51 protein-coding genes (2 of these 51 cut by a window edge) are annotated in these 56,230 nt (G+C 63.3%); 29 read left to right on the plus strand and 22 right to left on the minus strand.

Translation table 11 applies throughout. From position 1 onward, the window contains the following. Nucleotides 1-1,313, minus strand: the 5' portion of a protein-coding gene (locus tag QOS90_RS08755) for a UvrD-helicase domain-containing protein (RefSeq protein ID WP_085273214.1). The gene continues 1,159 nt to the left of window position 1, outside the view; 1,313 of the gene's 2,472 nt are visible here — the first part of the coding sequence; its start codon is at nt 1,311-1,313; its stop codon lies off the left edge, out of view. A gap of 221 nt (nt 1,314-1,534) precedes the next feature. Between QOS90_RS08755 and QOS90_RS08760 the strand changes: the two genes are divergently transcribed. Further along, nucleotides 1,535-2,233 carry a pirin family protein gene (locus tag QOS90_RS08760; RefSeq protein WP_027596211.1) on the plus strand — a complete coding sequence of 233 codons (699 nt, stop codon included), beginning with the start codon at nt 1,535-1,537 and terminating at the stop codon, nt 2,231-2,233. Between the two features lie 44 nt (nt 2,234-2,277). Here the strand turns inward: QOS90_RS08760 and QOS90_RS08765 are convergent, their stop codons facing one another. The 7 genes from QOS90_RS08765 to QOS90_RS08795 all read right to left on the minus strand — a co-directional run bounded on the left by QOS90_RS08765 (nt 2,278) and on the right by QOS90_RS08795 (nt 7,848). Continuing rightward, nucleotides 2,278-3,177: a SphA family protein gene (locus QOS90_RS08765; protein WP_085273133.1), complete on the minus strand. Its 900-nt coding sequence runs from the start codon at nt 3,175-3,177 to the stop codon at nt 2,278-2,280. A 43-nt stretch (nt 3,178-3,220) separates the two neighbouring features. After that, nucleotides 3,221-4,282: an NADH:ubiquinone reductase (Na(+)-transporting) subunit F gene (locus QOS90_RS08770; RefSeq protein WP_027596209.1), complete on the minus strand. Its 1,062-nt coding sequence runs from the start codon at nt 4,280-4,282 to the stop codon at nt 3,221-3,223. Between the two features lie 11 nt (nt 4,283-4,293). Next, on the minus strand, nt 4,294-4,653 hold the full coding sequence (locus tag QOS90_RS08775; protein ID WP_085273132.1) for a phenol hydroxylase subunit P4: 360 nt from the start codon (nt 4,651-4,653) through the stop codon (nt 4,294-4,296). A 73-nt stretch (nt 4,654-4,726) separates the two neighbouring features. Next, on the minus strand, nt 4,727-6,241 hold the full coding sequence (locus QOS90_RS08780) for an aromatic/alkene/methane monooxygenase hydroxylase/oxygenase subunit alpha (protein WP_027596207.1): 1,515 nt from the start codon (nt 6,239-6,241) through the stop codon (nt 4,727-4,729). A gap of 32 nt (nt 6,242-6,273) precedes the next feature. Further along, nucleotides 6,274-6,543, minus strand: coding sequence for an MmoB/DmpM family protein (locus QOS90_RS08785; protein WP_085273131.1), 270 nt, complete (start codon nt 6,541-6,543; stop codon nt 6,274-6,276). Then, the gene (locus QOS90_RS08790; protein ID WP_085273130.1) at nt 6,540-7,535 is read right to left on the minus strand and encodes an aromatic/alkene monooxygenase hydroxylase subunit beta; all 996 of its coding nucleotides are present in this window, start codon (nt 7,533-7,535) and stop codon (nt 6,540-6,542) included. Before QOS90_RS08790 ends, QOS90_RS08785 begins: the two co-directional genes overlap by 4 nt. Before the next feature lie 55 nt (nt 7,536-7,590). Continuing rightward, nucleotides 7,591-7,848 carry a phenol hydroxylase subunit gene (locus QOS90_RS08795; RefSeq protein ID WP_027596204.1) on the minus strand — a complete coding sequence of 86 codons (258 nt, stop codon included), beginning with the start codon at nt 7,846-7,848 and terminating at the stop codon, nt 7,591-7,593. A gap of 372 nt (nt 7,849-8,220) precedes the next feature. On the opposite strand from QOS90_RS08795, the gene QOS90_RS08800 reads away from it, so the two are divergent. The 5 genes from QOS90_RS08800 (at nt 8,221) to QOS90_RS08820 (ending at nt 17,064) form a co-directional block, all read left to right on the plus strand. Beyond that, nucleotides 8,221-9,924 (plus strand): sigma-54-dependent Fis family transcriptional regulator, encoded by a 1,704-nt coding sequence (locus tag QOS90_RS08800; protein ID WP_027596203.1) that lies wholly within the window; start codon nt 8,221-8,223, stop codon nt 9,922-9,924. Nucleotides 9,925-10,146: 222 nt separating this feature from the next. After that, complete coding sequence (locus QOS90_RS08805) at nt 10,147-12,939, plus strand: amino acid adenylation domain-containing protein (RefSeq protein WP_085273129.1); 2,793 nt, start codon at nt 10,147-10,149, stop codon at nt 12,937-12,939. A gap of 97 nt (nt 12,940-13,036) precedes the next feature. Then, a complete protein-coding gene (locus QOS90_RS08810) occupies nt 13,037-13,567 on the plus strand; it encodes a sigma-70 family RNA polymerase sigma factor (RefSeq protein ID WP_027596201.1) in 531 nt (176 codons plus the stop codon). A 2-nt stretch (nt 13,568-13,569) separates the two neighbouring features. After that, nucleotides 13,570-14,517 carry a FecR domain-containing protein gene (locus tag QOS90_RS08815; protein ID WP_085273128.1) on the plus strand — a complete coding sequence of 316 codons (948 nt, stop codon included), beginning with the start codon at nt 13,570-13,572 and terminating at the stop codon, nt 14,515-14,517. Between the two features lie 96 nt (nt 14,518-14,613). Beyond that, the gene (locus tag QOS90_RS08820; RefSeq protein WP_085273127.1) at nt 14,614-17,064 is read left to right on the plus strand and encodes a TonB-dependent siderophore receptor; all 2,451 of its coding nucleotides are present in this window, start codon (nt 14,614-14,616) and stop codon (nt 17,062-17,064) included. 135 nt (nt 17,065-17,199) lie between these two features. Here QOS90_RS08820 and QOS90_RS08825 read toward each other — a convergent pair whose 3' ends face one another. Then, nucleotides 17,200-17,655 carry a hypothetical protein gene (locus tag QOS90_RS08825; RefSeq protein WP_027596198.1) on the minus strand — a complete coding sequence of 152 codons (456 nt, stop codon included), beginning with the start codon at nt 17,653-17,655 and terminating at the stop codon, nt 17,200-17,202. A 199-nt stretch (nt 17,656-17,854) separates the two neighbouring features. Here QOS90_RS08825 and QOS90_RS08830 point away from each other — a divergent pair, with 199 nt between their 5' ends. The 9 genes from QOS90_RS08830 (at nt 17,855) to QOS90_RS08870 (ending at nt 25,426) form a co-directional block, all read left to right on the plus strand. Continuing rightward, entirely contained in the window at nt 17,855-19,189 is a 1,335-nt protein-coding gene (locus QOS90_RS08830) for a lysine N(6)-hydroxylase/L-ornithine N(5)-oxygenase family protein (RefSeq protein WP_027596197.1), read from the plus strand. 167 nt (nt 19,190-19,356) lie between these two features. Further along, the gene (locus tag QOS90_RS08835) at nt 19,357-20,550 is read left to right on the plus strand and encodes a PepSY-associated TM helix domain-containing protein (RefSeq protein ID WP_027596196.1); all 1,194 of its coding nucleotides are present in this window, start codon (nt 19,357-19,359) and stop codon (nt 20,548-20,550) included. Beyond that, entirely contained in the window at nt 20,547-21,086 is a 540-nt protein-coding gene (locus tag QOS90_RS08840) for a PA2404 family protein (RefSeq protein ID WP_027596195.1), read from the plus strand. Before QOS90_RS08835 ends, QOS90_RS08840 begins: the two co-directional genes overlap by 4 nt. Next, nucleotides 21,083-21,403 (plus strand): hypothetical protein, encoded by a 321-nt coding sequence (locus QOS90_RS08845; RefSeq protein ID WP_027596194.1) that lies wholly within the window; start codon nt 21,083-21,085, stop codon nt 21,401-21,403. The genes QOS90_RS08840 and QOS90_RS08845 overlap by 4 nt, the downstream gene beginning before the upstream one ends. A gap of 26 nt (nt 21,404-21,429) precedes the next feature. After that, nucleotides 21,430-21,999 carry a DUF6162 family protein gene (locus QOS90_RS08850; protein WP_027596193.1) on the plus strand — a complete coding sequence of 190 codons (570 nt, stop codon included), beginning with the start codon at nt 21,430-21,432 and terminating at the stop codon, nt 21,997-21,999. Between the two features lie 16 nt (nt 22,000-22,015). Beyond that, nucleotides 22,016-22,918 carry a metal ABC transporter substrate-binding protein gene (locus QOS90_RS08855; protein WP_027596192.1) on the plus strand — a complete coding sequence of 301 codons (903 nt, stop codon included), beginning with the start codon at nt 22,016-22,018 and terminating at the stop codon, nt 22,916-22,918. Further along, the gene (locus tag QOS90_RS08860; RefSeq protein ID WP_027596191.1) at nt 22,915-23,664 is read left to right on the plus strand and encodes a metal ABC transporter ATP-binding protein; all 750 of its coding nucleotides are present in this window, start codon (nt 22,915-22,917) and stop codon (nt 23,662-23,664) included. The genes QOS90_RS08855 and QOS90_RS08860 overlap by 4 nt, the downstream gene beginning before the upstream one ends. Continuing rightward, nucleotides 23,661-24,560 (plus strand): metal ABC transporter permease, encoded by a 900-nt coding sequence (locus QOS90_RS08865; RefSeq protein ID WP_027596190.1) that lies wholly within the window; start codon nt 23,661-23,663, stop codon nt 24,558-24,560. The genes QOS90_RS08860 and QOS90_RS08865 overlap by 4 nt, the downstream gene beginning before the upstream one ends. Beyond that, nucleotides 24,557-25,426: a metal ABC transporter substrate-binding protein gene (locus QOS90_RS08870; protein WP_027596189.1), complete on the plus strand. Its 870-nt coding sequence runs from the start codon at nt 24,557-24,559 to the stop codon at nt 25,424-25,426. The genes QOS90_RS08865 and QOS90_RS08870 overlap by 4 nt, the downstream gene beginning before the upstream one ends. Nucleotides 25,427-25,524: 98 nt before the next feature. Here QOS90_RS08870 and QOS90_RS08875 read toward each other — a convergent pair whose 3' ends face one another. The 5 genes from QOS90_RS08875 to QOS90_RS08895 all read right to left on the minus strand — a co-directional run bounded on the left by QOS90_RS08875 (nt 25,525) and on the right by QOS90_RS08895 (nt 28,705). Next, nucleotides 25,525-26,577: a DUF1615 domain-containing protein gene (locus tag QOS90_RS08875; RefSeq protein ID WP_085273126.1), complete on the minus strand. Its 1,053-nt coding sequence runs from the start codon at nt 26,575-26,577 to the stop codon at nt 25,525-25,527. 26 nt (nt 26,578-26,603) lie between these two features. Further along, nucleotides 26,604-27,155 (minus strand): hydrolase, encoded by a 552-nt coding sequence (locus QOS90_RS08880; RefSeq protein ID WP_085273125.1) that lies wholly within the window; start codon nt 27,153-27,155, stop codon nt 26,604-26,606. Nucleotides 27,156-27,212: 57 nt separating this feature from the next. Then, the gene (locus QOS90_RS08885; protein WP_027596186.1) at nt 27,213-27,932 is read right to left on the minus strand and encodes a thioesterase II family protein; all 720 of its coding nucleotides are present in this window, start codon (nt 27,930-27,932) and stop codon (nt 27,213-27,215) included. Next, on the minus strand, nt 27,929-28,150 hold the full coding sequence (locus QOS90_RS08890; protein ID WP_003256222.1) for an MbtH family protein: 222 nt from the start codon (nt 28,148-28,150) through the stop codon (nt 27,929-27,931). The genes QOS90_RS08885 and QOS90_RS08890 overlap by 4 nt, the downstream gene beginning before the upstream one ends. A 153-nt stretch (nt 28,151-28,303) precedes the next feature. Further along, on the minus strand, nt 28,304-28,705 hold the full coding sequence (locus QOS90_RS08895; RefSeq protein WP_027596185.1) for a hypothetical protein: 402 nt from the start codon (nt 28,703-28,705) through the stop codon (nt 28,304-28,306). A 345-nt stretch (nt 28,706-29,050) separates the two neighbouring features. On the opposite strand from QOS90_RS08895, the gene purU reads away from it, so the two are divergent. The 6 genes from purU to QOS90_RS08925 are packed head-to-tail and all read left to right on the plus strand — an operon-like array spanning nt 29,051 to nt 35,872. Further along, the gene (gene purU, locus QOS90_RS08900; RefSeq protein WP_027596184.1) at nt 29,051-29,917 is read left to right on the plus strand and encodes a formyltetrahydrofolate deformylase; all 867 of its coding nucleotides are present in this window, start codon (nt 29,051-29,053) and stop codon (nt 29,915-29,917) included. Further along, on the plus strand, nt 29,914-30,825 hold the full coding sequence (folD, locus tag QOS90_RS08905) for a bifunctional methylenetetrahydrofolate dehydrogenase/methenyltetrahydrofolate cyclohydrolase FolD (protein WP_027596183.1): 912 nt from the start codon (nt 29,914-29,916) through the stop codon (nt 30,823-30,825). Before purU ends, folD begins: the two co-directional genes overlap by 4 nt. Next, entirely contained in the window at nt 30,807-32,048 is a 1,242-nt protein-coding gene (locus QOS90_RS08910; protein WP_019099481.1) for an FAD-dependent oxidoreductase, read from the plus strand. Before folD ends, QOS90_RS08910 begins: the two co-directional genes overlap by 19 nt. 12 nt (nt 32,049-32,060) lie before the next feature. Next, complete coding sequence (locus QOS90_RS08915) at nt 32,061-32,366, plus strand: sarcosine oxidase subunit delta (RefSeq protein ID WP_027596182.1); 306 nt, start codon at nt 32,061-32,063, stop codon at nt 32,364-32,366. After that, nucleotides 32,363-35,266 carry a 2Fe-2S iron-sulfur cluster-binding protein gene (locus tag QOS90_RS08920; protein ID WP_085273124.1) on the plus strand — a complete coding sequence of 968 codons (2,904 nt, stop codon included), beginning with the start codon at nt 32,363-32,365 and terminating at the stop codon, nt 35,264-35,266. The genes QOS90_RS08915 and QOS90_RS08920 overlap by 4 nt, the downstream gene beginning before the upstream one ends. Before the next feature lie 3 nt (nt 35,267-35,269). Further along, nucleotides 35,270-35,872, plus strand: a complete 603-nt coding sequence (locus QOS90_RS08925; protein WP_085273123.1) for a sarcosine oxidase subunit gamma — start codon at nt 35,270-35,272, stop codon at nt 35,870-35,872. A 115-nt stretch (nt 35,873-35,987) separates the two neighbouring features. Here the strand turns inward: QOS90_RS08925 and QOS90_RS08930 are convergent, their stop codons facing one another. Further along, nucleotides 35,988-37,163 carry an MFS transporter gene (locus QOS90_RS08930; RefSeq protein ID WP_085273122.1) on the minus strand — a complete coding sequence of 392 codons (1,176 nt, stop codon included), beginning with the start codon at nt 37,161-37,163 and terminating at the stop codon, nt 35,988-35,990. Nucleotides 37,164-37,258: 95 nt separating this feature from the next. Here QOS90_RS08930 and QOS90_RS08935 point away from each other — a divergent pair, with 95 nt between their 5' ends. From QOS90_RS08935 to QOS90_RS08955, 5 genes are all read left to right on the plus strand, one after another. Continuing rightward, a complete protein-coding gene (locus QOS90_RS08935) occupies nt 37,259-38,188 on the plus strand; it encodes a LysR family transcriptional regulator (protein WP_085273121.1) in 930 nt (309 codons plus the stop codon). A 124-nt stretch (nt 38,189-38,312) separates the two neighbouring features. Then, entirely contained in the window at nt 38,313-39,044 is a 732-nt protein-coding gene (locus tag QOS90_RS08940; protein ID WP_085273120.1) for an AraC family transcriptional regulator, read from the plus strand. A gap of 112 nt (nt 39,045-39,156) precedes the next feature. After that, a complete protein-coding gene (locus QOS90_RS08945) occupies nt 39,157-40,647 on the plus strand; it encodes an efflux transporter outer membrane subunit (protein WP_085273119.1) in 1,491 nt (496 codons plus the stop codon). Beyond that, nucleotides 40,644-41,801, plus strand: a complete 1,158-nt coding sequence (locus QOS90_RS08950; RefSeq protein ID WP_085273118.1) for an HlyD family secretion protein — start codon at nt 40,644-40,646, stop codon at nt 41,799-41,801. Before QOS90_RS08945 ends, QOS90_RS08950 begins: the two co-directional genes overlap by 4 nt. Continuing rightward, nucleotides 41,791-43,305, plus strand: a complete 1,515-nt coding sequence (locus QOS90_RS08955) for a DHA2 family efflux MFS transporter permease subunit (protein ID WP_085273117.1) — start codon at nt 41,791-41,793, stop codon at nt 43,303-43,305. Before QOS90_RS08950 ends, QOS90_RS08955 begins: the two co-directional genes overlap by 11 nt. Nucleotides 43,306-43,364: 59 nt before the next feature. Here QOS90_RS08955 and adhP read toward each other — a convergent pair whose 3' ends face one another. From adhP to QOS90_RS08980, 5 genes are all read right to left on the minus strand, one after another. Continuing rightward, nucleotides 43,365-44,375: an alcohol dehydrogenase AdhP gene (adhP, locus tag QOS90_RS08960; protein ID WP_085273116.1), complete on the minus strand. Its 1,011-nt coding sequence runs from the start codon at nt 44,373-44,375 to the stop codon at nt 43,365-43,367. A gap of 119 nt (nt 44,376-44,494) precedes the next feature. Continuing rightward, nucleotides 44,495-45,694 carry a type II toxin-antitoxin system HipA family toxin gene (locus tag QOS90_RS08965; protein WP_027596173.1) on the minus strand — a complete coding sequence of 400 codons (1,200 nt, stop codon included), beginning with the start codon at nt 45,692-45,694 and terminating at the stop codon, nt 44,495-44,497. Then, nucleotides 45,691-45,942, minus strand: coding sequence for a helix-turn-helix transcriptional regulator (locus QOS90_RS08970; RefSeq protein ID WP_027596172.1), 252 nt, complete (start codon nt 45,940-45,942; stop codon nt 45,691-45,693). Before QOS90_RS08970 ends, QOS90_RS08965 begins: the two co-directional genes overlap by 4 nt. 221 nt (nt 45,943-46,163) lie before the next feature. Further along, nucleotides 46,164-46,493, minus strand: coding sequence for a hypothetical protein (locus QOS90_RS08975; RefSeq protein ID WP_027596171.1), 330 nt, complete (start codon nt 46,491-46,493; stop codon nt 46,164-46,166). A 35-nt stretch (nt 46,494-46,528) separates the two neighbouring features. Further along, entirely contained in the window at nt 46,529-48,199 is a 1,671-nt protein-coding gene (locus tag QOS90_RS08980) for a hypothetical protein (protein WP_027596170.1), read from the minus strand. A gap of 363 nt (nt 48,200-48,562) precedes the next feature. Here QOS90_RS08980 and QOS90_RS08985 point away from each other — a divergent pair, with 363 nt between their 5' ends. From QOS90_RS08985 to QOS90_RS08995, 3 genes are all read left to right on the plus strand, one after another. Further along, the gene (locus QOS90_RS08985; RefSeq protein ID WP_085273115.1) at nt 48,563-49,558 is read left to right on the plus strand and encodes a 5'-nucleotidase; all 996 of its coding nucleotides are present in this window, start codon (nt 48,563-48,565) and stop codon (nt 49,556-49,558) included. Nucleotides 49,559-49,622: 64 nt separating this feature from the next. Further along, entirely contained in the window at nt 49,623-49,883 is a 261-nt protein-coding gene (locus tag QOS90_RS08990) for a Pathogenicity locus (RefSeq protein ID WP_027596168.1), read from the plus strand. Next, on the plus strand, nt 49,880-50,365 hold the full coding sequence (locus tag QOS90_RS08995) for a GNAT family N-acetyltransferase (protein ID WP_085273114.1): 486 nt from the start codon (nt 49,880-49,882) through the stop codon (nt 50,363-50,365). Before QOS90_RS08990 ends, QOS90_RS08995 begins: the two co-directional genes overlap by 4 nt. 65 nt (nt 50,366-50,430) lie before the next feature. Here the strand turns inward: QOS90_RS08995 and QOS90_RS09000 are convergent, their stop codons facing one another. Further along, nucleotides 50,431-55,563 carry a RecQ family ATP-dependent DNA helicase gene (locus QOS90_RS09000; protein WP_085273113.1) on the minus strand — a complete coding sequence of 1,711 codons (5,133 nt, stop codon included), beginning with the start codon at nt 55,561-55,563 and terminating at the stop codon, nt 50,431-50,433. A 14-nt stretch (nt 55,564-55,577) separates the two neighbouring features. Next, a protein-coding gene (locus tag QOS90_RS09005) for an AAA domain-containing protein (RefSeq protein WP_218190601.1) crosses the window boundary here: on the minus strand, nt 55,578-56,230 show its end. The gene runs 2,050 nt beyond the window's last position; 653 of the gene's 2,703 nt are visible here — the last part of the coding sequence; its start codon lies off the right edge, out of view — the gene reads right to left on this strand; the stop codon is at nt 55,578-55,580.

A 56,230-nucleotide genomic window follows, 5' to 3' on the forward strand; every position in this document is an offset into this window, starting at 1 on the left:
ACCTTGTACTCGAAGCCAGGGCCAGCCACCGCATCACCGGCCAGGGAGGCAGCCAAGCGCCGCGCAGCCGCGTAGTTGTCCAGCCAGATCAGCGGTTTGTCGCAGAAGGCCTGCAGCAGGGTGCGCTTGACCGCCCATTCGGCACGCACCGCCAGCTTGGCGCCGGGGCGCTGGTACTGGGCACTTTCCGCGGGGTCGAAACCCAACACCACCCAGGCCCCCTGCCCCTCAAGGCGGCCATGCACATGGAAACGGCTGCCACGGATTTCGACCGTGTCGCGGCACGGCTCGATGCCTTTGATCGGCCAGGCGCCTGCGGCGAACCACAGGTCTTCGATGACATCGCACAGCTCTTCGTCGCGCTGGGCGGCCAACTGGGTCACCTGCGCACGTTTTTGCACGTCCGGGTGGTTAGGGTCCAGCGGCTTGAGCTGCAGCGCCTCGCTGCGCAGCAGGCCAATGAGTTCGGCAAAGCGCGGGTTATCGCCCAGCAAGGTGCTGTAGCAAAGGTTCAGTTGTTGGCGCTGCGCCTCGTTCAGGCGCAGGTCGAACGGGTTGCTCTCGGCTTCGGCCTCGCGGCCCGCCGGCATCTCGTTGCCCAGTGTCTCGAACGCGCGCACCTGGCCAAAACCTGGCAGGCTGCGCACCAGCGGCAAGATGCGCGAATGGAAGGTGCGCACCAGCTCGCGGGCCAGCGCGGGCTGCAGGTCGAGCTGCCACAGGGCGAACACCTGCAGCAGGCGTTTGATGAAGTCTTTGCGCGATTCGCGGGTGAAGGTGACCACGGTCATCGCGTCCAGCTCGTAGCCCAGGTAATGGCGCAGCAACAGAATGCGCAACACCAGCGAGGTGGACTTGCCCGCCCCTGCCCCCGCCACCACACAGGTGGACGGCGTGTCGCTGAAAATCAGCTTCCACTGGGCCGCACTGGGTTGCGCCTCGGCAGGCAGGCGCTGGGCCACATCGGCCTTGAAGCGCTTCTTCAATTCGGCGGTCAACGGCAGGCGCCAATCGTCGAAGAGGTTGTCGTCCTGGCCAGGTACGGCGGCAGTGTCGGGGCGGGTATCGCGGATGACCAGCACCTGGCGCCCCGCCTCGTACCCTTCCACACGCCCGCGCTCGAAGCCTTCGCGCACCCCGTCGGCATGGCCACTGCGCTGGCCTGTGGCGTGGCCGAGGAACCAGGAGTCGCGATGCTGGGCTTGCAAGCGGGTCAGGCCCCGCCCCAAAAGGCGGGCGGCCAGGCGGCGAAACCACGGTAACTGGGCAGGTGGGGTCAGGTCGGCAGGCGCCTGGGGATGCTCGTGGGCCACGGTCACTCCGATGGAATACAAAATCAGCGTGCCATGTTCGCCGCATCCACCAAAAATCACCAGCGAATGCTTGCAGATCAGTAGATTAGGCGATGAAACGGATAAAAAGCCGCAGCCTTAATGATCTACCAATTCGATCATTATTAGCCGATATTTACGCTTATTTTCGATCTTTCTTTGTCGCATCATGGCGTCATTCCACTGATTCAAGGAGCACGACCATGCTGCAACTGCGACCGTTCGAAAGCCTCGGCCACGCCAACCACGGCTGGCTCGATGCCCACCACCATTTCTCGTTTGCCGAGTACTACGACCCTGCTCGCATGCACTGGGGCAACCTGCGGGTCTGGAACGATGACCTGATCGCCGCCGGCAGCGGTTTCCCGCCGCATCCGCACCGTGACATGGAAATCATCACCTACGTCCGTGAAGGCGCGATCACCCACCAGGACAGCCTGGGCAACAAAGGCCGTACCGAAGCGGGTGACGTGCAGGTGATGAGTGCAGGCTCCGGCATCGTGCACAGCGAGTACAACCTGGAGGACGTCGATACGCGGATCTTCCAGATCTGGGTAGTGCCTGAGCGAGTGGGCGATGCGCCGACCTGGGGTACCCGCCCTTTCCCCACCGGTGAGCGAGGCGAAGGCTTCGTGACCCTGGCCAGCGGGCGTGAAGGTGACGAAGACAGTTTGCAGATTCGCACCGATGCCCGGCTGGTGGCCGCGACCCTGCGTGCAGGGGAAAGCGCCGAGTACCGCTTCGATGCCGGGCGCCGTGGCTACCTGGTGCCGGCCAAGGGATTGGTAGAGGTCAATGGCCTGCAGGCGAAAGCGCGCGATGGGGTGGCGATCGAGCAAGAGGACGTGTTGCGGGTGACGGCCATCGAGGACAGCGAGATCGTGCTGGTGGATGTTGCCTGATTTAATAGATTTTGGGGGCGCTTTGCGCCCCCAATATTTCAAAGTCAAAACGGCAACGTCAGCTTCACCCAGTACGCATCCCCCTGGGCGCGGTTACGCACATCGGTCTCCTTCGACCATTTCGCCGTTACAAACCACCCTCCCTCGCCGCTGTATTTGATCGACGGCCCGATGGCAAAGCTGCGCCCTTTGTTATCTTCAATGCGTTCGCCGTCCTGGCGGTCGTCAGTCGTCTGGCGGTAGTAATAGCCACCTACCCCCAACACCCACCCATTACCCAGCCCCCACCCCACCGCATAGTCGACATGAAACTCCTGCCCAGACCGGTAATCGGTATCCGGGTTGCTACGGTTGAAGTCGTACATCACCTTGGCATCCAGGTTGAGCCCTACGGGGTCGACGTAGCTCATCGCGTACACCGGCTCGAACACCCAGTAGTTGCGCCCAGGGTTGGCCAGGTCGTGTTTGTCGTAACGGCCAGTGGGCGCAATCATGTCGAAGGCCAGGATGCTGTGGAACTTGTCGCTGTGGTGAAAACCCAGCGCCGGGCCAAAAATCACGTCCCCCAGGCCACGGTTGTGCTGCGACTGGCCATCGACCGAAACCTTCAGGTCCACCAGCGGCACAATCGCGTGCAGCGCAAGGCTGCCGCCCAATACCGTGTAATCACTCACCCAGATCAGGCGTGGCACGATCGCATTGGCGCGCACGCGAAAGTCTACCGGCAGCTTGCTGCCGTCGTTACCACGCAGGTTGTCGGCCTCATAGTGGTTGACGAACAATTGGCCATAGACACCCGGCGGCGGCATGGCGCCGGACATGTAGTTTTCGGCACCGAGCGGGTACGACGTGCCGCCCCCTTCGGTGGCCTGTGAAAGGTTGGCTGCACCGAACAGCGTGGCGCAGGCGGCAAGGCGTAGCAGGTTGGCAAGCTTCGGGTTCATCGGGTCAACCTTTGTTGTTGTTATCGGTCGTGCAATAAGCCGGTCAGATGCGCTTGAACAGCGCCGAACGCTGGCCTTCACCTGCGGCATCAGCAGCGCTATAGAAGCGCTCCATAAAGATGTCGCGCTCGAACAGGCGGCCCTGCATCAGGCAACTGATGGCGGCGTCGATCATCGGTGGCGGGCCGCACAGGTAGGCCTTGTGGCCGTTGAAGCGGCCGTCGAAATGCTGCTTGGCAGCGTCGTGCACATAGCCGCGTACCCCCTGCCACTGCTCATCCTCGGCTGCCTGGCTAAGGGCTGGCACATAGCTGAAGTTGGCATGGCCGGCCGCCAGCGCTTCGAACAGTTCGCGGTTGTACAGCTCGGCGCGGGTACGTGCGCCCTGGAACAAGGTGATGTGCCGCGTGTCGCCCCGCGCCAGCAAGTCGAGGATCATCGACTGCGGGCTCGACAACCCTGAGCCACCGGCGATGAAGATCAGGTCGCCCGGCTGAGCGCTGCGCACGAAAAACTGCCCGTAAGGGCCGGACAGGCCCAACGCATCACCCACCTTGAGTTGCCGGTGAATGTGCCCGGTCGCCACGCCGCCTTCCACCAGTCGCACGTGCAGCTCCACCTCATCGGGCCGGTCAGGCGGGTTGGCCAGGGAGAACGCGCGCGTGCCTTCGATGCCAGGCAACTGCAGGTTGACGTATTGCCCGGCCTGAAACGCCATCGGCCGGTCGAGCTTGAGGTGCACGCCGCGAATGGTCGGCGACAGCTCAACCAGCTGGGTGACCACGGCGCGGTAGTCCTGCACCGGCAAGCCGGCAAAGTCAGGGTCGACGTCGATGTCGGCCTCGATCACCAGGTCGCTTTGTGGAATGGCACAGCAGGCCAGCACCTTGCCCTCGTCGCGTTCCATGTCCATCAGGGCAAAGGAGGACGCCGCCCCCAGGTCGACCTCACCTTCCAGCACCTGGCACTTGCAGGTCGCGCAGGTGCCGTGGCCGCAGGCAAACGGCAGCCACACGCCCTGGCGCAAGGCAGCCTCGAGAATGGTTTGGCCTTCCTCCACCTCGATCTGTTCACCGGTGGGTTCGATGGTGACTTGATAGCTCATGGCAGCGCTCCTCAGTTATGGCTGCCGCCCAGGCCTTCAAGGCCGGGGGTATGCAGGTGCAGCAGGCCCTTGTGGACGACACCGTTGGCAGCCAGCCCACGGGACAGGTCAGGCGTGAATGGCTGTTCGTCCAGGCGCCAGCGCACGGCGGTGAAATCCACCTGCGCAGCATCGGGGTGCAGGGCAATGGCCGGCTTGACCACGTGCTCGATGAAGGCCGCGAACGGCTGCGCCGGGTCCACGGGCAGGGTGAACGGCGCGCAGAACAGCAGGTGGTTTTCCCAGCACAGGTACACCAGCTGGGCGCCGTGGAAGTTGGCCTGAAGGTCCAGGGGTTGGGCGGTGTAGGCGCCGATGGCGGTCACGGGCATGGCAAGGTTCCTCTTGTTCTTGTATGGGCCCGGGCGCAGCAAGGCGCCCAGGCAGTTGCGGTGTTTTGGCGGTTCAGCCGGCCTTGCGCCCGGCACGTTGCAAGGCCTCCCAGCGCTGCTGCTCGGGCGAGCCCTGGTACTCGAAGTTGTCCTGGCCGGGGGCGATGTTGTAGTAGTCGCGCACCACCGCCTCGACATCCCCACCGCCACAGTTGCCCTGCAGGATCTGGTGCACCGGCAGCCAGGCCTGCACGTATTTGTCGGGCTCGTAGGCGAAGATGTCGCAGCAGCCATCGGAGCAGAAGTGGTAACGCTCGCCTTCGTGCAGCAGGCTGCGGTGGCTCAGTTGCGTGGGCGCGTCCGGCTCGGTGAAGGCCAGCGGGATCTGGCAGATCTGGCAGAGCATCGGCAGGGTCGGGTTGTAGAAGCGTTCGCCGCGCGCCTGCAGGTCACGCCAATGCTCGTAACGCGGCCGGTAGTAGCGGTCGAACGTGTCCGGGTACTTGGCCGAGAGCCAGTCCAGCTCCTCGTCGGTGGGGATCCAGGTATGGAAGTTGGTGGCCTGGCTGTACTGGTAGAAGATCGACCAGGCCTGGTGGCTGATGTGTTCTTTGCCGATGGTGGTCTGCTCGACGTATTTCGGCGGGCGGATGCCATAGCGTTCCAGGTCCTTGAACAACGCGCCGCCAGCCTGTTCGAAGTACACCTCCCAGGCCTCGGCCCACGACATCACTTTGTTCGGCAGCATGTAGTCCATCATCATCCCGACCAGGGTCAGCAGCCGGTAGCCACGCCAGAACCATTTGTCGATCCAGCGCTGGACGATCGGCACGTTGTCCTCGTGCTGCTCGAGCAAAAACTTGATCACCTCAAGGCCCAGGGTCATGTGCCGGGCTTCGTCCGACTGCGCCGAGAAGCCGAAGGTGACGGTGGCCATGTCGCCGTTGAACGCGGCGCCGGACATGAACGGCACGAACAGTAGGTTGGTCAGCACGTACTCGAAGGAGAACGAGATGGCCGTGAGGAACTCGAACGGGCCAGCCGTGCGGGCGTCTTCGAAAAACGACTTGGGCACCGAGAGGAACCACACCCGGTCGTGCATGTGGGCAAAGTCATGCAGGCCGTTGAAGTGCTTGTTGTAGTGGCTCATCGCATGCACTTGGGTCTGCACGTGGCGCAGTTCGTCTATCGCCTGCATCTGGCAGGCCACCCGCGCACCGGCACCGCCAAAATGCCGGCCGACGCGGGCGAAGCCTTGGTAGGCCTGGTATTCCAGGGGCGTGACACCACTCAAAAACAGCTTCAACGCGTTGACGTAACGGGCATCGGAAATGTTCTGGTGGCCGTTGTTCTGGGCAAAGGCGTCGAAGATCGCGTACAGCTTCTTCTCTTTTTCGGCCTGGTATTTCCAGTAGGCGTCCATGGTCAGGCGGAAGGGGTCTTCCCACTTGTCCCAGTCGGTGATCTTGATGCCCTCGAAGCGTTCGTAGGGGTAGATCGCGTCTTTGCTCTGGTAGCTCGGTTCCCAGCCCAGGTCACGGGTCAGGCAACGGTATTTGTCTTTCTGGTTGAGGCGCTTGGCGGCCATGGTGGCTCTCCGAATGCTTGTCGTTGGGCGGGTCAGTTCCAGTGCAGGGCGAAGCAGTCTTCGTCTTCCTCGACGTTGCCGCCCAGGGTGATGACGTCGATCAGCATTTCCTGCACGTCCCATTCACGGCCGGTCTTTTCCTCCACCGTGGTGCGGTGAATCTCCAGGCGCCCTTCGGCCTGCACGCGGATCATCGCGGGCTGGTGCTGGACGACCGCGTGCGGGTTGTCCTGGGTGATGGCCTCGACGATGTAGCGGGCACTGTCGTTGTCCTGGAAGGCGATGTAGACGAGGGAAGTCATGCGACGTCTCCACTGAGGCCGAGTTTTTTCAGGCGTGCGCCAAAGGCGCTGTCGATAGCATCGAGGGCTTCGCGGCCAGGGCCGACCTCGGCCAGCGGCAGCAGCGCCTCCCGTGCGCGAACACGCCACTGGGCCACCCAGCCGTCGACCCGTTGGCGGTTGTGTGCGCTCTCCCCGACCACGGTCTTGACCAGCGCATCGACCCACCGCTGGCTCTCGGTAAACCACAGGCGCATGAACTCGGTGAGCATGCCGACCTGCCCTGCCCCGGCAGCCACCAGTTGGGCATCGAAGTGCTCGAACAGCAGCGGGTACAACAGCCCATCACTGACCAGGTTTTGCGCCAGGGTCAGCTCGAACCAGTCCTGCACCACCAGGCTGTCTTCGACATAGCGGCGCAGCCCTTGCCAGGCCGGTTCGTCCAGCCAGCGCTGCTTGGCTTCGGCCAGCAATGCCAGGCCGTCCTCTTCGAGCAGCAGGCCGATGCGCGACAGGTACTGAGCAATTGCCAGGCGGTCCATGGCCTGGAACATGTGCATCTGGGTGACGCTGGTACCGAAGGCGTCCGCGGCAATGCCGCTGTTGTTCATGTTGGCGCCCAGTTCGGCATGGCGTAGCGGCAGCAGTACGCGGGCGATCAGGGCACGGGTTGCGACGGGCAGGCTGGCCAGCAGTTCGCGCTTTTCGCAGAAGGCGAAGCTGTGCTCGGCGTTTTCCTGCATGCGTGCCCGGGCCTGCACGTAGGTGCCGTAGTAGTACTGGCGCGGGTCGCTGACGGCGTACCAGTCGGCCATGCACACAGCGGTGCGGCTGGGGTCGTTGAGCAGCTTGTCGGGCTGCCACAGCGGGCGGTAGTGGAAGTTGCTGGCGGCTTCGATGTCGAAGCTGGCTTCCTGGTAGCGGCTGGCAGGTTTATCGCCGAACCGCCGGCGGGTGTGGCTGAAGGTCTGGCGGATCGGCTCGACCGTGGCCGTCTTGATCTCGATACTCATGCAAGGCGTCCTGTACTTGTTGTTGTGGGGAAGCAATGCGCCGGCAAACGGCGCGTCAGTCGTTGTCGTCGTGGCGCTCGCCGTAACGCCACTTCTGCATGTCGGCATCGACGGCAGCGGCCATTGCGGCGTCCATGTGAAGCACCCGGTTGCTTTCGCAGAAGCGCGCGAAGGCAGCGCGTGGCAAAACCAGTTCGACGAACAGGTCCGGGTAGGCGATGGCAAAGTCGAACTCGACGAAGGCGGCGTCCGGCGCGCTGCGTACCCGGACGTAGCGCGGCATCTGCTCGAAGGGCGTGGTGGCTGGGGTCATCGGTTGTGCTCCGGTAAGGCTTGCAAGGGCTAGAGCAACCGCTGTGCCAGGCCTGCTTCCAGAGCAGGAAAAACAATTCAATTCATTGATTTAAAACGATTTTTACACCAATCAAAGATAAGCCGAGACGCGATCAAGCGGCCGCCGCAGCCCGCCCGATTGATCATTTGCTCAATCGCGCAACGGCACTTCGAGCAAATGACCAACGCGTGCTGCGATTGACTTTTGCGTAGGTTTCAGGCGGTTTAGAAAGAAGAGATGACCCGAGCCTTGCCTGAGCCGCCGAGGTCGTCCCGGCGCGACCACCACCCGCCCACGCCTGAGCGGAACGCGCCGATTCCCCATACAATTACAAGCAAGGGGCGCACGCGAATGATTACCCAGTACAGGGCGCCAGAACCTGCGCCGGCGCTGAAGGACCTCACCGAACGGGTGCGTTTCCTCGGCACCGAAGGCAAGATCTGGCTGGACGAACAACGCATGCTGCTGGTGCAGGCGGCGATGATGGCCGGTATGCGCCGCGAGCTGATCGAAATGCTCGGCGTCGAACGCGCCAAGGGGTTTTTCCTGCGCCTGGGCTACCAGTCCGGCCTCAAGGATGCCGAGCTCGCCCGCAAGCTGCGCCCCAACGGCAACCCGGTGGAGATGTTTTTCATCGGCCCCCAGTTGCACTCGCTCAAAGGCATGGTCAAAGTCCGCCCGCTGCAGCTGGAGATCGACCTCGACAACGGCCATTTCTACGCCGACATCGAATGGCAAGACTCTTTCGAGGTGGAAAACTGCCAGCAAGAAAACCTGCAGTCCGAGCAACCGATCTGCTGGATGCTGCTGGGCTACGCGATCAGCTACAGCTCGTTCTTCCTCGGCCGCCAGGTGCTGTACAAAGAGGTCAGCTGCCGCGGTTGTGGCGGCAGCGAATGCCGCATCATCGGCAAGCCGGTGGAGCAATGGGAAGACGCCGAAACGTTCATGCGCTACTTCCAGAGCGACCCGGTGATCGACGAGTTGCAGTCCTTGCAAGTGCAGGTGGCCAACCTGCGCCAGCGCCTGCAGTACGAGTCGGGGCAGTTCTACGGCATCGGCCAGTCGGCGGTGTACCGGCGCTGCTGCGCGCTCACCGACAAGGTCGCCTCGGGCAAGGCCTCGGTGTTGCTGCTGGGCGAAACCGGCGTCGGCAAAGAAGTCATCGCCCGCAGCCTGCACCTGCGCAGCGAGCGCGCCGGTGCGGCGTTCGTCGCCCTGAACTGCGCGACCATACCGCCCGACCTGATCGAGGCCGAACTGTTCGGTGTCGAGAAAGGCGCCTACACCGGCGCCCAGCAGGCCCGCATGGGCCGTTTCGAGCGGGCCAACGGCGGCACCCTGTTCCTCGACGAAATCGTCGAGCTTACGCCACGCGCCCAGGCCAGCCTGCTGCGGGTGTTGCAGGAAGGCGAACTGGAGCGGGTGGGCGACAGCCGCACACGCAACGTTGATGTGCGGGTGATCGCCGCCACCCATGAAGACCTGGAGCAAGCGGTCAAGGACGGGCGTTTTCGCGCCGACCTGTTCTACCGGCTGAACGTGTTCCCGGTACGCATCCCCGCACTGCGCGAGCGCCGCGAGGACATCCCGCTGCTGATCGAGCACTTCCTCGGGCGCCTGCATGAAAGCTACGGCAAGAAAACCCGCGGCCTCAGCGACCGGGCCATGGAGGTGTGCCTGCATTACGACTGGCCGGGCAACATCCGCGAGCTGGAAAACCTCATGGAGCGCGGCGTGATCATCACCGATGAGAACCAGAGTATCGGCCTGGATGCGTTGTTCCCGCATGCACCGCCCGCCATCGACAGCATCGGCCTTGGCAGTGATGGCCGGCTGGTGGCCGACAGCGACCTGCAAACGCCAGGCTGGGTGGCGCAGATCTTCGACAGCGGCACCGGCCTGGATGCCGTCGAGGAGGCGCTGATGCAAGAGGCCATGGCACGCTGTCGGCAAAACGTTTCGGAAGCGGCGCGGCTGCTCGGCATGACCCGCCCTGCCCTGGCCTATCGGCTGAAAAAGGCACCCGGCGAAAGCGTGGCGGGTAAGCCTTGAGCATTTGGGGCTGCTTTGCAGCCCATCGCGACGCAAGGCCGCTCCGACAACAGAACGCATCCCCCTGTGGGAGCGGCCTTGCGTCGCGATGGGCCGCAAAGCGGCCCCACCATTTCAGCGCCCACGCAAATACCGCAAGCGCATTGGCGCCATTCACTGCCCTGCACTAGCGTTGTGCTATCCAGCCAGCCACTTGCCGTTCATGCGGAGCGAACACATAACATGCCGGATCTGCGCCCGAACCCGACGCTGAGCCTTGAGTACCGTGCCGAACGGCCGATCTTCCAGGCCTTTGTGGAGCAGGCGAGTCGCTCGCCCGAGGCAACCGCGATCATTGCCCACGAAGCCACCTGCAGCTATCGACAACTTGAGCAGATCAGCCAGGGTATCGCCACGTACCTGCTGGAAAACGGCGCCATCAGCGCCGATCGGGTAGTGATTGTCGCAACTCGCGGCGCGGCGCTGGTCTATGCCATGCTCGGCGCCTTGCGCGCCGGGCTGACCTTCACCGTCGCCGACGCCGCATACCCGGCTGCGCGTATCGGCCAGATCATCCGCACACTTGAACCTGGCTTTGTATTGCGCTGTGGCGACGCCGAGGTCGAACCTGGCCGTGCGCACTGCGTGAACGTGCCGCACGCCCCCGCTGATGCCCTGCACCACTTCGCCAGCCTGTCAGCGCCCCTGCCCGCAGTCAGCCCTGCTCAGCCGGCCTACATCACCTTCACCTCGGGCAGCACTGGCGAACCGAAGGGCATCGTCACCCATCATGCGCCGCTGGTGCACTTCGTCGACTGGCACGTGCAGCAGCATGGTTTTACCCAGGATGACCGCTTTTCGCTGCTATCCGGCTTGGGCCACGACCCGGTTTACCGCGATGTGTTCACGCCACTGTCGATAGGCGCCACCATCCTCTGCCCGGCCCAGTCCACCCTGACCGACCCGTCGCGCCTGGCTGCGTGGATACACGACCACGGCGTGTCCGTCATCCACCTGACGCCGCCTTTGGGCAAACTGATCGAAACCGGCGCACGGATGCACGGGCTGCTGTTCGAACGCTTGCGTTACCTGTTCTGGGGCGGCGATGCGCTCAGCCCTACGCTGTACCAGCAGATGTGTGCGATTGCGCCACACGCCACCAGCGTGAACTTCTACGGCACCACCGAAACGCCACAGGCCATGGCCTTCCACGTGCTCGACCCGCACGCGGACAACAGCAAAATCCCGTTGGGCAAAGGCATAGGCGGCGCGCAACTGTTGCTCGTCAACGAAGCCAACCACCTGGTCGAAGCCGGCGAAGTCGGGGAAATCCTGATCCGCAGCCCCTACCTGTCGCTGGGGTATTGGGGCGACCCGGCTCTGACCCAGGAAAAGTTCGTGGTAAACCCGTTCACCGGCGCCCCGGCCGACCGCTGCTACCGCACCGGCGACCTGGGCACGTACCTGGCCGATGGCAGCGCCACTTTTCTGGGGCGCGGCGACAGCCAGGTGAAAATCCGCGGCCATCGCATCGAACTGGCGGAGATCGAAAACGCCATCACCCGACAGCCGCGCATCAAGCAATGCGTGGTGCTGGCCAACCATGACAACGCAAGTGTCAGGCTGGTCGCCTATTGCGTCGCCGATCAACCCATAGCGACCGCTGAACTGCGCCAGGCCATCGCAGGCATGCTACCGGACTACATGGTGCCGGCGATGTTCCTGTTCGTGCCGAGCATTCCACTCACGCCCAACGGCAAGATCGACAAGCGCGCCTTGCCTGCGGCTTTCGATGACAGCGCCTCCAGCACCCCACAGGCGCTGTCACCGCTGGCGTTGAAACTGACCGAGGCCTGGGCGCAGATACTGCAGGCTCCGCACATCGATGCCCGCCTCACCTTCGTGGAGCTCGGCGGCGACTCGCTGTCGTTCGTCCGCGCCTCGATGGTGCTGGAAGCGCTGATTGGCCACTTGCCGGATCGCTGGGAAATGATCCCGGTACAGGACCTGGCCGACCTGGCCGAACCAGGCACCCCGGCCAACACGTGGTCGATGCGGGTCATGGAAGTGCCGGTGTTCCTGCGCATGGTCGCCATTTTGCTGATTGTCGTCGGGCATTTGAATGTGTTCTCGGAATGGCGCATTGCTGGCGAGACGTCGGTGCTGTTCCTGATCTCCGGCATCAGCCTGGCCAGGTTCCAGTTCAAGGCCATCGATGAGCGCGGCGATGCGCGCATGCTGCTCAAGTCCCTGGCCGCCATCGCGGTGCCGACGATTCTGTACACAGTACTGGTGCAGGCAGTGTTCGACCGAGTCCACTGGCAATCACTGCTGTTGATCTCCAACTGGTTCCCGCCCGACAAGGTCGGCGTGTTCAATTACTGGTACATCGAAGTGCTGGTGCAGATGCTGCTGATCCTCGGTGTCGTGTTGTCGATCAAGCGTGTGCGCAAGGCGATCATCGCCAACCCGTTCCCCTGCCTCATCCTTGCCTCGTGCGCACTGGTGGTGGCCGATGTGCTGCTCAGCCGCTTCGTGTTCGACACCACAGCCCTGCTCAACCGGGTACCTCAGCATTACTTGGCCGTGATGGTACTGGGCATGGCCATTCACTACGCCGATACGTCGCTGCGCAAAGCGGTCGCCAGTGCGGTGGCGCTGCTGCTGATTGCCGAGCTCGACCTGGTGGCCCTTGCCGGCCTCGGCTGGCAGGCGTTTGCCCGTTACATCGATATCGCCCTGCCGGCGATGCTGGCCTTGATCTGGTTCCGGTCCGTGCCCGTGCCGGGCGTGGTCGCCAGAGCGGGCGCGATGATCGCCTCGTCCACCTTGTTCATCTACCTGACGCACTTCCAGTTCCAGTCGCTGGCACGGCGCATTGTCGATCAGCCGTTGTTCGCGGTGGCCTTGGCCCTTGTTGGTGGCGTGCTGGTGACGTACTGCTGGAACACGCTGACCCGGCGAGTCATTACACGCGTTAGCGGGCGGCGCAAGACGCGTGGGACACAGGCCGTGGAACGCGCGACCTCCCCTTGAAGCGGTAACGCTGTCGGCCCGCTGGTCATTGCCAAGCCTGAAACAGTTTGCATAAAATGCGAACCATTAACATTTGCAACTCTTTCAGGCGGCATGGATGAGCACCCCGGACGTAGCCCTCAATACCCAAGTCACCCAGCTCTACCGCGCGCAGAGCAAGTGGCTGCACGGTTGGCTGACGCCCCGGGTCAACTGCACCCACCTGGCCGCGGACCTGGTGCAGGACGTGTTCGTTCGGGTGATGTCGGCCGCCGACGCTGCGGCCAAGCTCGAAGCGGTACGTGAGCCCAAGGGCTACTTGGCCACCATCGCCCGTCGCCTGATGATCGACCACCTGCGCCGCGTGCACCTGGAACGGGCCTGGTTGCAGGTACTGGCCGAGCAACCCGAAGCGTTGGACATCTCGGCAGAACAGCGTGTTGCCCTGCTGCAGACCTTGTTCGAGCTCGATGCGATGCTGGCAGCGCTTGGCACCAAGGTGCGTGAGGCATTCTTGCTTTCGCAGGTCGATGGCCTGCCCTATAAACACATCGCCACCCAGTTGGGCATCTCTGAAGTGACGGTGCGCCGCTACGTTGCCAAGGCGGCCGAGCACTGCATGATCTACAGCCTGACGCACGGCCAGTGAGCATGGCGCTGAGTACCGAGCAACTCGCGGCCCTGCGCCAGGCCGCGCACTGGTACAGCCAGCTCAACAGCGGTGAAGCGCAGCCCAGCGAGTACAGTGCCTGGCAGGCGTGGCTGAACGCTGCGCCGGTCAATTCCTGGGCCTGGCAGCAAGCCGAGCGCTTGCAGACACGCATGAGCACCCCCCATGCCCCGGCAACCACGCGGGTGTTGGCCGTGGCCGCACACGGCCGCCACGCCTCCCGCCGCCGTGTGGTCAAAGCCGGCCTGGTGTTGCTTGGGGGCAGTGCCCTGGGCTTGGGCAGCTATCGCGAAATGCAGCACGCGCCGCTGTTGCCAGACGTGCGCAGTGGCGTGGGCGAACAGCGCTGGCTGACCTTGAAAAACGGCAGCACGGTGCTGCTCAACACCGCCTCCTCCGTTGACATCGACGAGACCCGCGAACAGCCGTCGGTGCGGCTGCGCCAAGGCGAAATCATGGTCGAGGTGCCCGCGCAGCAACGCTGTAGCGTGGTGACCCAGCACGGCAGCGTAGAGGCTGGCCACAGCCGCTTTTCCGTGCGGCTGCTGGACGACGCCGGCAAGCTCGAGGTGTTTGGCCAACAAGCACGCGTGGCGCTTGCCTCTGGCCAGGCGATGGCGCTGAACAGCGGCCAGACCTGCCAGTTCAATGGCCAGGGCTTTTCTGCCGTGCAGGCCTTGGCCAGTGCCGCAGACGCCTGGAGCCGCGGCTTGCTGATCGTGAACGACCAGCGCCTCGACACCTTCATCAACGACCTCGCGCGCTATCGGCCCGGTTGGCTGCGCTGCGCGCCCTCGGTTGCCGGCCTGCGCATCAGCGGCACCTTCCGGCTCAATGACACCGACCAGATACTGCGGGCGCTGACCACGTCCCTGCCGGTGCAGGTGCAGGCCCGCACCCGCTATTGGGTCACCGTCACCGCCGCGTAAAAAAATGGCCAAGGCCTGATCACTTTGCCGCGGCTCATCCGACTCATAGGTAACCCCAGCCCTGGCTGACTCTTTACCTTTCAGAGAACAACGACGATGACCTGCCGCTTCACTCTCAGGCCGTTCAGCGCGCCAGACCTGCGCACCTGCCTGTTGCTGACTGCATTGCTCGGTGGGCCAGGCGCAGCCTGTGCCGCGCAAGTGCATGACTACCACCTGCCGCAGGGCGACCTGGGCGAGACACTGACCCGGTTTGCCGCAGCGTCTGGCATCGTCTTGTCGTTCGACACCCAATGGACGCGCGGCAAACGCTCCCCCGCCTTGAATGGCCAGTACCCGGTGGACCAGGCTCTGCAGATGCTGCTGAGCGGCACCGGCCTGCAGGCCGTACAGGAAAGCGACGGCCGCTACTCGCTGCTGCAAACCCACCACCAGGGTGACGTGGTGGAGCTGGCCCCCAGCCGCATCGATGGCCAGGGCCTTGGCAACATCACCGAAGGCACTGGCGCCTACACCACCGGCGGTTCGACCACCGCGACCAAGCTGCCGCTGACCCTGCGCGAAACGCCGCAGTCCGTCAGCGTGATCACCCGCCAGGCGATCGACGATCACGGCTCGCAAGACATCGGCGAAGTGCTGCGCAATACGCCCGGGGTTTCGGTGCAGGCATATGACAGCGAACGCATGGAATACTCCGCACGCGGCTTTGCCATCACCAACTACCAGTACGATGGCGTCAACACCATCTATGACGGGGTCTATGACGAAGGTGCGACCCACGTCGACATGGCCGCCTACGACCGCGTCGAGGTCATCAAGGGCGCGACCGGGCTAATGACCGGCTCCGGTGACCCCTCCGCCACGGTCAACTTGATCCGCAAGAAGCCCACCCACGACTTCAAGGCCTCGATCACCGCCAGCGCCGGTTCCTGGGACAACTACCGCACCGAAGGTGATATCGCCGGCCCGCTCAACGCCAGCGGCAGCGTGCGCGGCCGCTTGGTCGGCGCGTACCAGGACCGCAAGTCTTACCTGGATCACTACAAACAGAAGAAGGACGTCTACTACGGCATTCTCGAAGCCGACCTGACGCCCGACACCCTGCTGACCTTCGGCATCGACAACCAGACCACCACGCCGCGTGGCGCTTCCTGGACTGGCAACCCGACCTACTTTGCCGACGGCAGCCGCACCGACTTTTCGCGTTCGCACAACCCAGGTGCCGACTGGAGCCGCCGCGACTTTCAGTCCACCACCTACTTCGGCTCGCTGGAGCAGGCCCTGGCCAATGACTGGAAGGTCAAGCTCAGCCTCAACCACATGATCAGCGACCATGACACCCGCCTGGCCTCGGCCAGCGGCGGCAACCCCAACCCCGCAACCGGCGAAGACATGTTCTTCTACTGGGGGCGCTGGGAAGGCCACCGTGTGCAGAACACCGCCGACCTGAATGTGTCCGGGCCCTTCACCCTGTTCGGCCGCCAGAATGACTTGGTCGCAGGCTTCATGACCTCGCATTCGCGCCAGACCGGCGACACCTTCGACGGCAGTGCCTTCGCCCAGGTACCGGGCTCGATCTTCGACTGGAACGGCAAGATTGCGGTACAGGACTTCCCGAAAAACGGCGACTACACCACCACCCAGAGCCAGAACGGCGCTTACGTGGCCACGCGCCTGAGGCCAACTGACAACCTGTCGCTGATCCTCGGTACCCGGGTCAGCACCTTCAAATACAACGACGACCAGGATTACTACCCGACTTCGTCCCTGGATGACACCCACGCCAGCTACAAGCAACACGGCGTCGTCACCCCGTATGCCGGCGTGGTCTATGACCTGGACGATACTTACTCGGTGTACGCCAGCTACACCTCGATCTACCAGCCGCAGGTGTACAAGGACGTCAATGGCGCCACCCTCGACCCGGTGGAAGGCGATGGTTATGAAGCGGGCCTGAAGGCGGCCTATTTCGATGGTCGGCTTAACGCTACCCTGGCGTTTTTCCGGATCGAACAAGACAACGTCGCCTCCTCCGTCGGCACCAACCCGGTCACCAACGAGGGCATCTACACAGCGATCGACGGCGGCACGACCCAGGGCGTCGAGCTGGAGCTGGCCGGTGAACTGGCCCCAGGCTGGAACATCACCGCCGGCTACACCTACGCCCGTACCCGCGACGCCGACGACAACCGCCTGTTCGGCTTCCCGCTGGCGACCACCAAGCCTGAGCATGTGGCGCGGCTGTTCAACACCTACCGGCTGCCCGGCGCGCTGGACCGTGTCACCGTCGGTGGTGGGCTACGTTGGCAAAGCGCGTTCTACGGCACTATCTACAGCCCGACGGCTGGCGACTACACGCGCATCAAGCAAGGGGGTTACACCTTGGTGGACCTGATGACCCGCTACCAGTACAGCGAGCACCTGAGCTTCACGGTCAATGCCAACAACGTGTTCGACAAGGTGTACCTGACCGGGCTGGGCAACTTCGACACCACCTACTACGGCGAGCCACGCAACCTGATGGTCACGACCCGCTGGGATTTCTGAGGCTGCTGGTGGTGTAGGAGCAGCCTTGTGCTGCGAAGAGGCCGGTGCATAAGGCCTAGATGTGAGGGGCCTGCACCGGCCTCTTCGCAGCGCAGGGCTGCTCCTACAAACAGCCCTAGGCCAGTCAGTTAGTGCCTAGGCCTGGGTGCTGACCATCCCACCCGCGCTGCTGCCACCGCTCTCTTGCAGCGCTTCGAGCAGTTGCGCGGTCGCCTGCATGATTTGCCCAGTCAGGGTGGCGATGCTGGCCTGCTTGGCGCTCACCGCTGCGGCTTTTGCAGTCTCTTCCATCTTCGATGCCATCAATGCGGCCAACTGCTTCTGCTCTTCAGCCAGCTGCTTTTGCAGTTCCTTGATCATCTGCCGCAACTGCTGCACCGCTGCCGACTCGTCGCTGCTCTCGCTGCCTTGGGCCGACTCCGCCTGGCCACCGCCACCCACCTTCAAGGTGTCGCCACTGATGCTCAAAGGCCCGCCTTTTTCGCTCTGCGCGGCCTGCTTGGCCTGCTCGCGCTCGGCGGCCGCCGCGGCGCTCATCGCCTGGGCGGAAACACCATTGATGTGGAGGTTACTCAAAGATATTGCTGTCATGCCGATTCCCTGCCTTCAGGTGAGTCTTTGCCTTGACCCCACTATCGGCCGCCGGAGGCAATTCTTTAGCCAGCGGTGACAAAACCCTGTAACCCCACCAGTAAATTCCCCCTCGCGTGGCTCGTTCCAACACATGTACTTGCGCAGGAGCCGGAGCCCCGGCGGGCGTCCACATTCGACCATTCAGGGAATCGCAGCCATGAGCCAGTCCTCACAGCAGGAAACAATCAAAGATCTGATCGGCGTGGGCTTCGGCCCTTCCAACCTGGCCTTGGCCATCGCCCTGGAAGAGCTCGCTCAGTCCCAGGGCCATGCCCTGGACGCGCTGTTCATCGACAAGCAAAAAGACTACCGCTGGCACGGCGAGACCCTGGCGACCCAAAGCGAGCTGCAGATTTCGTTCCTCAAGGACCTGGTCTCGCTGCGCAACCCCACCAGCCCTTACAGCTTCGTCAATTACCTGCACCAGAAGCAGCGCCTGGCCGACTTCATCAACCTCGGCACCTTCTACCCCTGCCGCCTTGAGTACAACGATTACCTGCGCTGGGCTGCCGAGCACTTCGCTACCCAGGCGGTGTATGGCGAAGAAGTGGTGCGTATCGAGCCCGAAGTGACGGCCGGCCGGGTCGAGCACCTGCGCTTGGTCTCGCGTGACCAACAAGGCCGCGAATACAGCCGCCGCACCCGCTCGGTAGTGGTCGGCAGCGGCGGCACGCCGAAAATTCCGGAAAAGTTCGGCGCCTTCAAAGATGACCCACGCGTCTTCCACCACTCCCAGTACCTCAGCAGCCTGAACAAACTGCCGTGCACTGAAGGCAAGCCGATGCGCATCGCGGTGATCGGCTCTGGCCAGAGCGCCGCCGAGGCCTTCATCGACCTCAACGACAGCTACCCGTCGGTCAAGGTCGACATGATCCTGCGCGGCTCGGCACTCAAGCCGGCCGACGACAGCCCGTTCGTCAACGAGATCTTCTCCCCAGGCTATACCGACCTGGTCTACAACGAGCCGGCCGACCAACGTAGCAAGCTGCTGGGCGAGTACCACAACACCAACTACTCGGTGGTCGACCTGAACCTGATCGAACGCATCTACGGCATCCTCTACCGCCAGAAGGTCGCCCACCAGTTCCGTCACAACGTGCTGTGCCGGCGCCAGGTGGAAGCGGTGGTGGCCACCCGCGAAGGCCTGGAACTGACCCTGCGCGACCTCGCCACTGGCCAGCACCAGACCCACCGCTACGATGCGGTGATCCTGGCTACCGGCTACGAGCGCCGCTCGCACCGCGACCTGCTGGCACCACTGGCGGGTTACCTGGACGACTTCAGTGTCGACCGCAACTACCGGGTACTGGCCAGCCCAGACCTGCAGGCGTCGGTTTACCTGCAAGGTTTCTGCGAGAACAGCCACGGCCTGAGCGACACCTTGCTCTCGGTACTGCCCGCCCGCGCCGCCGAGATCGGCCAGGCGCTGTACCAGGACCTGTCGCGCCTCAATGGCCGTTCGCAACCGGCTGTCGCCCTGACCAGCGCCTGATTCCCACCTTTACTCGCCGGCCTGTCGCCCTGCGCGAAGGCCGGCTTGTGCTTTCTGAAACATTTGCTTGCATTTAAAACGGCAGGATTTCCATTCTCATTCGTCTTTATAAGTGCAGCCCTCTTGGTTGGGCATAAGCTCGACTACACATTTCAGAAGACGATCAGATGGCCAAATCCCCGAAAAAATCCAAATCCAAGTTGTGGTTCCTGGTCCACAGCTGGCTCGCCCTCCCGATCTGGTTCTTCGTGCTGATCGTCTGCTTTACCGGCATGCTCGCCGTGGTCAGCCAGGAGATTGTCTGGCTGGCCAACCCGGACGTGCGCGCCAGCAAGCCTGACGGCGATGCCGAACGCCTGAGTTACCAGCAGGTGCTCGATGCCCTGCACAAGGCCGAGCCGGACATGGCCGTGGAGTCGCTGAGGCAGCCGGATGGCTCGCACTTCGCCCTGACCGCCGATGTGACCTTCCCCGATGGCACTAGCCCAACGCTCTACGTCAACCCATACACCGGGGCCATCCAGGGCAAGAGCCCGGACTTCAACTTCGAAGGCTTCACCCGCGCCTTGCATGGCTGGTGGCTGGTGCCCTTCACCAATGGCTTCAGCTGGGGTTGGTACCTGGTCTCGATACTCGGCCTGCCGATGCTGGCCTCGCTGGTCACAGGCCTGGTGGTCTACAAGAAATTCTGGAAGGGCTTCTTCAAGCCCGTTCGCACCGGCCATGGCTCACGCATCTTCTGGGGTGACCTGCACCGGCTGGCCGGGGTTTGGTCGATCTGGTTCATCGCGGTCATTTCCATTACCGGTACCTGGTTCCTGATCCAAGCGATTTTGTTCGACAACAACATCAGCATCTCCAGCCGACCTATCGTGCCGGTCATCGCCCGTGAGGATGTGCCGCAGACAGCCGATGGCAGCCAGGCACCGCGCATCGATGTGGATGAAGCGGCGCGCATCGCCGGCTTGGCGATCCCGGGCCTGGAGATCAGCTCCGTCTCACTGCCGGCTACTGCCTACAGCCATGTCACCCTGGGTGGCCGCGGCTGGTACCCGCTGATGTTCCAGTCGGCCGCCGTCAACCCCTACACCAGCAACGTCGACAGCCAGTTCCTGATCAGCGACCGCTCTGCCCTGGAGTTCGTCACCGAGTCCATGCGCCCCCTGCACACCGGCGACTTTGGCGGCCTGGCGATCAAGCTGATCTGGTTCTTCTTTGGCCTGGTCCTCACCCTGATGGTGTTCAGCGGCCTGTTGATCTGGACCAAACGCACCGCCCAGGCGACCGCCGCCGCCCTCAAGCGCAGCGAGCGTGCGCCACGCGCGGCCAGCCGTGAAACCACCGTGGAGATCCGCCCATGAGCCAGGCCAAGACCCTGCCCGCCAGCCCGCTCAAGCAGTGGTGGCTGAAATGGCGCTTCCACCTGAACATCCTGCTGATCCTCATCCCGCTGGGTTTCATGCCCAAGTACTTCGAAAACGCCAGGCTGTTCCGTGGCGACGCCGGGCTGGGGGCGAACGTGATCAGCGACATCCAGGTCGGCCCCTACAGCCTGAACTTGGCCGAACTGCGCGACGAGGCACCACGCGCCGACGGCCCCGCCGGCCATTTCAAGTCGTTCAGCGCCTCGCTGTGCAAGGCCTGCATCAATGACGTCAAGGCCGTCTACCTGCGCATCGGCAAGCCGCGCAGCCTGCGTGCTGCTGGCACCATTTTCTTCGGCGCGCCGTACCGCATGGGCACCAACCTGCTGATACCGCCGCGTACCCAGCCTGATGCACAGATCTGGATCACCCTCGAAGGCTGGGACGGCAGCATGCACCAGGCTTCGGTCCCCCTGGCCAAGGCATCGCCCGCCACCGTGGCCTGGCTCGAGAAACAAGGAGGCAAGAAATGAAACACCTGATGCGTAAGCTCGCCCTGCCCTTGCTGGTACTGGCCGCAGGCCCGGCCCTGGCCCACAACCCGATGTGCGAATGCGAAGAAGTGGCCAGCGGCCAGGTCAAATGCACCGGCGGTTTCTCGGATGGCAGCGGCGCCCCTGGGGTGACCCTGGATGTGATCGGCTATGACGAGCAGGTGCTGGTCGGCGGCAAGCTCGGCGACGACTCGACCCTCACCTTCAAACGCCCCGACGGTGAGTTCTACGTGCTGTTCGATGCAGGCCCTGGGCATGTCGTCGAAGTCGACTACGCCGACATTGCCCAGCCATGAACAGCCCGGCCATGAATAGCCCAGCCATGAACCGCGCCCAGGTAGTCCGCCCGGCCGGTGCCGGCCACGAAACCCTGTACGTGCTGCTGGTCAGCCTGCTGATCGTGGTGCTTGCCGCCACGGTGGTGATGCTGCGTGGCGAACGCGAGGACGAACAGACCATCGCCAGCCACCAGATCGACGCCCGCCGCGACCTGACCCCCGCCGAACAAGGCCTGTACACCGACCTGCGTGTGGCCTTCGACGAGATCCAGTTGCTGCGCGAGGAAACCGCCGCCGTGCCCAGCATACAAGCCCTGGCCGACGACGGCTTGCCACCTTTTGTGGTCGATGCGGGCAGCCAGAGCCGCGGTGGCCACCAGTGGTCGTGGCTGGCAACTGGCGCCTACCTGGGCCGCAGCCAGGCCCCTCAGGTGGCCGGCAGCCTGCTGCTGATTCTGCCTGACGACAGCACTGGCCAGCCGGATGTGTGGCTGCGCCGCGACAGCGCCGCCGTTACGCCGGACGACCTGGGCCACGCCGCCCTGATCGCCGCCGGCTGGCAACAGGTGGTCAGCCACTACGACGCCGGGGTCACCCGCGAACACCGTCACTGAACCCAAGGACTCCCCCATGTTCCGCTCCGCCCTCGCCCTGCTCCTGGCCCTTGCCCTACCGGCATTGGCCCTGGCCGATAACGGCAAGCCACTGCGCATCGGCATTACCCTGCACCCGTACTACAGCTACGTCAGCAACATTGTCGGTGACAAGGCCGAAGTGGTGCCGCTGATCCCGGCGGGCTTCAACCCGCATGCCTACGAGCCGCGCGCGGAGGACATCAAACGCATCGGCACGTTGGACGTGGTGGTGCTCAACGGTGTGGGCCATGACGACTTCGCCGACCGCATGATCGCGGCCAGCGAAAAACCCGGCATCGCCACCATCGAGGCCAACCAGAATGTGCCGTTGCTGGCCGCCACCGGCATCGCCGCGCGTGGCGCCGGCAAGGTGGTCAACCCACACACCTTCCTGTCGATCAGTACCACCATCGCCCAGGTCAACAACATTGCCCGCGAACTGGGCAAGCTCGACCCGGACAACGCCAAGTTCTACACGCAAAACGCCCGCGCCTATGCCAAACGCCTGCGCGCCCTGCGCGCCGAGGCCCTGGCCAAGGTCACCGAAGCGCCCAGCGCGACCTTCCGCGTGGCGACCATCCATGCGGCCTACGACTACCTGGTGCGCGACTTTGGCCTCGAGGTCACTGCTGTGGTCGAACCGGCGCACGGCATCGAGCCAAGCCCGGCCCAGCTGAAAAAGACCATCGACCAGCTCAAGGCGCTGGACGTGAAGGTGATCTTCTCGGAGATGGACTTCCCGTCCGCCTACGTCGAGACCATTCAGCGCGAATCGGGCGTGCGCCTGTACCCGCTGACGCATATTTCCTACGGTGACTACACCAAGGAAAAGTACGAAGTGGAGATGAAGCGCAACCTCGATACCGTGGTCCGCGCCATCCAGGAGAACCGCGCATGACCGCCGCCGCCCACCTCGCCGCGGCCAATGGGCCGCGCATCGAGTTTGCCGGCATCGACCTGACCTTGGGCCGCACCCGCATTCTCGAACAGGTCAGCTTCAGCGTGGCGGCCGGCAGCGTGCATGCGATCGTCGGCCCCAATGGCGGCGGCAAAAGCTCGCTGATCAAGACCCTGCTCGGGCAGATGCCGCACCAGGGCCAACTGACCCTGCACTGGCCGAGCCCCCACGAAGTGATCGGCTACGTGCCCCAGGCGCTGGAGTTCGACCGTGGCCTGCCGATGACCGTGGACGACTTCATGGCCGCCATGTGCCAGCGCCGGCCCGCCTTCCTCGGCCTGTCACGCCGCGTGCAACCGGCCATCGATGCCGCGTTGGCCCGGGTCGGCATGCTCGACAAGCGCAAGCGGCGCATGGGCGCGCTGTCCGGCGGTGAACGCCAGCGCGTGCTGTTGGCACAGGGGTTGATTCCCGAGCCGCAACTGCTGGTGCTGGATGAACCCATGTCGGCCCTCGACGAAGCGGGCATTCAGGTGTTCGAGCAGCTGCTGCACGGCTGGCGCCAGGCTGGCACCACCGTGTTGTGGATCGAGCACGACCTGGAGGCCGTGCTGCGCCTGGCCGACCGGGTCACTGGCCTGAGCCGCCAGGTGCTTTTCGACGCCCCACCCGCACAGGCCCTGACCCCAGAGCGCCTGCTTGGCCTGTTCTCCGTTCACCCGCGCAGCGAGAGCCTTGCCTCATGAGTTTTGAAGCATTTCGCCAACTGGTCCAAGAATGGGCCAACACCGGCTACCTGCCCGAGGCGCTGGCCTACGGGTTCGTGGTCAATGCCCTGTTGGCCGGCCTGATGATCGGCCCGGTGCTGGGCGGTTTGGGCACCCTGGTGGTGGTCAAGCGCTTTGCCTTCTTCTCCGAGGCGGTCGGCCATGCCGCGCTCACGGGGGTTGCCATCGGCATCCTGCTGGGCGAGCCGTATACCGGTCCTTACGGCAGCCTGTTCGGTTACTGCCTGCTGTTCGGCATCCTGCTCAACTTCCTGCGTAACCGCACCGGGTTGTCGCCGGATACGCTGATCGGCGTGTTCCTGTCGGTGTCCCTGGCCCTGGGTGCGAGCCTGCTGCTGATGCTGGCGGGCAAGATCAACGTGCACATCCTCGAAAACGTGCTGTTCGGCTCGGTACTGACGGTCAGCGCCCAGGACCTGGTGGTGCTGGGTATCGTCGCGGTGCTAGTGCTGGCGCTGGCCTTGCCACTGTACAACCGCATCATGCTGGCCAGTTTCAACCCGCAACTGGCGGCGGTACGCGGAGTGGCGGTAAAGACCCTGGACTACCTGTTCGTGGTACTGGTGACCCTGGTCACGGTGGCGTCGGTGAAGGTGATCGGGGCGATTCTGGTCGGTGCGCTGCTGGTGATTCCGGCAGCTGCGGCACGCCTGGTCAGCCAGTCGCTCAAGGGCTTTTTCTTCATTTCGGTGCTGATCGCCACGCTGAGCACCCTGCTCGGCATCTTGTTGCCGATCGTTTGCGACCTGCCGGTACCTTCCGGCGCTGCGATCATTCTGGTCGCCGGCATTTGCTTCGCCTTGGCCGCACTGGCCCGCGCGCTTGTTCCACGCCTGCAAGGAAACCCGGCATGAACCTGAAACAGCTGACCTTGGCACTGACCCTGGCGGGCCTGCCTTCGCTCTCTTTTGCCACGCAAGTGCTCACCACCTTGCCGGTGACCCACAGCCTGGCCACGGCCCTGCTCGACGGCACTTCGGTGCAGCTCAAGCGCGCAGCGCCTGCCAACCTGCCGGCCAGCCGCCAGCCTTCGTACTTCAGCAGCCGCGGCGGCGAAAGCCTGGCAAACGCCGCGCAACAGGCCGACGCAGTCATCGGGGTGCGCTCGATCTGGCGTGACGACCCGCTCTACCCGATGGCCCGGCGCAGCAATATCCGCATCGTCGAAATTGATGCAGCGCGCCCGGTGGACGGCGCCTTGCCAGGGATTGCGGTGACCGGCGACGACGCCTACGGCGCCTACCCGTGGCTGAACCCGACCAACCTTGGGCGCATGGCCGATGTGGTGGCCAATGACTTGGAACGGTTGTCGCCGGCCGACAAGGCGAAGATCCAAGGCAACCTGGCCGGCCTCAAGCGCCAGCTGCTGGAGCTGACGGCCAGCAGCCAGACGCAGCTGGCCGAGGTAGACAACTTGACCGTGGTCAGCCTGTCCGAGCGCTTGGGCTACCTGGCCAGCGGGTTGAACCTGGATGTGGTGGAGCAGGCGCTGCCGGCCGAGGGCAAGTGGGATGCGGCGGCGCTCAAGGCGCTAGGGGAAAACCTGAAAAGTCAGGACGTGGCATTGGTGCTGGACCATCGCCAGCCGGAGCCAGCGGTGGCTGAGGTGATCAAGGCTGCAGGGGCCCGGTTGGTGGTGGTGAACAGTGATGCCGATGATGCGGTGGCCGGGTTGAAGGCCAGTGTTGACCAAGTGGTTGGCGCCTTGAGCGAAAGCTGATGCCGCCTGTACTGGCCTCTTCGCGGGTAAACCCGCTCCCACAGGTCTCCGTCGGTGACGGGCCTGGCCGGGAAGAGGCCGGCACAGGCCATCGACATTCAGCGCTTCATGCACCGCTGGTACCGCTCATCCACCCTGCCCGCAAACCACGCGGTGGTGAGCTTGCGGGTAATCTTCGGGCTCTTCAGCTCGATCCCCGGCAAGACCGCACGCGCCACCGGTTTACCTCCCGCCGCATCCGCCAGCTCGAACACACCGCTGTACAGCTTGCTGTCTTCAAAGGCCAGGCTGTCACCCGACTCCAACTGGCTGCGAATCTGTGGGTTGCGCAAACCCAGCTTCACCCCCAATTTGCGCGCCGCCAGTTCGGTAGTACCGGGCATGATCGCGCCGGGGGCAATCAGGTCGCCATCCAGCGCCAGGCTGGTGCCCGTCACCTTGCTCAGCGCCGCCTGGAACGCCGCATTGCGGCTGGCATACCAGCCTGCATTGAAATCAGCGAAGCGGTACAGCTGGCGATCGTAATGCGCCGGGTAGCCCAGCAAGTGGGCAATGCCGAAATACAGGCCGCCACGGCGGCTGAACACTTCCTGGCGGATCGTGCCTTCATAGCTGTAGGGGTAGTCCTTGGCGTGCTTTTCGGCGAAGTCGATGCTGACCTGCATCGGCCCGCCGGTGTGCACCGGGTTGAGCCCACCCAGCAAGGTCTTGCCCAGTGGCAGGCGGGCGATGACTTCGTCGTACAGCGCACTCAGTTGCTTCTCGCTGCGCACGGCCAGCAGCCGCTGCTGGTAGCTCTGGCCGTTGCCGGAAGGCGTCTTCAGCGCGCCATCCACCAGCAGGCGGGGAATGTGCAGGCGCGCGGCGCGGCGGTCGATTTCGTCGCGGGCGATGCGCCCGAGGTTGGGCACCTGTGGGTCGGCGTTGAAGGTCGACTCCTGCTCGGTCACCGCCAGTACCGCGCACAGGTTGCTTTTGCTAGGCGCAATGCGCTGGGCTTCGAAGGCCTGTTGAATGTCCTTGGCCCAGCCTGCACGGTCTTTGGCTTGCGCGGGTAATAAGCGCATCAGTTGGGCGCGCACCTTGGCCGGGTCCGCTTCAGGCTCTTCTTCGCGACGCCCCGCGCAGCCTTGCAGCAGCGCCAGGGCCATCAGGGCCGTCGCCAGTAACCGCGCGTTCAGGGCTGCTCACCGACCAGGTAGGTCTTGCTGATATGGCGGAACTGCGGGTGGCTGGCACTGCCCATCAGTTCGAACAGCACCATCTCACGGGTGACGATATGCGCCCCGGCTGCGCGCATGCGCGCCAGGCCCGCGGCCTTGCTGGCTGCGGTGCGGCTGTCACAGGCATCCTCGACCACGAACACCTGCTTGCCCAGCGCCAGCAGGCCGAGCACGGTTTGCAGCACACAGACGTGGGTTTCCATGCCGCAGACGATCACCTGCTCACGCGCCATCAAACTGGCCGGCAGGCACTCGGCGGCCACACAGGAGAAATGGCTTTTTTCCACTACCTGGGCAGTAGGCGCTGCAGCGGTCAGTTCCGCCAAGGTAGGGCCAAGCCCTTTGGGGTACTGTTCGGAAATGACCGTCGGCAGTTCCAGCTCCGCAGTCGCCGCCAGCAACCAGCGCGCTCGCGCCCGAGTGCCTTCGGGATCGCTCATGGCGCCGATGAGTTTTTCCTGGATGTCGACGACCAGCAGCGTGGCCTTGTGTGGATCGATCAGCATTGTCTGCCCCTTGCCTGGGAAAAGGTCTAGCCTCCCCCAGGCAAGCGGTGACGTCAATCAGGCCGAAAGCCGATGTGGCTCAAGCGACGCGGCCAGCACGCCGAGCACACGGTCTTCGTGTTCGTGGATGAAGAAGTGGCTGCCGGGGAATATGTCCAACGAAAAGTCGCCCAGGGTTTCCTTGCGCCAGGCCAGCAGTTGCTCCTCGCTGGCCCGGTCGTCTTCGCCGCCCAGCACGTGCAGCGGGCATTGCAACGCTGGCCGCTGACGATAGGCATAGCGGCCGCACAGCAAAAAGTCGGCGCGCAGGATCGGCAAGGTCAGGCTCATCAACTCGGCATTGCCCAGCACTTCCTCTGGCGTACCGTTGAGTTCGCGCAATTCGCTGATAAGCTCATCGTCGCGCTTTGGGTCGCGCCAATTCTTACCCTCGTAGTCTTCGCGCCGGGTGGGGGCGGCGGTGCCGCAGGCGAACAACGCCAACGGCGGCGCACACCCCAGCGCCTGTAGCTCATGGGCCAGCTCGAAGGCCAGCAGCGCGCCCAGGCTATGACCGAGCAAGGCATACGGCGCGCTGGCGGCCAGGCGTTGCTCGGCCGCCAATTGCCGCGCAAGTGCCTGCATGTCGGTCTGCAGCGGTTCGCCCATGCGCGCACCGCGCCCAGGCAGCTCCACCGGCCGCACCTGCAACCAGGCCGGCAGCTTGCGCCGCCAGCGGCTGTAAACCATGGCGCTGGCCCCGGAATACGGCAGGCACAGCAGGTTCAGCGAGGTCACTGCGCTGCGGCTTCGGCCATCTTCTGGCGCAGGCTCAGCGGGCGCATGTCGGTCCAGACCTCGTCGATGTAGGCCAGGCAGTCTTTCTTCAGGCCGCTCTTGCCTACTGCTCGCCAGCCATTGGGGATTGCCTTGTAGTCGGGCCAGATCGAGTACTGCTCTTCGTGGTTGACCACTACCTGGAACTGGATATCGTCGCGGTCGAATACGGAAGTCATTGCCTGTCTCCTTGAGTGATAGGTGCCGGTACGCGCTTGGCGTAGGACGGTTCTCAAGTAGACGTAAGGCGGTGCGGAAAAATTAGGGGGTGATTGATAGGGGGCATGGCGTTGTTTTTGCAGCGCCTGGGAGATCGAGCGCCGCCCATCCCCTCACGCCCCCCGCAGCAAGTCATGGTCATCCAGCAACCGATAAGCCACCTGCGGATTACGCTCCAACCCCCGCCGAATCGCCGCCGGTATCAACTGCCGGGTCTTGCGACAAAGCCCCGGTTGTTCATCCAGCTCGATGACGATCCCGCGCATGGTCCGCACCTCATTGAACCCCGGGGCAATGTGCACACGGATGCCAAGGTTTTCATACATCCGCTGTTGCAGGCGCTGCAGGTCTTCCAGGTCCTTGAGGTTCTCCAACCGCTCGAGCAGGCGCTTCTCCTCCTGCCGCGTGAGCAGGAGGATGCGCTGCGCCGCTGACGGCTGCTCGGCCAGGTGCTCGCGGCCGCAGTTACAGGCGCCAGGGGGGCACGGTTGGCGAAGGTTGGGTGGTGTGCTCATGGGGCAAGCATAGCCTTCTTCGCCATCAAGCCCCAATTCGAACCTGTTAGGGCCAAAAGGGCCGCTGCGCGCCCCATCGCCGGCAAGCCAGCTCCCACGAGAATGCGCGGTTCCTGTGGGAGCCGGCTTGCCGGCGATGGGCTGCACAGCAGCCCCAGTGCCTCAAAATCCAATTTATTTCCTGACAGGCAAAAAAATTTCACAAAGCGCTAGACCTGAACCCATCACTTCGCCTATAAATCGCCTAAAGGAAATTTATATTCCTACCAAGAAACACCCTTCGCCATCCCGCGAATCCCTTTGCCCTTGTGCCCGACCTGCCCCACTCCACCACGAGGCCCCGACATGCATCCCGCTCCCGATCATTTCATCCTGCGCGTCAGTTGCCCGGCCGTGTCCGGCATCGTCGCCGCGGTGACCACTTACCTGGCCGAGCAAGGTTGCTACATCAGCGAGATGGCGCAGTTCGACGACGAGGACAATGGCCGCTTCTTCATGCGCGCAGTGTTCCGCTACAACACCGGTGTCAGCGGTGATACGCCGCAACTGGAAGCGGGCTTTGCCGACGTCGCCCAGCGCTTCGACATGCAATGGAGCCTGCACAGTAGCGCCCGGCCGATGCGTGTGTTGCTGATGGTCAGCAAGTTCGACCACTGCCTGTCCGACCTGCTCTACCGCCACGCCAAGGGCGAACTGGACATGCACATCACTGCCGTGGTTTCCAACCACCTGGACCTGCGCCCCATGGCCGAACGCCAGGGCATCCGTTTCGTCTACCTGCCAGTAACCAAAGAAACCAAGGCCGAGCAGGAGGCCGCGCTGATGCGCATCGTCGAGGACACCGGCACCGAGCTGGTGGTGCTGGCGCGCTACATGCAAATCCTCTCCGACGACCTGTGCCGGCAACTGTCGGGCCGGGCGATCAATATTCACCATTCGTTCCTGCCCGGTTTCAAAGGGGCCAAGCCTTACCACCAGGCTTACCAACGCGGGGTCAAGCTGATCGGCGCCACCGCACACTACGTCACCAGCGACCTCGACGAAGGGCCGATCATCGAGCAGGAAGTGCAGCGCGTGGACCACGCCTACGCCCCTGACAACCTGGTAGCCATCGGCCGTGACACCGAGACCATCGCCCTGTCGCGTGCGGTGAAGTACCACCTGGAACACCGGGTGTTCCTCAACCACGACCGCACGGTGATCTTCAAATGAACGCCCTCCCCAGCGTCAAGCTGATCGACGGTAAGGCAACGGCGGCGCGGGTGCTGGCCGAGGTCCGTGAGCAGGTGCACACCCTGCGCCAGGGCGGTGTGCAACCAGGCTTGGCCGTGGTGCTGGTAGGCGCCGACGCCGCCAGCCAGGTGTATGTACGCAACAAGGTGCTGCGCGCCGAGGAAGTGGGCATCCGCTCCCTGGAACATCGCCTGCCGGCAGACACGTCTCAAGCCCACCTGCTGACCCTGATCGACCGGCTCAACCGTGACAACGCGGTCAACGGCATCCTCGTGCAACTGCCCTTGCCGGCACACATCGACGCGCACCGCGTGCTGCAAGCCATCAGCCCGCTCAAGGACGTGGACGGCTTCCACAGCGAGAACGTCGGCGGCCTGGCCCAGGGCCGCGACGTGCTCACCCCCTGCACCCCCAGTGGCTGCATGCGCCTGTTGCGCGATGCTTGCGGTGAGTTGCGCGGCAAGCATGCGGTGGTGGTGGGGCGTTCGAACATTGTCGGCAAACCCATGGCCGCCCTGCTGCTGCAAGCCGACTGCACGGTGACCGTGGTGCACTCGCGCAGCCACGACCTGCCGGCGTTGTGCCGCCAGGCCGACATCCTCGTTGCTGCGGTGGGCAAGCCGCGCCTGATCGGCGCCGACTGGCTCAAGCCTGGCGCAGTGGTGATCGACGTCGGCATCAATCGCATCGATGAAGACGGCCGCAGCCGCTTGGTCGGCGACGTCGATTTTGCCGCCGCCCTGCCCCAGGTCGCCGGCATCACCCCAGTGCCCGGTGGCGTCGGTCCGATGACCATCGCCTACCTGATGAAAAACACCTTGCTCGCCCTCGACCTGCAACAACAGGCCGCCCAACAGGAGCGCACCGCATGCCTTTCGCCCTGCTGAAATACGGCCTGAGCGCCGACTACCCGGTGGAGGTCGACCTGCCGCCACCCTGCGAACTCAAACCGCGCTACGACGTAGTGATCATCGGCGGCGGCGGCCACGGCCTGGCCATCGCCTACTACCTGGCCAAGTACCACGGCATCACCAACGTCGCGGTGCTGGAAAAGGCCTACCTGGGTGGCGGTAATACCGCACGCAACACGGCGGTGATTCGCTCCAACTACCTCACCAGTGAAGGCGTGCGCTTTTACGCAGAATCGGTGCGGATGTTCCAGAACCTGTCCAACGAGTTCGACTTCAACATCATGTACTCCGAGCGCGGCCAGCTGACCCTGGCGCACACCGACGCCACCGTGCGCGCCTTCCGCCAGCGTGCCGAGGTCAACAAGCACTTTGGCGGGCGCACCGAGATGATCGACCGCCAGCAGATCCGCGAACTGGTGCCGAGCCTGAACCTCGACCCCGGCCACCTGCCGGTGCTGGCCGGGCTGTGGCACATCGACGGCGCCACCGCACGCCACGACGCGGTGGCCTGGGGCTACGCCAAGCAGGCCGCCAAGCGCGGGGTCGAGATCCACCAACTGACCGAGGTGCAGGACCTGCTGATCCGCAATGGCCGCATCGAAGCGGTGAAGACCAACCGCGGCACCGTGCAGTGCGGCTGCGTGGTGCAGGCCGTGGCCGGGGCCAGTTCGCTGTTGATGGCCAAGGCCGGCATCCGTGCGCCGATCCACACCTACCCGCTGCAGGCCATGGTCACCCAGCCGTTCAAACCGTTTCTCGATCCGCTGGTCAGCTCGTCAGCACTGCACTGCTACGTGCAGCAGACCAGCCGTGGCGAGATCGTCTTCGGCGGCGGCTCCGACCCCTACCCGCTGTACAACACCCGCTCCACCCTCGATTTGAAGGAAAGCCTACTGGCCCACGCCATCGAGATGTTCCCGTTCATGGCCAACGCCAAACTGATGCGCCAATGGGCCGGGATGACCGACATGACGCCGGACTACAGCCCGATCATGGGCCTGTCGCCGGTCGACAACTACTACCTGGACGCCGGCTGGGGTACTTGGGGCTTCAAGGCCACACCCATCTGCGGCAAGACCATGGCCGAGCTGGTCGCCAGTGGCGGCAAGGTGCCAGAGATGATCGCGCCCTTTGCCCTGGAGCGCTTCAGCCGCTTCCAGCAAGTCAACGAAATGGGCGCGACCGCCGCCAGCCACTGAAAGGAACGCACGATGAAGATCCTGACCTGCCCCTTGAACGGCCCGCGCAACATCAGCGAATTCACCTACGGCGGCGAGTTCAAGCACATGCCCGACCCGGCCGTCTGCAGCGATGCCGAATGGGCCGACTACGTGTTCAACAGCGACAACCACGCCGGTGTGGTCATCGAGTGGTGGCTGCACAACGCCTCCAGCTACTGGTTCCTGGCCGAGCGCCACACCGTCAGCGACCAGGTGCTGCGCACCTTCGACCCGAAAGAACGGTTCGACCGCCGCGTCGACTTTACCCCCGCCGCCACCCCGGAGATCGCCGGATGAACAGCCACACTCGCCTCCCCGCGCCCATGGGCCTGCTGATCGACCGCGAGCGGCCCCTGCGTTTCAACTTCGATGGCCAGGCCTGCTCAGGCTTTGCCGGTGACAGTATCGCCAGCGCCCTGCTCGGCAACGGCCGCTGGTTGCTGTCGCGCTCGTTCAAGTACCACCGCCCGCGAGGCCCGCTGAGCCTGGCCGGGCAGGATGCCAACACCCTGGTGCAACTGCCCGACGAACCCAACGTGCTGGCCGACATGGAGGCGGCGCGTGATGGGCAGGTGGTCGAGGGGCAGAACTTCAACGGCAGCCTGGAACACGACCGCGACGCCTACCTGGGCACGTTTTCGCGGTTCATGCCGGTCGGTTTCTATTACCGCTCGTTCTACAAGCCCAAGGGCATGTGGAAGGTCTGGGAGCCGCTAATTCGCAAGAAGGCCGGCCTCGGCGTGCTGGACCTCGGCTTCAAGCCGCAGTACTACGACAAGGCCTATCTGTTCGTCGATGTGGCGGTGATCGGCGGCGGCCCTGCCGGTTTGCGCGCCGCGCTGGACGCGGCCAACGCCGGGGCCAAGGTGCTGCTGATCGAGCAGCAACCGGTGCTGGGTGGCTCGCTCACCTACGCCCGTTTCGACATTGCCGGCACCCGCGCTGCCAGCCTGCGCCAGGAGCTGCTGGCCGCTATCGAGGGGCACCCGAACATCCAGGTGCTGCTGAAAGCCACCTGCAACGGCTGGTTCACCGACAACTACCTGCCGGTGATACAGCACAAGCGCCTGTACAAGGTACGCGCCACGCGCTGCCTGGTGGCGGCGGGTTCGTTCGACCAGCCGGTGGTGTTTCGCAACAACGACTTGCCCGGGGTGATGCTGACCAGCGCCGCGCAACGGCTGATGAAGCTCTACGCGGTCAAGCCGGGGCAACGGGCGGTGATCCTCACGGGGCACGATGACGGCTACCTGGCCGCGCTCGACCTGCAGGAGCAAGGTGTGGCCATTGCCGCCCTGGTGGACATGCGCGCCGCGCCCGCCGATGCCGCGCTGGCTGCCGAATTGAAACGGCGTGATATCCCCATTCATCTGGGCAGCACCGTCTATGAAGCCCTGCACGACAAGGGCATGCGCCATGTGACTGGCGTCGATATCCGCCCGATCACCGGCCAGGGCAAGGTCGGCGACCATGGCCTGCGCCTGGCTTGCGACCTGCTGTGCATGTCGGCCGGCTACATGCCGGTGTACCAACTGCTGTGCCAGGCTGGCGGCAAGCTGGCCTATGACGTCAACCGCGACGAGTTCACCCTCAGTAACCTGCCGGCCGGGCTGGATATCGCAGGCTCGGTGAACGGCCGGCATGTGCTAAGCAATGTGCTCACGGACGCCACACGCGCAGCTAGCGAGGCCCTGGCGGCGCTTGGCCTGGAGGCCCCTGCGCAGGCAAGCTTCGTCGCAGAGGCCAAGGTCAATCATCCGTGGCCGATCTTCCCGCACCCCAAGGGCAAGGATTTTGTCGACTTCGACGAAGACTTGCAGGTGCGCGATATCGTCAACGCCACCCGCAGCGGCTATCGCGATGTGCAACTGGTCAAACGCTTTTCCACGGTCGGCATGGGCCCGTCCCAAGGCCGTCACTCGGCGCTGCCCACCGCGCGCTTAGTGGCCCAGGCCACGGGCCGCAGCATCAGCGAAACCGGTGTAACCACAGCACGGCCACCGTTCCAGGCCGAGAAACTGGCCCATGTGGCGGGCCGCGCATTCGACCCCTATCGGCAAACACCGATGCACCGCCGCCACCTGCAAGCAGGCGCGAAAATGATGCCCGCCGGCATCTGGCACCGCCCGGCCTACTACGGCAAACCCGAGGACCGCGAACGCTGCATGCAGGAAGAAGCGCGGCATGTGCGCGAGAAGGTCGGGCTGATCGACGTCTCCACCCTCGGCGGCCTCGACGTGCGCGGCCCGGACGCGGCCGAGCTGCTCGAGCGCTTATACACCTTCGGCTTCGCCAAACTGGCGATCGGCCGCACCCGCTATGCACTGATGACCAACGAGCACGGCGTGGTGATCGATGACGGCGTCTGCGCACGCCTGGCCGAGCAGCACTTCTATGTCAGCGCCACCACCAGTGGCGTCGACCGCATCTACCAGCAGATGCTCAAGTGGAACGCGCAGTGGCGCCTGGACGTCGACATCACCAACGTCACCGCCGCCCTGGCCGCCGTCAACCTGGCTGGCCCCTTGTCGCGCCAGGTGCTGGCCAAGGTGTGCGAAGGGGTGGAACTGTCGGCCGCGGCCTTCCCTTACCTGGGCGTACGCCTGGGCAAGGTGGGGGGTATTTCGGCGCGCATCCTGCGGGTCGGTTTCGTCGGCGAGCTGGGCTATGAAATCCATGTGCCGGCGCGCCATGCCGAACGCCTGTGGGACGCCTTGATGCAAGCAGGCGCCGGGCTGGGCATTCGCCCGTTCGGGGTCGAGACCCAGCGCCTGCTGCGGCTGGAAAAAGGCCATGTGATCATCAGCCAGGACACCGATGGCATGACCCACCCCGCCGAAATCGACATGCAGTGGGCGATCGGCCGCAAGAAACCGTTCTTCGTCGGCAAGCGCTCGATCGAGATCCTCGAAGCGCAGCCGCTCAAGCGCAAGCTGGTCGGGTTCACGCTGCCCAAGGGCAGCCCGCAGCCACTGGAAGGCCACCTGGTACTGGACGGCCCGGACATCAGTGGCAACGTCACCTCGTGCGAGTACTCGCAAACCCTGGGTCAGATCATCGGCCTGGCTTACGCCGGCGCCCACCAAGCCACCCCCGGCATGCACATCCCAATCCGCGTGGAGGGCGGTGTGATGGTCAATGCCAAGGTGGTGCAACTGCCCTTCCATGATCCCGACAACCTGCGCCAGGAGCTGTGAGCCATGACTAGCCTGAAGACAGAACAGTGCTTCTCTCCCCAGCCACAGGCCGAGCCACTGCTGACCTGCGCGCTGACCGACCTGACCGACCTGGCGCGGGTGGGTTTTCGTGGCGCCGACAGCGCGGCCTACCTGCAAGCACGCGGCTATCGTTTGCCGCCACAGCCCAACCAAGCGCTGCGCCAGGACGACGGTAGCTGGGTGGCGCGGCTGTCGGCCACCGAATACCTGCTGCTGGGCAGTTTCGCCGACCAAGGGGCGCGGATTGCCGCCGAAGAGGCCGACTGGGTGCAGGAGGCCCAGCGCAACTACCTGCTGCCGCGCCAGGACAGCCACGCCTGGCTGCAGCTGTCGGGGCAGCATTGCGGCGCGGTGATGGCCAAGCTATGCGGGGTTGACCTGCGTGCCCAGGCGTTCCCGGTCGGGGCCGTGGCGCAGACATCGGCGGCGCGGATCAATGTGATCGTGGTGAATGTCGGGCGTGAAGCGGTGCCTGCCTTGCAACTGCTGTTTGACCGGGCTTCGCGGGCGTATTTTTGCGAAGCGATGCGCGATGCGATGGCGGAATTTGAAGGGGTGGAGATTGCACTGGACGCTGCGTACTAGCGGCAGGCGCGATTGAGGTAGGAGCAGCCTTGTGCTGCGAAGAGGCCCGTACCCGCAGCGAAGATCCACGGTGTTGCCACCGGCCTCTTCGCAGCGCAAGGCTGCTCCTACACCCTTAAAGCGTGGCCAGCGGTGAGGCCTGGACGGCCCGCGAGCGCCAGGCAAACAGCAACACCATCACCAGGCCCAACCCCGCCATCAACGCACCCGCCAGGGAAATCGCCGGGTAACCCAACCCTGCATTGATCACCGCGCCACCCAGCGCGGCACCGATCGCATTGCCCAGGTTGAACGCCCCGATATTCACCGCAGACGCCAGGTTGGGCGCCTCCTTGGCGGCCTCCATCACGCGCATCTGCAGCGGCGGTACCAGGGCAAAACTGGCAGCGCCCCACACCAGCACCGCCAGTGCGGTAGGCAGTGCCCAGGGCATCAGGAACGGGAACACCAGCAACACGGCAATCAGCACCGCCAACGAGACGATCAGCGTGCGGTCAACCGAACGGTCCGCCGCCTTGCCACCCCACACGTTGCCCAGCGTCAGGCCAATACCGAACAACACCAGCATGGCGGTGATGAACGGTGTGGAGGCCTGGGCTTCACTGTGCAGGATTGGCGCAATGTAGGTAAAGACGGTAAACATCGCACTGGAACCCACCACGGTCAGTGCCAGCGCCGCCAGTACCGGGCCACGGCCCAGCACGCGGATCTCGGCCATCACCCCGTCGCTTTTCGGCAGCGGCACATTAGGCAGTGCGTACCACAGCGTCGTCATCGCAATCAGCCCCAGGCCCGCAATGCCCCAGAAGGCCGTACGCCACCCCAGCAATTCGCCAAACCAGGTGGCCAGCGGCACACCGCCGATGGTCGCCAGTGTCAGCCCCATGAACATGGCCGCCACGGCCCCTGCCCGTTTTTCAGGCGGCACCACGCTGGCCGCGACGATCGAGCCAATGCCAAAGAACGCGCCATGGTTGAGCGAGGTCACCACGCGGGCAACCATCAGGCTGGCGTAGTCGGTCGCCAGGGCCGACATCAGGTTACCCAGGGTGAAAATGGCCATCAGCCCGATCAGCAGGTAACGCCGTGGCACCCTGCCGGTGGCCAAGGTCATCAGCGGGGCACCGATCAGCACGCCGAGGGCGTAGGCACTGACCAGCAGCCCGGCTGCGGGGATCGACACGCCAAGGTCAGTGGCAATACTGGGCAACATGCCCATGGGGGCGAACTCGGTGACGCCGATGCCAAAGGCACCGATGGCGAGTGCGACGAGGGGTGGATTGATGCGCATGAAACGGCTCCTTATCTGTGCCTGAAATGCTACGATCCGTTTCATGCGGGCACTAGTCTGCATTTTTGCCAACCACCTTTGCGCACGAGGCACAAATGGACTTCACCGGAAGGTCTGGAGAGATGGAGATTTTTGCCAAGGTGGCGCAAGAAGGCAGCTTATCTGCGGCGGCACGTGCGCTGGGGCTGACGCCGTCAGCTGTCAGCCGGATCATCGCCCGTACCGAGCAGCGCCTGGGCACTCGCCTGCTGTTGCGCACCACCCGCGCCATTACGCTGACCCCAGAGGGCGACGCCTACCTGCGCGGCGCACGGCGCATCCTGGCCGACCTGGATGAGGTCGAGGATGCCATCACCGACCAAGGTGTACCGCGGGGCCGGCTGCGGGTCAGTGCCGCACTGGGCCATGCGCGACTGACGGTGGTGCCTTTGCTGGCGCAGTTCAGCGCCCTGTACCCGCAAGTGCTGGTCGACCTTACGCTCAGCGACGAAGTGGTCGACATCGCCGGCGGCCAGGCCGATGTCGCGCTGCGTTTCGGCCACCTGCCGGACAGCTCGCTGAGCGCCCGCTACATTGGCGACACCGGCCAAGTGATCGTCGCCTCGCCCGACTACCTGCAACGCTGCGGTACCCCCGTGGCACCTGAAGACCTGGCCCGCCACAACTGTTTGCGCTTCAACTTCCGCCGCGCTGAAGCCGACTGGCCGTTTCGCCGGGACGGGCAGGCCTTTGCCCTGAAAGTCACCGGTAACCTGGAGTGCAGCAGCGGCGAGGCACTGGCCCAATTCGCCAGGCTGGGGGCCGGCATCGCGCGCATCGGCACCTTCACAGTGGCCGATGACCTCAATAACGGGCAACTGGTGCCCGTGCTGGAAGCCTACAACCCCGGCGACCGCGAGCCGATACACGCCGTATTCGTCGGTGGCCCGGCGATGCCGGCACGGGTGCGGGTGTTCGTGGACTTCCTGGTCCAGCATCACCAGGGCTGGCCAACCCGCCACGAACAGCCACGATTTACACCCTGAGCGCAATTCATGCGCATATTTCTGCGTTGCACGCGAACACTTAGCAACCCCGCCTGACTGCCTTGCGATAGCATTGGATCCAATCGTTACCCCTGCTCGCCCCACACGGCCCGAGGAGATTGGCATGCAAGCTTTGGGAATGGACTACCGACACGGCGAAGTGGTTGCCAGCCACTGCCATGCCGAAGATCAACTGATGTATGCCGCCAACGGCGTGATGCGCGTGTACAGCGATGGCGGCAACTGGGTGATACCGCGCGGGCAGGCGCTGTGGATACCTGCCGGCATGAGCCACGAAGTGCGCATGCAAGGCGAAGTGTCGATGCGCACCTTGCTGCTGGGGTCGCACGTGACTCGCTGCCATGTGATCACGGTCTCCGGCCTGCTGCGCGAGTTGATCCTGGCGGGGTCACGGATGTTGCAACGCGACGAGCCGCTGGGCGAGCACGCTCGGGCACTGATCCAGCGTGAACTGGAGACCGCCGAGCGCATCGACGCCTATGTGCCGGTACCGCAGCATGCGCGGCTGCGCGCCTGGTGCGAGGGGTTTCTCGAAGACCCGGCCCAGGACCTGACGCTGGAGCAGTGTGGCGCGCAATTGAACATGAGTGCCCGCACCCTGGCGCGGTTGTTTCAGCGTGAGGTGGGGATGTCGTATGGCGAGTGGCGGGCCCGCACCCGCATGATCCTCAGCCAGCAGTGCCTGGCCGATGGCAAGCCAATCCTGAACGTGGCGCTGGAGCACGGCTACCAGAGCGCCAGCGCATTCGCCGCGATGTTCAAGCGCATCCTTGGCTACAACCCCAGCGCCTGGCAAATCAGCGTGCTCGGCACCGGCACCGCACCCACGCACTGACCGCCAAGGCTGAGGTTGTCCCAGTTGCGCGCACGGTTGTCCCGCTTGCGGCAGCGGGGCCGCCCTGCCCCTCGATAAGCTGGCTTCACGACCCCTCATACGACTTTGCGTGATGCCAATACGATCCCTTTCCTGCCCTGCCGGGCGCGCCGCCGCCCTCGGCTTGTTCGGCGTGCTGACGGCTTGCACCGGGCACCCCACAAACGCCGTGCCCCCCACTGCATTCCAGGCAACCCCTGCACTGCACCTGCCTGCCGGCGTCAGCGACCAGGCGCTGCCCGCGCGCTGGTGGGCGCTGTACCACGACCCGCAGCTCAATGCCTGGGTGCTGCAAGCCTTGGCGCACAACCAGGACTTGGCGCAGGCCGAAGCCAACGTGCAGGCCATGCTCGCCGGCATTGGCGAGTTCGATGCCCGGCGCTGGCCATCCACCTCCATTGGCATGGGCGCGAGCTATGGCAAGAGCGCCGATGACCAGACCCTGGCCGAGGCAACCGACAGCCATGCGCCCTCGCAATGGGCCTTCAACCCGGCCATCGAGCTGGCTTACCAGGTCGATGTGTGGGGCCAGGTGCGCGCCGCCATCGAGCGGGCGCGGGTGCAGGCCGAGGCCAGCCGCGATGCCCTGGACCTGGTGCAGCTGCACGTGGTCAGCCAGACCACCCGGGCCTACATCGACCAGTGCGTGTACGGTGCCCGCATCGCCGCGGCCAGGCAGTCCCTAAGCACCTTGGAGCGCAGCGTGCAGCTCAGCGACCGCCAGCGGCAGGCCGGGGTCGCTACGGAGCTCGATAGCGTGCGCCTGCTGGGGTTGCGCGAGCAGGTGCGGGCGCAGCTGCCGATGCTGGAGGCTCGCCGGCAGATGGCGCTGTACGAACTGAGCATGCTCAGTGGCCAGGACCCGACAACGCTCACGGACGACACTGACACCTGCCAGCGCATCCCGACCCTCGCCGCGCCGTTGCCCGCTGGCGACGCCTGGCGCCTGCTCGAACGCCGGCCCGACGTGCGCAAGGCCGAGCGCGAACTGCAGGCTGCCGCCCTGGAAGTCGATATCGTCAAGGCCGACCTGTATCCGAAAGTCAGCTTCGGTGCCTCGTTGACCTCATCGGACCACCACCTTGCCAACCTGGGTGACAGCCGCGCGGTGATGTTTGCCATCGGGCCGTTGATCAGCTGGGAGTTCCCCAATATCAAAGCCAACCGCGCACGGGTGAACAAGGCCCAGGCCTTGCAAAACGCGCAGGTCGCTCATTACCGCGGGGTAGCGCTGGCGGCACTCAAGGATGTGCGCCAGGCGCTGGCGCGCCTTGAGGGTGAGCGCCAACGGGCCTTGGCCCTGGGTGCGGCCCTGGCGCAAGGCGAGCGTGGCTTTGCCCTCGCGCAACGCAACTACCAGGCAGGCACCGTTGATGCATTGGCGTTGCTCGACAGCGAGCGCGACCTGATCCAGGTCAGGGCCAGCCACGTCGTGGCCCAAGGCCGCCTGGCGCGTGCCCAGATCAACCTGTTCCGCGCCCTGGGCGGGCGCTGGCAGTCGTCACCAGCACCGGCCCCAAGCCAGGTGCACCGCTCCACCCCCGAGACTGGAAGCCAATCATGAATGTTGCCGTTAGCAAGAACCCGCTGCCCGATGACCAGGCCCAGGCAGTTGCCAGCGCCCCCAGGCCTACCCGTCGCCGCCTGGCGCTGTACGCCGGTGGTGGCCTGACGGTGCTGGCAGCGCTGGCATTCAGCGGGTACTGGTTGACCACGGGGCGCTACCTGGAAACCACCGATGACGCTTACGTGCGTGCCGACTGGGTGGCCTTGAGCGCGCGCGTGGCCGGCTATGTGGCCAAGGTGGAAGTAGAGGACGACCAGGCCGTCAAAGCCGGCGATGTGCTGGTACGCCTGCAGCACCGCGACTACCGCGCTCGCCTCGACCAGGCCACTGCCGGCGTGGCCGAAGCGCACGCCGCGTTGGCCGCCGCCCAGGCACGCCAGCACGTGGCCGCCGAACGCATCAACCAGCAGCAGCAGGCCATCGTCCAGGCTGAAGCGGCCGTGCACAGTGCCAGCGCCGAGCGCCAGCGCAGCGCGCTGGACATGCAGCGCTACCGTGGCTTGGTGCGCGATGACGCAGCCACCGTGCAGCGCCTGGAAGCCGCCCACGCCAACGCAGTGCAAGCCGGTGCCGCGCTGCAAGGCGCGCAGGCACATTTGCGTGAGCAGCGCTCGCAACTGGCGATGGCCAAGGCACAGGCGCTGGCGGCCGATGCCGAGATCAAACAACGGGCAGCAGGCCTTAGCCGTGCCCAGGCCCGGCAGGCGCTGGCCGACCAGGACGCACAGGACACCGTCCTGCGCGCGCCCATCGACGGCGTGGTCGGCCAGCGCCGTGTGCGCGCCGGGCAGTACGTGGTGCCTGGGCAGCCGCTGCTGGCGGTGGTGCCGTTGCAGCAGACCTACGTGGTTGCCAACTACAAGGAAACCCAGCTGGCACACATGCGCCCAGGGCAACCGGTGCAGGTCCGTGTCGACAGCTTTTCCAGCCAGCCTGTGCAAGGCCACGTGGCCAGCTTCTCGCCGGCGTCCGGTAACGTCTTCGCACTGCTGCCATCGGACAACGCCACCGGCAACTTCACCAAGATCGTCCAGCGTTTTCCGGTGCGCATCGTCCTCCACCGGCCGGCAGACGGCCTGCAGATATTGCCCGGCATGTCGGTGGTGACCACGGTCGACACCCGCCCCGTGGAGCCTGCCGATGAGCAATGAGCAACGCGTACCGTTACGCGCCTGGGTGGCCGTGTTCGGCGGCCTGCTCGGCTGCTTCATGGCTGGCATGAATGTGCACGTCACCAGCGCGGCGCTGCCCGAGATCCGCGGCTCGCTGGGCGCGAGCTTCGAGGAAGGCTCGTGGATTTCCACCGCCTACCTGGTGGCGGAAATCGTCATGATTCCGCTGACGGCCTGGCTGGTCGAAGTGTTTTCCATGCGCCGGGTGATGTGGACGGGTTCGTTCATCTTCCTGCTGGCGTCGATCGCCTGCTCGTGGGCCCCCAACCTTGAGGCGATGATCACCCTCAGGGTGATTCAGGGCGCTGCCGGCGCCGTGCTGATTCCCCTCTCCTTCCAGCTGATCATCACCGAACTGCCCGCCAGCAAGATGGCCATGGGCATGGCCCTGTTCAGCCTGGCCAACAGCGTGGCCCAGGCGGCCGGACCTTCCATTGGCGGCTGGTTGACCGATGTCTATTCGTGGCGCTGGATCTTCTACCTGCAGCTGTTCCCCGGTATCGCCTTGCTGCTCGCCATCGCCTGGTCGATCGAGGCCAAACCCATGCAACTGACCCTGTTGCGCCGTGGCGACTGGCTGGGCATCACGGCCATGGTCGTTGGCCTGGGCGGGCTGCAGATCGTGCTGGAAGAAGGCGGCCGGCTGGACTGGTTCGGTTCGACATTCATCGTCGGCATGTCAATCATCGCCGGCCTGGCGCTGGCGGTGTTCGTCTACACGCAGCTGTACGGCCAACGCGCGTTCATCAACTTGCGCTTGCTGGGGCGGTACAACTTCGGGGTGGCCAGCGTTGCCATGTTCATCTTTGGCGGGGCTACCTTTGGCCTGGTGTTCCTGGTGCCCAACTACCTCTCCCAACTGCAGGGCTACAGCGCCCGCGACGTGGGGGTGGCGCTGATCGCCTATGGCGTGGTGCAACTGCTGCTGGCGCCATTGATGCCACGGCTGATGGCCTGGACCAGCGCCAAGTTCATGGTGGCCAGCGGTTTTCTGATCATGGCCGCCGGCTGCTGGCTGGGTGCGAGCCTGACAGTCGACAGCGCCGACAACGTCATCATCCCATCCACGGTGGTACGCGGCATTGGCCAGCCGTTCATCATGGTGGCGCTGTCGGTACTGGCGGTGGCGGGGTTGGAAAAGCGAGAAGCGGGCTCCGCTTCGGCGGTGTTTTCCATGCTGCGCAACCTCGGGGGCGCCATCGGCACTGCCGCGCTGACGCAGATCGTGGCCACGCGCGAGCGGTACCACAGCGAGCGCATACACGAGCATGTCACGGTGTTTGCGCCCAGCGTTCAGGAGCGCATCAGCCAAACCGTGCAGAGCTGGCTGCCGGCCCAGCAGCAGGCGCTGGAGGGGGTGGCGGCAACCATTCAACGCGAGGCCTACCTGATGGCTTACAGCGATGCATTCTACCTGGCGTGCCTGGCACTGATAGGCTGCGCGGTGGCGGCGTTACTGTTGCGGACCCAGCGATCGGCTTGAACCCACCCTGAAAACGGCCCGCACACGCGGGCCGGCTTCATTTGGGCAGGCAGCAGCCTTCAATCGGCGAAGTGGATCACCATGCGGCCTTTGATCTTGCCCGCTTGCATCTCTTCGAAGATGTCATTGATGTCTTCGATCGGGCGCAGGGTCACCTTCGGCACCACCTTGCCTTGGGCGGCAAACTCGAAGGCTTCGTGTAGGTCTTGGCGGGTGCCGACCAGCGAACCGACAACCTCGATACCGTCGAGTACCAGGCGTGGAATATCCAGGCTCATGGCTTCTGGCGGCAGCCCCACAGCCACGAGGCGACCGCCCGCGCGCAGTGCATCCACTGCAGAGTTGAACGCGCTCTTGGCCACTGCCGTGACCACGGCAGCATGGGCGCCCCCGGTCTTGGCCTGGATGACTTTCGCGGCGTCTTCGTCGCGCGGGTTGACCACCAGGTCGGCGCCCATTTCGCGGGCGAAGGCCAGCTGATCATCGTTGACGTCGATGGCAATGACCCGGGCGTTGAAGACGTTTTTGGCGTACTGCAGGGCGAGGTTGCCCAGGCCGCCAAGGCCGTAAATGGCCAGCCATTGCCCAGGGCGGATATTTGATGATTTCACCGCTTTGTAGGTGGTCACGCCGGCGCAGGTGATGCTGCTGGCGGCCGCTGAATCCAGCCCATCCGGCACTTTAACCGCGTAGTCGGCCACCACGATGCACGCCTCGGCCATGCCACCGTCGACCGTGTAGCCGGAGTTTTTCACCTCACGGCACAGGGTCTCGTTGCCGCTGTTGCAATATTCGCAGTGCCCGCAGCCCTGGAAGAACCACGCCACACTGGCCCGGTCACCCGGCTTGAGCGACGTGACACCCGGCCCCACTTCCACGACCACGCCAATCCCTTCGTGGCCCAGAATCACACCCGTCTTGTCGCCGAAATCGCCATTCTTGACATGCAGGTCGGTATGGCAAACGCCACAGCACTGCATCTTCAGCAACGCTTCACCGTGCGCCAGCGGCCGCAGTGTTTTCTCCACCACGTCCACGCGACGCCCTTTGGCAACGACAGCAGCTTTCATAAACACCTCCGTGTCTGTCTGAGTGAGCTTGAGAGAATGCCCGGATCAGCATAGTGGCGGATGGAGGAAGAGGCGTTGCTTCAGGTCAGGTTTTGAAGGGAATCCTGGGGAGCGGCAGGCTAGCCAAAGGTCCTGATGAACGGCCCTGCAGATTGCCGAATGGCACCCACCACACTGGGAGCCTGCTCGCAGAGTTCAGCAGAACGAGCAAGAACTCGCTCAAGCGCCTGTAACTGCTCCTGGATGATCTCCTTGGGGCGAGCCACATCACAGGTATCAGCGAAGTCCGTCAATCCTTGCCGCGAAGCGAACAATGACTTACTGCCGCACAGGTCCAGTGCCAGTACATCTTCAGGTATGTAGGCTGTTGTATTGACGATGTCGTATGCCGGTGCCAGCCGTGCGTCCCGTTGAGACGGATCGGAATACAACAATCCGAAGTTTTTCAAATGCGCATCGCCATTACCGACAATACAAGACAGGCTCACCATGGCAAACAACTGCGCCAGTGAACCTTGCACCTGCTCGGGTGTGCAGAACAGGCGAATGGCCTTGGCAATTGCCGCATAGCTCTTGCTGTATTTCTGCTCGGCGGCAAGCCCCATCAGCGCTGCCATGTCTTCAAAGCCAATGGGGTCGAGTTGCTCATCACGGTCGAAGCGGCGCATGACGAACAGCTTGGTATTATCGGACAGGTAGAACTCGGGTACCGGAATTCCCACATCCTTGGCCACAGACATGCAAAGGAACTCATTGATAGCCAACCCCGGAAACTCGTCGCGCCCGCTTTTAATTATCAGGTCGGAGGTTTTCGAGGTAAAACGTTGCGGTGTACTGCTCGGCGCTTCTGGTACCAGTACCTTGGGCTGCACCCCTGATATTCCAGCACGCAAGATGTACCGGTCCACCAGACCAGCAAAGATATCGTCAGCGCCATCCCAAGTCAGAATTTCCTCTAGTCGCTCACCAGGAAACTGCTGGCGGCGCAAGAGCGCATCCACCTCAGCTGAACTCACTGCCACGCGCCCGATAGGGGAACTGCTGCCCGAAAGCGCCAACAGCAACATCGGATCGACATTGGCGACCTTTGCCAAACGGTTACGTAATTGTTCCAGAACATAGCCCTCAGGCAAGTTCATTTGGAAAATAGGATGCAGGTCCCGATGACGGTAATCATCCAGGCGTACCGGCATTAAAAGGCTGATCGCAGCATGAGCATCAGCACTTTCGTGGTAGCGAAACACATAGTCGCCAGCGGAATTGAAGATTTTCCCGCTTTCCCCTCCCGGTGTTGCAACCCGCAGCGTGGCCGTCTTCACTCGAATACCCCCTGGATCTCATCTAACGTGGGCATGGCTGCGGTCACCAACGCGAACTCGCAGTCCAAGGCGCCCACCACTCGCACATAGGCAGCCATGCCGACAGATAGGTCGCCCCGCTCGATCGCGATAACCTTCTGCCGAGTAACGCCGGCCAACGTCGCCAGCTTGGCTTGAGTGAAACCAAGGCTGCGGCGGCGCTGCCGAACCTGCTGGCCAAGGCGTACAACGATAAATGAGGGGTCCATGTACTGTATACGTAACAAATAAGAGTTAATGTAACGTATACATGACCTTGAACAAATGTCAAAGCTGAGGGATATCGCCTTCGTATTTGCAGTGCATAAGAATAGCCTTGTGGTGCGATGCGGCCGGTGAAAACGCACCGAATATTCGCTGCTTTCACAGGCCTCTTCGCAGCACAAGGCTGCTCCTACCCGACGATGGGCCGCAGAGCGGCCCGGTAGGGTCAGTCGACGCGCACGAACACTTGCTTGGCCATGTTATTGCCACCAATCGACTCGAGGCGCTTGCCGCCGTCTAGCACGCGGACGTTGATCAGCGCGACACCGTTGGCATCACGGGCTACAACCACGTCGTCCTTGCGCTCCCACTCGTCGACCTTGATCTTGTTGCCTGCCGCAATGATGTAGTCGCTGGAGAACTCGACCGTCTGCTTGCCTGCGCTGTAGCCCATCACGCTGGTCGTGGCCTCGTAGGTGCCATCCAGCGCGTCGTTGCCGCAGCCAGCCAATACACAGAACGGCAGTGCTGCCAGCACGTATTTGAAGTGACGCATAGGTAATCCTTGTCTGTAGATCCTGAAAGAAACAATCAACCCTTGGCGGTGCCCACCAAGGAATCGATCAACATCGCCGAGGCCGTGTCGCCGTTTTCCAGCACCAGCTGGCGAATCGATTTGCCGAACGCCGCCAGCGGCGTGTCGAAGGTGAAGTCGGACTTGCCCTGGTAGCTGGCAGCGAAGCGGATCACGTTCTCGGACCAGCCCACCCGCTGCCCGGCTGCCGCCAGGTTGTAACTGCCGAAGAAGGCCGCGGCCACCGGCGTGGTGCCATCGACATCGGCTGCATTGAGGTCAGCGCCCGCCGCGACCAGCGCTTCGGCGTAGCTGTGGTTACGCTGGGCCATGCAGGCATGCAAGGCCGTCTCGCCGCCGTAGGCCTTGGCGTTGACGTCGCTGCCCTTGAGCAGTGCCTGGAACAGCGCTTCAGGCTGCTGGCCGGCGCCATGGCGGCGTTGCAGGCTGCCGGCTTTCTGGCAGAACACCGACAGCGCGGTGTCGCCGTAGACGTTGTGCGCCTTCAGGTCTTCCTTGCCCGCCAGGGTGATCATGTGCGCGAAGCTGCACGAGCTGTAGTCGCTGCCCGCCAGGCAGTTCATCAGGCGCGTGTTGCCGTTGATATCCCGACCCATCGGGTCGGCGCCAACTGAGATCAGGTAGTCGTAGGCGTTATCGGCGACCACGGTGATCAGCGGCTTGTTCTCGTAATGCAGGCGTTGATTGACATTGATGCCGGCGCTTTTCAGCAGGTAGGCGAAGGCGTCGAGGTCCTTGATCTCTTTTGCCCAGTCCGACGTACGCGCCTGGCCCTGGGCGGCGTCCCACAGGCGCATGGCCATGGGCGAGGTGTCTGGCGGGCTGTCGACATCACGTACCTGGGCCGAGCCAGGCTGATAGTTGACCCACACGCCAGCCTGCTTGTCGTCCTTGTAGCTGCCCTTTTCGGAGACCGTGCCAGCAGGCCAGCCGCGAATGAAGTACACCTCGTACAGGCCGTTTTTTTTGCCTGCGCTGTACTCGACCTTTGTGGCCGGCACCGACGTGCCATCCGTGAACGACGTCCAGGTCTCACGCACGCCATCGAGCTCGCCAGCCTTGTAGGTCGCGCGGTCCTTCAGTGTGCCCTGGTAGTCATAGTGCTCCACCAGGCCATCGAGCTTGCCGGAGCCATCGCTGGCGAAGGTCTCCAGCAGGGTGAGCTTCTGCTGGCCATCGATCACCTTCCACTCGCGCTGGGTGCCGACACGGATCGCGCGCTTGCGGAAATCAACGGTCGGGATCTCTGTGCTGTCACTGACCTGCAGGCCTGTGGCGCAGTCGTAGTGCTGCTCGCTGCGGCGCCCGCCTTCGAGGGTGATGACGTTGTCCAGGTGCTCGGCGAACTCGCCCTTGCACCAGGTCTTCTTAGGCCCGACAAACGCACCGTCCTGCAACTGGCCTTCAACCAGCAGCTTGCCGTCCTGGTCGAACTCCTTCCATTCGCCGACCACTTTGCCGTCTTCGACCTTGAACGCCTGCAGCACCCGGTCACCCACTTTGTGCACCACGGTGCCGTTCAGCCGCTCGCCCGACTTGCGCTCGAGGTACAGCGCATGCGGCGACCCGACAGTGCCGGTGTAGCTGGTGACTTCGTCGAAGTTGTATTCGGAGTTGCAACCTGCCAAGGCGGAGGCCAGAGCGCAGAGAACGAAACGCTTTTTCATGAATATCCTTGTTGAAATGCGTGCAGCCTGTTGCGGGGCATGGCTTCGCCAACGCCCAGCAATGGCCTAGATGCAACGGAGTAAATGCAATGCGCAAAATGGCGGGCAGTGCCGCTGGAGGGCATCGGCTAGAAACGCATCAAGAAACTTGCCTTTCCATGGTTAACCGCTCTGGAATGCGGGTTTCGGCGGAATTATACATAGTAGCCTAACGATGGCAACGCTCATGATCTGTGCCGCGTTTGCCAGCATGCGCCTTCCCTGTGGGCTTGCCCGCGAAGGGGCGCGGAGCGGCCCCAATTAACCATCACCCGCCTGCATACCCCTATACTCGTCACCTGCACCCCTCAAGGAGCCCGTTCAATGCCCTACCCCATCGAACACAAGCTGGTCATTGGCGTGGCCTCCAGTGCACTTTTCGACCTCACCGTGTCTGACGACATCTACAAGGCCGACGGCGTCGAGGCTTACCGCCAGCACCAAGAGCAAAACCTGGATGAACCCTTCCCGAGGGGCGTTGCGTTCCCGTTCATTCGCCGCTTCCTCAGCATCAATCAGGCCTTCCCCGACCAACTCCCCGTGGAAGTGGTGTTGCTCTCGCGCAACTCGCCCGAAACGGGCTTGCGCGTGTTCCGCTCCATCAGCCATTACCAACTGGACATCACCCGCGCCGCCTTCATGTCCGGCCGCTCGCCCCACGAGTACATCCCGGCCTTCAACGCCTCGTTGTTTCTCAGCGCCAACGAAGACGACGTGCAGCGCGCCATCGACGCCAGCTACCCCGCTGGCCTGGTGCTGCCGACGCGCATTTACGACGATGAGATCGACACCGAGCTGCGCGTGGCCTTCGACTTTGACGGCGTGATCGCCGATGACGAAGCGGAAAGCGTGTACAAGCAGAACGACAACCTGGACGACTTCCAGGCCCACGAGCGGGCCCGCAAGGCCATCCCCCACCAGCCCGGGCCACTGGCGGACCTGTACCGCAAGCTCTCCCACATTCGCACGCTCGAAGACCAGAAGCTGGCACAAGACCCGAACTACAAACGCATCTTGCGCATCGCCATCGTGACCGCGCGCAACGCGCCGTCGCACGAGCGGGTGGTGACCACGTTGAAGGATTGGGGCGTGTCGCCGGATGAGTGCTTCTTCCTTGGCGGGATGGAAAAGCCCCGGGTGTTGTCGATTCTCAAACCCCACGTGTTCTTCGATGATCAACGCAGCCACCTGCAATCACCGGCCGGCGACCTGCCGATGGTGCATGTGCCGTTTGGGGTGGCAAACAGAAGTGGGCCGAAGCGATTTTCGAAACAGCCGGTGGAAACACCACAAGGCAACGCACTGGAGAAACTTGATTAGCCCCAGCAGGCTAGCGAGTTGGTAAACTCCCGCGGCAGTATTTGCCGATAACAGGAGTTTACGGATGCCATTTCCACTGACGGAACACACAGCATTGCTGGCCCTCAAGGGCGTAGGGCCAACCGTTGTCGCTCGCCTTGAGCAGATGGGGATTGATTCGCTGGCGATGCTTAGCGAAGCGAATGTCGATGACATTTTGGCCCAGGCATCAGCGGCCGTTGGCTCCACATGCTGGAAGAACAGCCCCCAGGCACGGGCTGCGATCAATGCGGCTATTCAGTTGGCGAAGAAAACCCAGTTGAGTGCATCGGAGGCGCGAGAGTGAGTTGCCCTATACGCTTGGCGAATGCAGACGATGCCGAGGGCATAAGCCGAGTCGTGATAGCGGCCTTACGCGGGTCGAACGCGGCTGATTATGATGCCGAGACTATCTCGCGCATCGAGGCGTCTTTCAGTGCGGCGCACATTCTTGAGATGCTGACTCGGCGGTTGGTGTTTGTGGCATTGATTGAGGATGAGGTGATTGCCACGGCCAGTCTTGACGGGGATGTGGTCAGAAGTGTGTTTGTCGAACCCCAGCATCAAGGGTTTGGGGTCGGGAAACAGATGATGGCAGTGATCGAAGATGAAGCGATTGCGCGTGGGCTGAAGGTGTTGCGTGTGCCCTCCTCCATTACGGCGGAAGGGTTTTATGCAGGGTTGGGCTTTTGCACAGTGCGGGATGCGTTTTATGGGGAGGAGCGGACGGTTGTCATGCAGAAAACGCTTCCAGCCTTTGACCCTTCAGGCGGATCGCGTTTTGTGTGACCTTGCGCTGGAGCTGCCCACTTCAACGACTCCTGTCATTCTAGCAAGTGGGCTAGTCTGCTGGCTCATGGCCTCCCGATGCAGTTCGTGCCACACACCCGCGGTACGACAATCTCCCACCGCTCAGATTTATGCCACGTTCGATACTGCTCCTCAGTATCTTCCAGATACCGAACCAGCACCCCTGCCACCTCGCATCGCTCCACTTCAATGTTCAACACAAACGACTTGGCGGTTCGCCCAACCACACGCCCCAGCCCATCGCGTATCTCATACCGGTCACCCTGCCTCACAAGCTGCAACTCATCCCCCGGTTGCAACCCTCGCAGTGCTTCATGGATGACATCCGTCGACGCAGTGCGCCCGGCAAAACCGATATCGATGTCTCGCAACCCGAGCTGCAAAAATCGCCGCTCCAAAGCCCGGTCATGGTCACCCTTGAACACCAAGGGTGCGACGTTTGCTGTCAGGCTGCCACTGAACGGGTTAGCCGCATTGAATTCACACAACGTCAACGTCTGTTCGGCCCGCGTCATGCCTACGTAAAACAGCCGACGTTCATCGTTGAGCCCCTCTGCCTGGGTATTCCAGCCGCCATCAAGCAATACCACATGCCTGAATTCGAGCCCCTTTGCCGAATGCACAGTCCCCAGATACAGGCCATTGCGTGCTTGCTGGCGCATTTCCCGGGCGTAGTCATAAAGCCATTCGACAACCGCACTGCAGCGAAGCTGGCATTCCCCCAACTCGACGTGTAACTGGGTAAAGGCCTCGTCAAAAAAACTGCGCCAGCCGGCACTGACATTCACCGAAACCTGCGCCCACGCCTCTGCCGCAGTCAGTGTTTTGCCAATATTCCGCAGTTGATCAACCACCGCTACGAAGTCACGCTGCCGTGTGATCGGCAACCCGCTGTCTTTGTCGGCAGCCAGAAAATAGGGAATGCCTGCAAGCTCGCAAAGGGCCTGAACCGGCAGCAAATATTGGTGAGTACGCGCAAGCAGGGCGCAACCGTGCCAGGCGCCCTCCTCCAGCGCCAGAAGGCGCTTGAGCTCGTTCATGGCGGCCTGGGCCTGAACATTGCCAACACCACTGTCAACCGGGTCAATGGCCAGGCGTGCAACCCGCCCTGCACGCCCTGGGTCGAGCGATTGCCAGGCGCCACCTGGAGGGTTCGACTGGCGACTGCGATCAATCCGGATCGGGTGGGCAACCTTCAACCGTTCGGGGTTATGGCCTACCAACTGATTGGCTGCCGCGATAATGTGCTGCGTCGAGCGGTAATTCTCGATCAAATAGCTGGTGGTGGCCGAATAATCCTCGCGGAAACGTTCGATATAACGGTTGTTGGTGTCGCGCCACGCATAGATGTTCTGGTCATCGTCACCCACCGCCAAGATGCACAAACGGCCCTCCTCGCTGGACTGCCTGCCGGCCAGTGCACTCACCAAACGGTATTGCAGCGCGTCGATATCCTGATATTCATCCACCAGAATGTAGCGATAGCTACGCAATAGCTGATCTCGCAGGTCATCCTCGCCTTCAGCCATGCCTTTGCCTTCCAGCATCAGTACGGCATTTTCCAGCACCTGCTTGAGCGCCCCTTCATCCACTCCGTCCTTTCGCTCGAAACGGGTGCCAGTCAGGCGCATGGCCATGCTGTGGTAAGTCATTACGCTGACACCGTAAGCATCCGCACCCACCAGCTGTAGAAGCCGCTTGCGAATTTCATTGGCAGCATGCCGATTGAAGGTCAGGGCCACGATCGCATGGGCCGGTACCCGCCGCACGCGCAACAGATAGGCGATGCGGTGCACGATGACCCGCGTCTTACCTGAGCCCGGCCCAGCCAGCACCAGGCGATTGATGTCGTCGTCATCGACCACCACAAGCCGCTGCTGAGTACTCAGGTCTTCGACAATCGAACGCCACGACTCCTCGCTGGTGGCGTGCTTGAGCACCTCTTCGCGGCCAGAGAAATAGCGCTGTAAAAAAGCATCTTTCGAGTCTGTGAAGTAATGCAGTACCAACTCCAGCGCACTTGCCATCGCCTCCAGGGCCACCTGCGCATACTCACGCATCACATGCACCTGGATGCGCTTTTCGCTGTAATGCTCGTCCAGGCGCAAATAGTCGTCCTTAAGGTAACTGCCCTTTTTCTCGGCATTCACCTCAATGGTCATTGCCCTGCGCATCACTGTCATACCATGGTTAAGCGTAAGCACTTCTTGCTTGTGCAGGTACAGCAGCACGTGCTCGATGGCCCTCTGGCGCTGGTTGGCCTGCACGGCTTGAGCGAGGACGAGGTCCGACTCGATCAAGCCGGCCAGCTCACCGAAAGTACTCTGCACCATCAGATCTTTGCCCTTTGAAGCAGGCGCCAGCTTGCTGGTCAGAAATTGCAGCAACTTTGTGGCAATGATCCGTCGTTTTTCGCCAAAGCGTTCGAGCTGTGCCCAGCTGTATTTACCCTGGATCCTGAGCTTGATGTAGTCATGGTTGACCTGCTTGAGTTCGAAACTGCTGCGTGGCTGGCTGTTGCTCTCGCGGTCGTAGGACAGGCTATGCAGCAGGCGCAACACTTGAAGGGGGATAAGATCTTCCTGCTCCAGCCTTGCGCGCAGGCCCGCAGTCAGTGCAGTGAGGTTCAAGTCTTGCCAGCTGCCATCGTGTGCGTCCGGCGCCAGTTCGCTGAGTAATTCGAACAGGGCCGCCTCCAAGGCCAGGGTCTGTGCCAGACGCTGGCTCGAAGCCCCCACCACGCCATGGCGCAGCAGTACGGTCAACTGGGTGTCGTTGACCAGCAACCCCAGCGCTTCCATCTGCCTTAATGTGCTGACGACCTCTTCAGAGGTGAGGCTGGTGAGTGTCATCAAGTTGTCGGTGCTGACCCGCTCGTCGGCCTCGGCGCGGTAAAGGTACTTCAGGATCGCGTCGAACTCTTCATGGCGCCGCTTCGACAGGTTGGCCTTGTGTAAACGCTGGCTGGCTTCCCCTTCGCTCAGGCTCAAACGCGCCGGGAAGATCTGGGTGCTGTTTTCTTCCCGCTTTAGGTATTGCCCGCGCTCCAGCCAGGCAACGGCGGTGACCACTTTGGTTTCAGCATCGATGTCGCCGGCATCGAACGAGGTTTCGACGTCCTCATCCATGAGGATTTCGCCTGCGGTAATCACCAATTCACCGCCCTTGCGCCTGGCGTACTCAAAACGTAGCTTGCGCAAAATTTGCTGGATGTCGCGCAGGCTGAGCCTGGAGCGCTCGCAGAGGCCGAATTGGGTTTCAATGTCTTGCGCATCGTAAAGCAGCACGCAGCGTGCCGCGCCCTGGTCACGCCCGGCCCGGCCAGCCTCTTGCAGGTAGTTCTCAAGCGAGCCTGGGATGTCTGCATGAACAACCAGCCGAATGTCGGCCTTGTCGACCCCCATGCCGAAGGCATTGGTAGCGACAATGATGCGGATACGCCCGGCCTTGAAGTCGTCCTGGATATCCTTCTTGTCGTTGGGCTCAAGGCCGGCGTGGAAATGCCGGCAGGACCAACCTTGCTCGATCAAAAAGTCCGAGAGCTTTTCAGCCCCCTTACGGCTTGAAACGAACACCACCGCCCCACCTTCCTGGCCACCGAGCTCTGCTTCAAGCAAATGGTGGATCCTCGGCCACTTCTCGTCGCGGCTGCAAGGCTGTACTTCAAAACTCAGGTTGGTACGTTCATGGCTGCCCAGAAACTGGGCGAACTCGATGCCCAGGCCATCCCTGAAATGCGCCCGGATATCAGCCAATACATCCGGTTTGGCTGTTGCCGTGAAGCAACCGATTGGTGCAAGTGGTTGGTCGCCCGTGTGCTCACGAATGAAGCGCGATGCATACAGGTAGTCGGGGCGGAAATCATTGCCCCACTTCGATAAGCAGTGCGCCTCGTCGAAAATCCAGGCACCGATCTGTCGCTGCCGAATGGCACGGCGAAACGCCCTGTTGCGAAATTGCTCGGGGGATACCAACAGGATGCCGACATCCCCCATCTGGATTTTCTCCAGCACATCGGCACGCTCAGGCATCGTCAGCATGCCATTGAGCGTGGCGGCGCATTGCACGCTGCGCTCCAACAGACCGTCCACCTGGTCCTTCATCAGCGACTGCAACGGCGAAATAATGATGGTCAAGCTACCGTTGCGATGAAAGCGGTTCAGCGCGGGCAGCTGGTAACACAGTGACTTGCCGCCGCCTGTCGCTAGAATGGCCAGCACATGCTGCCCCTGCATGCCAGCGAGTACCACGTCATGCTGCAGGCTCTCGCCGGGGCGTTCGTAGCGGAAGTCCGCAAAACCGAAGTAGCGCTTGAGTTCATGGCGTGGATCGTGGGTGGTGAGGCAGTACTGGCAATCCGCACGGCCACAAGGCACATCGCGCAGCTCACGAATAAGGCGCATCACCCCCGGAAACTGATGCCGAACCCACGGCGCGAGTACCGAGTTGCCGCCCGACACCCGTAGCCACGCCAGTGCGTAGGCCAAAGGCAAGTGCAAATCCCTCTGTTCAAGCTCAGTGCCCAGCAGTTGCTGCAAACGGGTGTTGCACACTTTCAGATCCCGACCTGTCGACGCATCGGTTTCCGTCAACAGGCCTGGAATCAGCTGGCGCAGCTGCGCGATAGACACCGCTTGCCGACCAGTCAGGGAGGCGAAAAAAGTGCCCAGGTCGCTGTCCAGACCTGGGGCCAGCAGCGCTTGATAGCACAGCAACTCGGCCTGGTTGACCTCGTTCAACTGCGCGAATGCATCGCGCTGGTCGCTGAACAAAACCAGCGTTGAACGGCAATCGGCAAGCGGCGAGTTGAGACTGTCGCGGATCAGCTTGTAGTCTTTGACCAGCCGGTGGTACGGGTTCTGCGGAAACGCCAGCGGTGACAGACGCAACGTATCGATTACCGGCAGCGCATGCAGGGCCAGTGCCGGTGCCTGTTGCAGAAGGATGGGCAGGTCGTGCTCGATGATATTGTGCCCCAGCAGGTAGCCAGCACCGTGCGAAAGCGTATCGACCTCAGCCAGTACCTGCGCAAGGTTTTGTTTGACCGCTACATCTATCTGTTTATCCAGGTCAGGCCTTGTGGCGCCGACTTTTATGATGCGATCGGGTTTGTCCCCCTTGGCGGGGACGACTTCCAGGTCGATGACCAGGCTATTGGACTGAAAAGTTGCTGACATTTGGTTTCGGCGCCTCAGGCCCCTCCCCCATATGAAGTCACCCGACTGGCCAAGCTGCTGCGGTTGACCTGGATCTCCTCGCTGACATCCGGGCCCCGATAAACCATCGAGGTCTCGTGGCGTACATACTCACCCTGACGCTGGGCGCTCAGCCAGTTGAAAGAGCCAACACACAGCACCTCCTGATCTGCCATGACCATCTTGCTGTGCACTTTGCTGACCACACGCACAGGAACATTTTGCGCCTGCAGGTGAGCAAGCACAGCCTCGAATTCAACCACTTTCTGTGGCTCGCCTTTGGGTTTTTGACGTGAGGTATCCGTGTTCAAGAGCAAGTCGGTATACACCTCAACCTGCACCCCACGTTGCACAGCAGCATGCATCTGCTGCAATGCTCCGGTTGTCTGCAAGCAGTGTAGCCTGACCCACGGGGTCACGATCTGTACCTGCTGGCGAGCAGTCTTCAGCGTCTGCATCAGAAACCGGTCATGCTCCTCCCACTCATGCAAATGGCTCAACCCGGTAGTTGCCGTTTGCAGGTCAAGCCTGGGCTGGTACTCGAACTGCAGCTCGCTGGCAGGGTCCGCCAGCAGGTACTTCGCTAATAATCCGCGCGGTTTGCTGACCGGCACCTGGCCAAACACATCCATATCGCCGAACACCAGAA

Source organism: Pseudomonas sp. LAIL14HWK12:I10 (assembly GCF_900184205.1).
Classification (GTDB): domain Bacteria; phylum Pseudomonadota; class Gammaproteobacteria; order Pseudomonadales; family Pseudomonadaceae; genus Aquipseudomonas; species Aquipseudomonas kermanshahensis.

What these genes read in the sequence shown, in the direction of transcription:
- QOS90_RS08760 (WP_027596211.1), top strand. Translation starts at nt 1,535, where the DNA reads ATGCTGCAACTGCGACCGTTCGAAAGCCTCGGCCACGCCAACCACGGC.
- QOS90_RS08765 (WP_085273133.1), bottom strand. Translation starts at nt 3,177, where the DNA reads ATGAACCCGAAGCTTGCCAACCTGCTACGCCTTGCCGCCTGCGCCACG.
- QOS90_RS08770 (WP_027596209.1), bottom strand. Translation starts at nt 4,282, where the DNA reads ATGAGCTATCAAGTCACCATCGAACCCACCGGTGAACAGATCGAGGTG.
- QOS90_RS08775 (WP_085273132.1), bottom strand. Translation starts at nt 4,653, where the DNA reads ATGCCCGTGACCGCCATCGGCGCCTACACCGCCCAACCCCTGGACCTT.
- QOS90_RS08780 (WP_027596207.1), bottom strand. Translation starts at nt 6,241, where the DNA reads ATGGCCGCCAAGCGCCTCAACCAGAAAGACAAATACCGTTGCCTGACC.
- QOS90_RS08785 (WP_085273131.1), bottom strand. Translation starts at nt 6,543, where the DNA reads ATGACTTCCCTCGTCTACATCGCCTTCCAGGACAACGACAGTGCCCGC.
- QOS90_RS08790 (WP_085273130.1), bottom strand. Translation starts at nt 7,535, where the DNA reads ATGAGTATCGAGATCAAGACGGCCACGGTCGAGCCGATCCGCCAGACC.
- QOS90_RS08795 (WP_027596204.1), bottom strand. Translation starts at nt 7,848, where the DNA reads ATGACCCCAGCCACCACGCCCTTCGAGCAGATGCCGCGCTACGTCCGG.
- QOS90_RS08800 (WP_027596203.1), top strand. Translation starts at nt 8,221, where the DNA reads ATGATTACCCAGTACAGGGCGCCAGAACCTGCGCCGGCGCTGAAGGAC.
- QOS90_RS08805 (WP_085273129.1), top strand. Translation starts at nt 10,147, where the DNA reads ATGCCGGATCTGCGCCCGAACCCGACGCTGAGCCTTGAGTACCGTGCC.
- QOS90_RS08810 (WP_027596201.1), top strand. Translation starts at nt 13,037, where the DNA reads ATGAGCACCCCGGACGTAGCCCTCAATACCCAAGTCACCCAGCTCTAC.
- QOS90_RS08815 (WP_085273128.1), top strand. Translation starts at nt 13,570, where the DNA reads ATGGCGCTGAGTACCGAGCAACTCGCGGCCCTGCGCCAGGCCGCGCAC.
- QOS90_RS08820 (WP_085273127.1), top strand. Translation starts at nt 14,614, where the DNA reads ATGACCTGCCGCTTCACTCTCAGGCCGTTCAGCGCGCCAGACCTGCGC.
- QOS90_RS08825 (WP_027596198.1), bottom strand. Translation starts at nt 17,655, where the DNA reads ATGACAGCAATATCTTTGAGTAACCTCCACATCAATGGTGTTTCCGCC.
- QOS90_RS08830 (WP_027596197.1), top strand. Translation starts at nt 17,855, where the DNA reads ATGAGCCAGTCCTCACAGCAGGAAACAATCAAAGATCTGATCGGCGTG.
- QOS90_RS08835 (WP_027596196.1), top strand. Translation starts at nt 19,357, where the DNA reads ATGGCCAAATCCCCGAAAAAATCCAAATCCAAGTTGTGGTTCCTGGTC.
- QOS90_RS08840 (WP_027596195.1), top strand. Translation starts at nt 20,547, where the DNA reads ATGAGCCAGGCCAAGACCCTGCCCGCCAGCCCGCTCAAGCAGTGGTGG.
- QOS90_RS08845 (WP_027596194.1), top strand. Translation starts at nt 21,083, where the DNA reads ATGAAACACCTGATGCGTAAGCTCGCCCTGCCCTTGCTGGTACTGGCC.
- QOS90_RS08850 (WP_027596193.1), top strand. Translation starts at nt 21,430, where the DNA reads ATGAACCGCGCCCAGGTAGTCCGCCCGGCCGGTGCCGGCCACGAAACC.
- QOS90_RS08855 (WP_027596192.1), top strand. Translation starts at nt 22,016, where the DNA reads ATGTTCCGCTCCGCCCTCGCCCTGCTCCTGGCCCTTGCCCTACCGGCA.
- QOS90_RS08860 (WP_027596191.1), top strand. Translation starts at nt 22,915, where the DNA reads ATGACCGCCGCCGCCCACCTCGCCGCGGCCAATGGGCCGCGCATCGAG.
- QOS90_RS08865 (WP_027596190.1), top strand. Translation starts at nt 23,661, where the DNA reads ATGAGTTTTGAAGCATTTCGCCAACTGGTCCAAGAATGGGCCAACACC.
- QOS90_RS08870 (WP_027596189.1), top strand. Translation starts at nt 24,557, where the DNA reads ATGAACCTGAAACAGCTGACCTTGGCACTGACCCTGGCGGGCCTGCCT.
- QOS90_RS08875 (WP_085273126.1), bottom strand. Translation starts at nt 26,577, where the DNA reads ATGGCCCTGGCGCTGCTGCAAGGCTGCGCGGGGCGTCGCGAAGAAGAG.
- QOS90_RS08880 (WP_085273125.1), bottom strand. Translation starts at nt 27,155, where the DNA reads ATGCTGATCGATCCACACAAGGCCACGCTGCTGGTCGTCGACATCCAG.
- QOS90_RS08890 (WP_003256222.1), bottom strand. Translation starts at nt 28,150, where the DNA reads ATGACTTCCGTATTCGACCGCGACGATATCCAGTTCCAGGTAGTGGTC.
- QOS90_RS08895 (WP_027596185.1), bottom strand. Translation starts at nt 28,705, where the DNA reads ATGAGCACACCACCCAACCTTCGCCAACCGTGCCCCCCTGGCGCCTGT.
- purU (WP_027596184.1), top strand. Translation starts at nt 29,051, where the DNA reads ATGCATCCCGCTCCCGATCATTTCATCCTGCGCGTCAGTTGCCCGGCC.
- folD (WP_027596183.1), top strand. Translation starts at nt 29,914, where the DNA reads ATGAACGCCCTCCCCAGCGTCAAGCTGATCGACGGTAAGGCAACGGCG.
- QOS90_RS08910 (WP_019099481.1), top strand. Translation starts at nt 30,807, where the DNA reads ATGCCTTTCGCCCTGCTGAAATACGGCCTGAGCGCCGACTACCCGGTG.
- QOS90_RS08915 (WP_027596182.1), top strand. Translation starts at nt 32,061, where the DNA reads ATGAAGATCCTGACCTGCCCCTTGAACGGCCCGCGCAACATCAGCGAA.
- QOS90_RS08920 (WP_085273124.1), top strand. Translation starts at nt 32,363, where the DNA reads ATGAACAGCCACACTCGCCTCCCCGCGCCCATGGGCCTGCTGATCGAC.
- QOS90_RS08925 (WP_085273123.1), top strand. Translation starts at nt 35,270, where the DNA reads ATGACTAGCCTGAAGACAGAACAGTGCTTCTCTCCCCAGCCACAGGCC.
- QOS90_RS08930 (WP_085273122.1), bottom strand. Translation starts at nt 37,163, where the DNA reads ATGCGCATCAATCCACCCCTCGTCGCACTCGCCATCGGTGCCTTTGGC.
- QOS90_RS08935 (WP_085273121.1), top strand. Translation starts at nt 37,259, where the DNA reads ATGGACTTCACCGGAAGGTCTGGAGAGATGGAGATTTTTGCCAAGGTG.
- QOS90_RS08940 (WP_085273120.1), top strand. Translation starts at nt 38,313, where the DNA reads ATGCAAGCTTTGGGAATGGACTACCGACACGGCGAAGTGGTTGCCAGC.
- QOS90_RS08945 (WP_085273119.1), top strand. Translation starts at nt 39,157, where the DNA reads ATGCCAATACGATCCCTTTCCTGCCCTGCCGGGCGCGCCGCCGCCCTC.
- QOS90_RS08950 (WP_085273118.1), top strand. Translation starts at nt 40,644, where the DNA reads ATGAATGTTGCCGTTAGCAAGAACCCGCTGCCCGATGACCAGGCCCAG.
- QOS90_RS08955 (WP_085273117.1), top strand. Translation starts at nt 41,791, where the DNA reads ATGAGCAATGAGCAACGCGTACCGTTACGCGCCTGGGTGGCCGTGTTC.
- adhP (WP_085273116.1), bottom strand. Translation starts at nt 44,375, where the DNA reads ATGAAAGCTGCTGTCGTTGCCAAAGGGCGTCGCGTGGACGTGGTGGAG.
- QOS90_RS08970 (WP_027596172.1), bottom strand. Translation starts at nt 45,942, where the DNA reads ATGGACCCCTCATTTATCGTTGTACGCCTTGGCCAGCAGGTTCGGCAG.
- QOS90_RS08975 (WP_027596171.1), bottom strand. Translation starts at nt 46,493, where the DNA reads ATGCGTCACTTCAAATACGTGCTGGCAGCACTGCCGTTCTGTGTATTG.
- QOS90_RS08980 (WP_027596170.1), bottom strand. Translation starts at nt 48,199, where the DNA reads ATGAAAAAGCGTTTCGTTCTCTGCGCTCTGGCCTCCGCCTTGGCAGGT.
- QOS90_RS08985 (WP_085273115.1), top strand. Translation starts at nt 48,563, where the DNA reads ATGCCCTACCCCATCGAACACAAGCTGGTCATTGGCGTGGCCTCCAGT.
- QOS90_RS08990 (WP_027596168.1), top strand. Translation starts at nt 49,623, where the DNA reads ATGCCATTTCCACTGACGGAACACACAGCATTGCTGGCCCTCAAGGGC.
- QOS90_RS09000 (WP_085273113.1), bottom strand. Translation starts at nt 55,563, where the DNA reads ATGTCAGCAACTTTTCAGTCCAATAGCCTGGTCATCGACCTGGAAGTC.